The organism is Candidatus Nitrotoga arctica, assembly GCF_918378365.1.
GTDB lineage: Bacteria > Pseudomonadota > Gammaproteobacteria > Burkholderiales > Gallionellaceae > Nitrotoga > Nitrotoga arctica.
The window spans coordinates 230,687-287,752 of record NZ_OU912926.1; the positions used below are offsets into that span (position 1 = coordinate 230,687).

At 49.0% G+C, this 57,066-nt stretch carries 57 protein-coding genes, 1 pseudogene and 1 riboswitch (2 of these 59 only partly in view); of the genes and pseudogenes, 29 read left to right on the forward strand and 29 right to left on the reverse strand.

What is annotated here, in order from left to right; translation table 11 throughout:
- The 3 genes from MKZ32_RS01025 to MKZ32_RS01035 all read right to left on the reverse strand — a co-directional run.
- A protein-coding gene (locus tag MKZ32_RS01025) for a peptidylprolyl isomerase (protein WP_239798066.1) crosses the window boundary here: on the reverse strand, positions 1-41 show its beginning. Its footprint begins 454 nt before the window's first position; 41 of the gene's 495 nt are visible here — the first part of the coding sequence; the start codon lies at positions 39-41; its stop codon lies beyond the left edge, outside the window.
- 274 nt (positions 42-315) lie between these two features.
- The gene (locus MKZ32_RS01030) at positions 316-843 is read right to left on the reverse strand and encodes a peptidylprolyl isomerase (protein ID WP_239798067.1); all 528 of its coding nucleotides are present in this window, start codon (positions 841-843) and stop codon (positions 316-318) included.
- A gap of 254 nt (positions 844-1,097) precedes the next feature.
- Positions 1,098-2,105, reverse strand: coding sequence for a L,D-transpeptidase Cds6 family protein (locus MKZ32_RS01035; protein WP_239795564.1), 1,008 nt, complete (start codon positions 2,103-2,105; stop codon positions 1,098-1,100).
- A gap of 303 nt (positions 2,106-2,408) precedes the next feature.
- Here MKZ32_RS01035 and MKZ32_RS01040 point away from each other — a divergent pair, with 303 nt between their 5' ends.
- From MKZ32_RS01040 to MKZ32_RS01060, 5 genes are all read left to right on the forward strand, one after another.
- Positions 2,409-4,085: a glutamine--tRNA ligase/YqeY domain fusion protein gene (locus MKZ32_RS01040; protein WP_239795565.1), complete on the forward strand. Its 1,677-nt coding sequence runs from the start codon at positions 2,409-2,411 to the stop codon at positions 4,083-4,085.
- 13 nt (positions 4,086-4,098) lie between these two features.
- Positions 4,099-4,545 carry a universal stress protein gene (locus MKZ32_RS01045; RefSeq protein WP_239795566.1) on the forward strand — a complete coding sequence of 149 codons (447 nt, stop codon included), beginning with the start codon at positions 4,099-4,101 and terminating at the stop codon, positions 4,543-4,545.
- 29 nt (positions 4,546-4,574) lie between these two features.
- A complete protein-coding gene (gene cysS / locus MKZ32_RS01050) occupies positions 4,575-6,014 on the forward strand; it encodes a cysteine--tRNA ligase (RefSeq protein WP_239795567.1) in 1,440 nt (479 codons plus the stop codon).
- A 527-nt stretch (positions 6,015-6,541) separates the two neighbouring features.
- Positions 6,542-6,823 (forward strand): hypothetical protein, encoded by a 282-nt coding sequence (locus MKZ32_RS01055; protein ID WP_239795568.1) that lies wholly within the window; start codon positions 6,542-6,544, stop codon positions 6,821-6,823.
- Positions 6,824-7,451: 628 nt separating this feature from the next.
- On the forward strand, positions 7,452-7,904 hold the full coding sequence (locus MKZ32_RS01060) for a hypothetical protein (protein ID WP_239795569.1): 453 nt from the start codon (positions 7,452-7,454) through the stop codon (positions 7,902-7,904).
- 302 nt (positions 7,905-8,206) lie between these two features.
- Here the strand turns inward: MKZ32_RS01060 and MKZ32_RS01065 are convergent, their stop codons facing one another.
- Genes MKZ32_RS01065 through MKZ32_RS01080 form a run of 4 tightly spaced genes read right to left on the reverse strand, consistent with a single transcriptional unit; the run spans position 8,207 to position 10,579 of the window.
- Positions 8,207-8,473 carry a DUF167 domain-containing protein gene (locus MKZ32_RS01065; protein ID WP_239795570.1) on the reverse strand — a complete coding sequence of 89 codons (267 nt, stop codon included), beginning with the start codon at positions 8,471-8,473 and terminating at the stop codon, positions 8,207-8,209.
- Between the two features lie 38 nt (positions 8,474-8,511).
- Positions 8,512-9,075 carry a YggT family protein gene (locus tag MKZ32_RS01070; RefSeq protein WP_239795571.1) on the reverse strand — a complete coding sequence of 188 codons (564 nt, stop codon included), beginning with the start codon at positions 9,073-9,075 and terminating at the stop codon, positions 8,512-8,514.
- The gene (gene proC, locus MKZ32_RS01075) at positions 9,069-9,884 is read right to left on the reverse strand and encodes a pyrroline-5-carboxylate reductase (RefSeq protein WP_239795572.1); all 816 of its coding nucleotides are present in this window, start codon (positions 9,882-9,884) and stop codon (positions 9,069-9,071) included. The genes MKZ32_RS01070 and proC overlap by 7 nt, the downstream gene beginning before the upstream one ends.
- The gene (locus MKZ32_RS01080) at positions 9,881-10,579 is read right to left on the reverse strand and encodes a YggS family pyridoxal phosphate-dependent enzyme (RefSeq protein WP_239795573.1); all 699 of its coding nucleotides are present in this window, start codon (positions 10,577-10,579) and stop codon (positions 9,881-9,883) included. Before MKZ32_RS01080 ends, proC begins: the two co-directional genes overlap by 4 nt.
- A gap of 163 nt (positions 10,580-10,742) precedes the next feature.
- Between MKZ32_RS01080 and MKZ32_RS01085 the strand changes: the two genes are divergently transcribed.
- Both MKZ32_RS01085 and MKZ32_RS01090 read left to right on the forward strand, forming a co-directional pair.
- A complete protein-coding gene (locus MKZ32_RS01085; RefSeq protein ID WP_239795574.1) occupies positions 10,743-11,786 on the forward strand; it encodes a type IV pilus twitching motility protein PilT in 1,044 nt (347 codons plus the stop codon).
- Positions 11,787-11,811: 25 nt separating this feature from the next.
- Positions 11,812-12,948: a PilT/PilU family type 4a pilus ATPase gene (locus tag MKZ32_RS01090; RefSeq protein WP_239795575.1), complete on the forward strand. Its 1,137-nt coding sequence runs from the start codon at positions 11,812-11,814 to the stop codon at positions 12,946-12,948.
- Between the two features lie 186 nt (positions 12,949-13,134).
- On the opposite strand, the gene phoU is transcribed toward MKZ32_RS01090, so the two are convergent.
- Positions 13,135-13,842 carry a phosphate signaling complex protein PhoU gene (gene phoU / locus MKZ32_RS01095; protein WP_239795576.1) on the reverse strand — a complete coding sequence of 236 codons (708 nt, stop codon included), beginning with the start codon at positions 13,840-13,842 and terminating at the stop codon, positions 13,135-13,137.
- Positions 13,843-13,909: 67 nt separating this feature from the next.
- A complete protein-coding gene (rpiA, locus tag MKZ32_RS01100) occupies positions 13,910-14,569 on the reverse strand; it encodes a ribose-5-phosphate isomerase RpiA (RefSeq protein WP_239795577.1) in 660 nt (219 codons plus the stop codon).
- A 246-nt stretch (positions 14,570-14,815) separates the two neighbouring features.
- Here rpiA and MKZ32_RS01105 point away from each other — a divergent pair, with 246 nt between their 5' ends.
- Positions 14,816-15,373 carry a class I SAM-dependent methyltransferase gene (locus MKZ32_RS01105; RefSeq protein WP_239795578.1) on the forward strand — a complete coding sequence of 186 codons (558 nt, stop codon included), beginning with the start codon at positions 14,816-14,818 and terminating at the stop codon, positions 15,371-15,373.
- Positions 15,374-15,475: 102 nt separating this feature from the next.
- Here MKZ32_RS01105 and MKZ32_RS15585 read toward each other — a convergent pair whose 3' ends face one another.
- The 7 genes and pseudogenes from MKZ32_RS15585 to def form a co-directional block, all read right to left on the reverse strand.
- Entirely contained in the window at positions 15,476-15,703 is a 228-nt protein-coding gene (locus MKZ32_RS15585) for a helix-turn-helix domain-containing protein (protein WP_420887750.1), read from the reverse strand.
- Positions 15,704-15,754: 51 nt separating this feature from the next.
- Positions 15,755-16,123, reverse strand: a pseudogene (locus MKZ32_RS15590) (response regulator); the annotation flags it as partial.
- 2 nt (positions 16,124-16,125) lie between these two features.
- Positions 16,126-18,249, reverse strand: coding sequence for a sensor histidine kinase (locus MKZ32_RS01115; protein ID WP_239795579.1), 2,124 nt, complete (start codon positions 18,247-18,249; stop codon positions 16,126-16,128).
- 3 nt (positions 18,250-18,252) lie between these two features.
- On the reverse strand, positions 18,253-18,864 hold the full coding sequence (locus MKZ32_RS01120; protein ID WP_239795580.1) for a DUF4390 domain-containing protein: 612 nt from the start codon (positions 18,862-18,864) through the stop codon (positions 18,253-18,255).
- Positions 18,857-20,143 (reverse strand): 16S rRNA (cytosine(967)-C(5))-methyltransferase RsmB, encoded by a 1,287-nt coding sequence (gene rsmB / locus MKZ32_RS01125; protein ID WP_239795581.1) that lies wholly within the window; start codon positions 20,141-20,143, stop codon positions 18,857-18,859. Before rsmB ends, MKZ32_RS01120 begins: the two co-directional genes overlap by 8 nt.
- Position 20,144: 1 nt before the next feature.
- Positions 20,145-21,092 carry a methionyl-tRNA formyltransferase gene (gene fmt, locus MKZ32_RS01130; protein ID WP_275584307.1) on the reverse strand — a complete coding sequence of 316 codons (948 nt, stop codon included), beginning with the start codon at positions 21,090-21,092 and terminating at the stop codon, positions 20,145-20,147.
- An 88-nt stretch (positions 21,093-21,180) separates the two neighbouring features.
- Entirely contained in the window at positions 21,181-21,684 is a 504-nt protein-coding gene (gene def / locus MKZ32_RS01135; protein WP_239795583.1) for a peptide deformylase, read from the reverse strand.
- Between the two features lie 123 nt (positions 21,685-21,807).
- Here def and MKZ32_RS01140 point away from each other — a divergent pair, with 123 nt between their 5' ends.
- From MKZ32_RS01140 to topA, 4 genes are all read left to right on the forward strand, one after another.
- Positions 21,808-22,848, forward strand: coding sequence for a LysM peptidoglycan-binding domain-containing protein (locus MKZ32_RS01140; RefSeq protein ID WP_239795584.1), 1,041 nt, complete (start codon positions 21,808-21,810; stop codon positions 22,846-22,848).
- A 6-nt stretch (positions 22,849-22,854) separates the two neighbouring features.
- Entirely contained in the window at positions 22,855-23,928 is a 1,074-nt protein-coding gene (dprA, locus tag MKZ32_RS01145) for a DNA-processing protein DprA (protein ID WP_239795585.1), read from the forward strand.
- A 138-nt stretch (positions 23,929-24,066) separates the two neighbouring features.
- Complete coding sequence (locus MKZ32_RS01150; protein ID WP_239795586.1) at positions 24,067-24,522, forward strand: Smg family protein; 456 nt, start codon at positions 24,067-24,069, stop codon at positions 24,520-24,522.
- 27 nt (positions 24,523-24,549) lie between these two features.
- On the forward strand, positions 24,550-27,165 hold the full coding sequence (gene topA, locus MKZ32_RS01155) for a type I DNA topoisomerase (protein WP_239795587.1): 2,616 nt from the start codon (positions 24,550-24,552) through the stop codon (positions 27,163-27,165).
- Positions 27,166-27,317: 152 nt separating this feature from the next.
- On the opposite strand, the gene MKZ32_RS01160 is transcribed toward topA, so the two are convergent.
- On the reverse strand, positions 27,318-27,797 hold the full coding sequence (locus tag MKZ32_RS01160; protein ID WP_239795588.1) for a DUF4124 domain-containing protein: 480 nt from the start codon (positions 27,795-27,797) through the stop codon (positions 27,318-27,320).
- A 149-nt stretch (positions 27,798-27,946) separates the two neighbouring features.
- On the reverse strand, positions 27,947-29,098 hold the full coding sequence (locus MKZ32_RS01165) for a class I SAM-dependent methyltransferase (protein ID WP_239795589.1): 1,152 nt from the start codon (positions 29,096-29,098) through the stop codon (positions 27,947-27,949).
- 55 nt (positions 29,099-29,153) lie between these two features.
- Between MKZ32_RS01165 and MKZ32_RS01170 the strand changes: the two genes are divergently transcribed.
- The 10 genes from MKZ32_RS01170 to MKZ32_RS01215 all read left to right on the forward strand — a co-directional run bounded on the left by MKZ32_RS01170 (position 29,154) and on the right by MKZ32_RS01215 (position 39,484).
- The gene (locus MKZ32_RS01170; protein WP_239798069.1) at positions 29,154-29,894 is read left to right on the forward strand and encodes a pteridine reductase; all 741 of its coding nucleotides are present in this window, start codon (positions 29,154-29,156) and stop codon (positions 29,892-29,894) included.
- A 9-nt stretch (positions 29,895-29,903) separates the two neighbouring features.
- Complete coding sequence (ttcA, locus tag MKZ32_RS01175) at positions 29,904-30,752, forward strand: tRNA 2-thiocytidine(32) synthetase TtcA (protein WP_239795590.1); 849 nt, start codon at positions 29,904-29,906, stop codon at positions 30,750-30,752.
- A 204-nt stretch (positions 30,753-30,956) separates the two neighbouring features.
- Entirely contained in the window at positions 30,957-31,889 is a 933-nt protein-coding gene (locus MKZ32_RS01180) for a chitosanase (RefSeq protein WP_239795591.1), read from the forward strand.
- A gap of 85 nt (positions 31,890-31,974) precedes the next feature.
- Positions 31,975-32,075: riboswitch (TPP riboswitch) on the forward strand.
- A gap of 31 nt (positions 32,076-32,106) precedes the next feature.
- A complete protein-coding gene (thiC, locus tag MKZ32_RS01185; RefSeq protein ID WP_239795592.1) occupies positions 32,107-34,020 on the forward strand; it encodes a phosphomethylpyrimidine synthase ThiC in 1,914 nt (637 codons plus the stop codon).
- 361 nt (positions 34,021-34,381) lie between these two features.
- Positions 34,382-35,173 (forward strand): SDR family NAD(P)-dependent oxidoreductase, encoded by a 792-nt coding sequence (locus tag MKZ32_RS01190; RefSeq protein ID WP_239795593.1) that lies wholly within the window; start codon positions 34,382-34,384, stop codon positions 35,171-35,173.
- Positions 35,174-35,459: 286 nt separating this feature from the next.
- Positions 35,460-36,104, forward strand: coding sequence for a hypothetical protein (locus MKZ32_RS01195; protein WP_239795594.1), 645 nt, complete (start codon positions 35,460-35,462; stop codon positions 36,102-36,104).
- A gap of 209 nt (positions 36,105-36,313) precedes the next feature.
- A complete protein-coding gene (locus tag MKZ32_RS01200) occupies positions 36,314-37,087 on the forward strand; it encodes an elongation factor-1 alpha (protein ID WP_239795595.1) in 774 nt (257 codons plus the stop codon).
- A gap of 102 nt (positions 37,088-37,189) precedes the next feature.
- Positions 37,190-37,495, forward strand: a complete 306-nt coding sequence (locus tag MKZ32_RS01205; RefSeq protein ID WP_239795596.1) for a hypothetical protein — start codon at positions 37,190-37,192, stop codon at positions 37,493-37,495.
- Between the two features lie 261 nt (positions 37,496-37,756).
- Positions 37,757-38,455: an SDR family oxidoreductase gene (locus tag MKZ32_RS01210; RefSeq protein ID WP_239795597.1), complete on the forward strand. Its 699-nt coding sequence runs from the start codon at positions 37,757-37,759 to the stop codon at positions 38,453-38,455.
- A 15-nt stretch (positions 38,456-38,470) separates the two neighbouring features.
- Positions 38,471-39,484 carry a Nudix family hydrolase gene (locus MKZ32_RS01215; RefSeq protein ID WP_275584236.1) on the forward strand — a complete coding sequence of 338 codons (1,014 nt, stop codon included), beginning with the start codon at positions 38,471-38,473 and terminating at the stop codon, positions 39,482-39,484.
- Here the strand turns inward: MKZ32_RS01215 and yacG are convergent.
- The 5 genes from yacG to MKZ32_RS01240 form a co-directional block, all read right to left on the reverse strand.
- A complete protein-coding gene (gene yacG / locus MKZ32_RS01220; RefSeq protein WP_239798071.1) occupies positions 39,472-39,660 on the reverse strand; it encodes a DNA gyrase inhibitor YacG in 189 nt (62 codons plus the stop codon). The genes MKZ32_RS01215 and yacG overlap by 13 nt on opposite strands.
- A gap of 101 nt (positions 39,661-39,761) precedes the next feature.
- The gene (gene zapD / locus MKZ32_RS01225; RefSeq protein ID WP_239795598.1) at positions 39,762-40,517 is read right to left on the reverse strand and encodes a cell division protein ZapD; all 756 of its coding nucleotides are present in this window, start codon (positions 40,515-40,517) and stop codon (positions 39,762-39,764) included.
- 66 nt (positions 40,518-40,583) lie between these two features.
- A complete protein-coding gene (coaE, locus tag MKZ32_RS01230) occupies positions 40,584-41,210 on the reverse strand; it encodes a dephospho-CoA kinase (protein ID WP_239795599.1) in 627 nt (208 codons plus the stop codon).
- Entirely contained in the window at positions 41,207-42,079 is an 873-nt protein-coding gene (locus tag MKZ32_RS01235) for a prepilin peptidase (RefSeq protein WP_239795600.1), read from the reverse strand. The genes coaE and MKZ32_RS01235 overlap by 4 nt, the downstream gene beginning before the upstream one ends.
- Before the next feature lie 338 nt (positions 42,080-42,417).
- Positions 42,418-43,635 (reverse strand): type II secretion system F family protein, encoded by a 1,218-nt coding sequence (locus MKZ32_RS01240; protein ID WP_239795601.1) that lies wholly within the window; start codon positions 43,633-43,635, stop codon positions 42,418-42,420.
- 586 nt (positions 43,636-44,221) lie between these two features.
- On the opposite strand from MKZ32_RS01240, the gene MKZ32_RS01245 reads away from it, so the two are divergent.
- The 6 genes from MKZ32_RS01245 (at position 44,222) to MKZ32_RS01265 (ending at position 48,648) form a co-directional block, all read left to right on the forward strand.
- On the forward strand, positions 44,222-44,731 hold the full coding sequence (locus tag MKZ32_RS01245) for an alpha/beta hydrolase (RefSeq protein WP_338140774.1): 510 nt from the start codon (positions 44,222-44,224) through the stop codon (positions 44,729-44,731).
- A 132-nt stretch (positions 44,732-44,863) separates the two neighbouring features.
- Positions 44,864-44,998, forward strand: a complete 135-nt coding sequence (locus tag MKZ32_RS15335) for a hypothetical protein (RefSeq protein ID WP_275584237.1) — start codon at positions 44,864-44,866, stop codon at positions 44,996-44,998.
- A complete protein-coding gene (locus MKZ32_RS01250; protein WP_239795603.1) occupies positions 44,995-45,222 on the forward strand; it encodes an acyl carrier protein in 228 nt (75 codons plus the stop codon). Before MKZ32_RS15335 ends, MKZ32_RS01250 begins: the two co-directional genes overlap by 4 nt.
- 1 nt (position 45,223) lies before the next feature.
- Positions 45,224-46,450: a beta-ketoacyl-[acyl-carrier-protein] synthase family protein gene (locus MKZ32_RS01255; protein WP_239795604.1), complete on the forward strand. Its 1,227-nt coding sequence runs from the start codon at positions 45,224-45,226 to the stop codon at positions 46,448-46,450.
- Positions 46,451-47,278: 828 nt separating this feature from the next.
- Positions 47,279-48,226, forward strand: coding sequence for a PEP-CTERM sorting domain-containing protein (locus MKZ32_RS01260; protein ID WP_239795605.1), 948 nt, complete (start codon positions 47,279-47,281; stop codon positions 48,224-48,226).
- Between the two features lie 2 nt (positions 48,227-48,228).
- Positions 48,229-48,648, forward strand: coding sequence for a hypothetical protein (locus MKZ32_RS01265; RefSeq protein WP_239795606.1), 420 nt, complete (start codon positions 48,229-48,231; stop codon positions 48,646-48,648).
- A 125-nt stretch (positions 48,649-48,773) separates the two neighbouring features.
- On the opposite strand, the gene MKZ32_RS01270 is transcribed toward MKZ32_RS01265, so the two are convergent.
- Positions 48,774-49,775, reverse strand: a complete 1,002-nt coding sequence (locus tag MKZ32_RS01270) for an AlbA family DNA-binding domain-containing protein (protein WP_239795607.1) — start codon at positions 49,773-49,775, stop codon at positions 48,774-48,776.
- Positions 49,776-50,097: 322 nt separating this feature from the next.
- Between MKZ32_RS01270 and mltA the strand changes: the two genes are divergently transcribed.
- Positions 50,098-51,318: a murein transglycosylase A gene (gene mltA / locus MKZ32_RS01275; protein ID WP_239795608.1), complete on the forward strand. Its 1,221-nt coding sequence runs from the start codon at positions 50,098-50,100 to the stop codon at positions 51,316-51,318.
- Positions 51,319-51,467: 149 nt separating this feature from the next.
- Here mltA and MKZ32_RS01280 read toward each other — a convergent pair whose 3' ends face one another.
- From MKZ32_RS01280 to aat, 5 genes are all read right to left on the reverse strand, one after another.
- The gene (locus MKZ32_RS01280) at positions 51,468-52,076 is read right to left on the reverse strand and encodes a nucleotidyltransferase domain-containing protein (protein WP_239795609.1); all 609 of its coding nucleotides are present in this window, start codon (positions 52,074-52,076) and stop codon (positions 51,468-51,470) included.
- A 6-nt stretch (positions 52,077-52,082) separates the two neighbouring features.
- Positions 52,083-54,386, reverse strand: a complete 2,304-nt coding sequence (locus MKZ32_RS01285) for a penicillin-binding protein 1A (protein WP_239795610.1) — start codon at positions 54,384-54,386, stop codon at positions 52,083-52,085.
- Positions 54,387-54,627: 241 nt separating this feature from the next.
- On the reverse strand, positions 54,628-55,659 hold the full coding sequence (locus tag MKZ32_RS01290) for a quinone-dependent dihydroorotate dehydrogenase (RefSeq protein WP_239795611.1): 1,032 nt from the start codon (positions 55,657-55,659) through the stop codon (positions 54,628-54,630).
- A 1-nt stretch (position 55,660) separates the two neighbouring features.
- A complete protein-coding gene (locus MKZ32_RS01295) occupies positions 55,661-56,395 on the reverse strand; it encodes an arginyltransferase (protein WP_239795612.1) in 735 nt (244 codons plus the stop codon).
- A protein-coding gene (gene aat / locus MKZ32_RS01300) for a leucyl/phenylalanyl-tRNA--protein transferase (RefSeq protein WP_239795613.1) crosses the window boundary here: on the reverse strand, positions 56,379-57,066 show its 3' portion. The gene runs 11 nt beyond the window's last position; the window shows 688 of its 699 coding nt (coding positions 12-699); its start codon lies off the right edge, out of view — the gene reads right to left on this strand; the stop codon is at positions 56,379-56,381. Before aat ends, MKZ32_RS01295 begins: the two co-directional genes overlap by 17 nt.

The following is a 57,066-nucleotide window of genomic DNA, read 5'->3' on the forward strand; positions in this document are numbered from 1 at the left end:
TCGATGGTGATATTGCCGTGGTTGGTGTGCAGTTTGACCATGCTAATTTTTCCTTTTTGTGCTGAGTGTTGTTGAGAAATGGGAGCGGCTTGTGCTGTGCACAATAGCAGGCAACTAAGCAGCAGAGTAGCGAATATTTGTTGAAGTTTCATTATTTGATTCCCTCGTAAATGATCTGAAAGCAGTTGCCGCACTTAACTCCTTATGGGTAACTCTTATGCGGTTTAAATGATTGTTACCTATGATTTTGCTCGCAGTTTAATAGTGTAGGCTTCTATTTTTTAAGACCGACCGGCTCACGGGCGGTATTTTTCATTATTGCACTTCTTCCGCCTTTTTGAGGACGACATCCTCTAATGGAACGTTTTCGAGTCCATAGCGATTGCCGGTCTGTACCTTGCTGATAGCATCCACAACTTCTGTACCCGCCACTACCTTGCCAAACACGCAATAGCCATAGCCTTGCTTATCGGCTACAGTGTAATTCAGGGAATCATTATCCTTTAAGTTAATGAAGAATTGAGACGTGGCGGAATGAGGGGCGGATGAGCGCGCCATGGCGATCGTATACTTGTCGTTCTTCAGGCCGTTTGCAGCCTCATTTTTTATGGGCGCATTGGGAGATTTTGGTGCCATTTTTGCAATGCTGCTCATCGAGACTGTTCCCAATGAGTAGTTATAGCCGCCGCCCTGGATTACGAATCCATCGATTACGCGATGAAATAAGGTTTTGTAGTAAAAACCACTGTTAACATATTCGAGGAAATTTTTAACAGTGGCAGGCGCTTTTTCAGCATCCAGTTCAAGAGTGATTATTCCATAATTGGTATGTAATTTAACCATGCTAGATTCTCCATTTATTGCTGAAGGTTGAGAAGAGTGCCAGCTGGTGCGGCGCACCATCGCACGTAACTGAGCAGCAGGGAGAGTGATATGTTTGAAGTTTCATTATGCTATTTCTTATATGCTTATATATAGCGGCATAGGATTTCAATTTCCGGTAAGTAGGAGGAGATGGATTGAATATGGATAGCGGTGCAAGAGTCAAGGTCTAGAGACTGGGAGGCACCGGTAGCTAGGCCGAGGAACATGTTAAATTATTTTACGGCACGTTCTTCTTGAATGAGCCATTTATTGTTTGATTTTACCAGAAGCATGATTTTGTCGAAGGATGTGTTGAGGTAGTCGGAGCGATAGGATTGATGAAAAGTAACGGTGGCGTGGTTTTCATCCGGGAAGCTGACCTTTTCATTGCTGACATTGATCTCGATATATTTAGGCGTGCTGATACGTGCATTGCTTTCGGTTTCCCACTGGTCATGGTTTTCGCCATTCGGAGTTTTGAAATCGGTAGCATAGAAATCTAAATATTTTCTGACATTTTGGGACGACCATACTTCGGCCCATTCATGCAATGTTTTTAGAACTTCAGCGCTACTGTTGACAACAAGCTTTTTAATAATTGCGGGCTTAGTGGACGGAGCAGGTTCGGGCACAGCTGTAACTGCTTTGGACGGTGCCGGTGTTGTCTCGGGAGCAGCGGCTTGCAGCTTGACTGCATTACCAATGGCGGGATTGGATTTACTCTTGGGGAACAGATCATTAATCAGAGCAAGCTTGGTTTGTGTGGTGGCATTGTTCCGGTCCAGTTGTAGCGCGCGCTCATAAGCCTGGCTTGCCATTTTAGCGTAGATATCGCCCAAATTTTCTTGTGCGGTGGCATAGTTCGGGTGGTTGCGGATCGCCGTTTCCAGTGCGACCTTGGCCTTATCGTATTGGCCTAACCCTGCGTATAGCACGGCGAGGTTGTTATATGGCTCCGGCAGTTCCGGGTAGTCTTCAGTTAGTGATAAAAATATGCTGATCGCGTCATTGGTTTTACGCTGTGTGGTGAGGATTAGACCTTTCAGGAAGCGTGCTTGTGCATCTTTGGGCTTGTTGGTGAGATAGATGTCAACCCGCTTCAGTGCCTGCGCATGCTGATTCTGCTTGAACAACTTATTGATATCCTGGATTTCATCCGCGCCTGCGGTGAGGCTGAAGCACAGTAACAGCGCGCCTCCGAATAGTGCTGCGTGGAGGCCAAACCGGTTGAAATTGTCCATTATGTGGTACTTTTCCGAAATGATTATGACTGATATGAAAGATTTTGTTCGCTTGGGCGTATAAATAATTACGCCACGTTTTTACCAAAATTTTCCTATCAGTCAATCTTGCGTGATCATCACGCGAAATTTATGAAGCATTCAGAATAAATGGGTTACCCAAGGAAACTGGATTCTATCAAATCTGCTCATTTTTTTCACAGCTTATCGTATCAGCTGACAAGGTCATTCGTGCTTCATCTGTTTGAGTAAGGAGATTTTCGGGTAAAATCATTGCTCTTGCCTGGAAAGAACCGTCGAATAATGAGCAGTCACACACAAGCACCCATTCCCCACTTCATCCGCAATATTATTGAGGCCGATCTGGCGAGTGGTAAACATACCGATATTGTCACACGCTTCCCACCGGAGCCAAATGGATATCTTCATATTGGCCATGCCAAGTCAATTTGCCTGAATTTTGGTTTGGCACTCGACTATCAAGGCCACTGCAATTTGCGCTTTGACGACACTAATCCAGAAAAGGAAAGTGAGGAATATGCACGTGCTATTCAGGAGGACGTTCAATGGCTGGGCTTTCAATGGCATGGTGAAGTGCGATGGGCGTCTGATTACTTTGAACAGCTTTACGGCTTTGCAGTCGAGTTGATTAAGCAGGGCAAGGCTTATGTGGATGATTTGAGTGCTGAGGAGATGCGCGAGTATCGCGGCACGCTCACTCATCCGGGCAAACCCAGTCCGTACCGCGAGCGCTCTGTAGCTGAAAACCTGGATCTGTTTCAGCGCATGCGCGCAGGTGAGTTTGTCGATGGCGCCAAGGTGCTGCGCGCTAAGATCGACATGGCTTCTGGCAATATCAACTTGCGCGACCCGGCGATTTACCGCATTCGTCGCGCGCATCACATTCGCACGGGTGATGTTTGGTGCATCTACCCGATGTATGACTACACTCACTGTATTTCCGATGCGCTGGAATGCATTACTCACTCGCTATGTACGCTGGAGTTTGAAGACCACCGTCCCTTATATGACTGGGTGCTGGATCAGTTGGCTGTACCGTCTCATCCCCGACAAATTGAGTTCTCGCGTCTAGAATTACGCTACACCATAACCAGCAAGCGCAAGCTGTTGCAACTTGTTACCGAGCAACATGTATCCGGCTGGGATGATCCTCGTATGCCGACCATTATCGGTATGCGCAGACGCGGATACACACCGCAGGGCATACGCGAATTTACGCGCAGGATTGGTATTTCCAAGAGCGAAAACGTGGTTGACATGGCTGTGCTGGAGGGCTGCATCCGCGAAGATTTAGAGGCGCGTGCGGCGCGCGTGATGGCGGTAGTTAAACCACTGAAAGTCACCATCAGCAATTTTGTGGCGGGCGAGAGCCAATCACGCGAAGCTGGCTTTCATCCTGAGCACCCAGAATTCGGTAGCCGCATGGTGCCGTTCAGCAAAGAGATTTGGATTGAGGTTGACGACTTTACCGAGAACCCGCCCGCTGGCTGGCAGCGTTTGACACCCGGTGGTGAAGTGCGCTTGCGCTACAGTTATGTGATGCGCTGTGATGAAGTTGTAAAGGATGTTGCGGGTAACGTAATCGAACTGCGCTGCTCTATTGATCAAGATACGCTGGGCAAAAACCCGGCAGGGCGCAAGGTGAAGGGCGTGATCCACTGGCTGTCCGCAGAACATGCACTACCTGCGGAAATTCGTTTGTATGATCGCTTGTTCACGGTGCCGGAACCCGACAGCGATAAGACGCGTGATTTTTGTGAATTCATCAACCCAGCGTCGCTGACTGTAGTGCAGGGTTGGGTCGAGCCTGCCGTGCGTGACGCGGCACCTGAAACACATTACCAGTTTGAGCGTCTTGGATATTTTTGCACCGATCGACATGAGCACCAATCTGGTGGAAAACTGACGTTCAATCGCACCGTGACCCTCAAAGATTCGTGGACAAAAGACCAGGGTTAAGCAGGAGGCATCAATGTATACGCGTATGGTAGTGGCGGTCGATGGGAGCGAAACTTCCGGTAAGGCGTTAGACGAAGCAATCAAGCTGGCTCGAGAAATGAGCTCTATAATTTTGCTGCTGCATGTGTGTGAAGAAATGCCCATCATGTGGGAGCCAGACGGTATGAATATGATCCTGATGCAAAATAGTTTGAAAGCGGTTTCAGATGCAGGTAAGGAATTGCTGGAAAAGCATAGAAGACAGCTTGCAGCGCAAGGCATAACGGTCGAAACGAAATTGGTTGAGACCTATGGCGGCCGCATCGGTAGCGTCATAGCAGAGGAGGCTCAGAAATGGAATGCCGATTTGCTGGTGGTGGGCACGCACGGTCGCAAGGGTATTGCACATTTACTGATGGGTAGTGTGGCAGAAGGTGTAACCCGTTCGGCATCCATGCCGGTGTTGCTGGTGCGAAGATAGTTGAAAAAAGTTTGCTCTAAAGGTTTTTGATGCTGAAAATTTACAATACTCTCACCCGCGACAAGCAGGATTTTATTCCCATCGAACCCGGCAAGGTTCGAATGTATGTATGCGGCATGACGGTGTATGACTATTGCCATCTCGGTCATGCGCGGGTAATGGTGGTGTTTGACATGGTATATCGCTGGCTTAAGGCGAGCGGGCTGGACGTAACCTATGTGCGTAATATCACCGACATTGACGATAAGATTATTAAGCGTGCGGTGGAGAATGATGAATCTATCCATACGCTCACGCAGCGTTTCATTGATGCGATGCATGATGATGAACATGCATTGGGCATCTTGCCACCGGATTTTGAACCACGAGCCACTCAATACATACCGCAAATGCTGGACATGATCGCCAAGCTGGAAGTTAATGGATTAGCCTATCAAGCAGCTGATGGAGATATGAACTATGCGGTGCGCAAATTTGCCAATTACGGCAAATTATCTGGCAAAACACTGGCGGATTTGCGTGCCGGCGAGCGTGTGGAGGTGAATGATGGCAAGCTTGATCCGCTCGATTTCGTACTGTGGAAACATGCCAAAGATAGCGAGCCTGACGAAGTGAAATTGGATTCCCCGTGGGGGAAAGGGCGACCTGGTTGGCATATTGAATGTTCGGCGATGAGCCTGGCAACGTTGGGTAAACATTTCGACATTCACGGTGGGGGGGCCGACTTACAGTTTCCGCATCACGAAAATGAGATTGCTCAAAGTGAGGGCGCACATCAGTGCAAGTATGTAAATGTCTGGATGCACAATGGCTTCGTGCGCGTAGACAATGAAAAGATGTCGAAAAGCCTCGGTAATTTCTTCACTATCCGCGAGGTGCTGAATAAATATGATGCCGAAGTGGTGCGCTTCTTTATCCTGCGCGCGCACTACCGCAGCCAGCTGAATTATTCGGATGCACATCTGGACGATGCCAAGCAGTCATTGAACCGCCTGTACACGGCATTAGGAAAAATTGCTGTGCCTATCGAAACGAATTCAATCGATTGGAACGAACCCTACTCACAACGTTTTAAAACGGCAATGGACGATGATTTCAACACGCCTGAAGCGATGGCAGTCCTCTTCGATCTGGCAAATGAGGTGAATCGCAGCCAATCGGTAGAAGCTGCGAAGAACCTTAAGATGTTAGGTGAAGTGCTTGGCTTATTGCAGTGGAATCCTGATGTTTATCTGCAAGGAAGGCATCGTCATAACACGGCCATCCAATTGACTACAGCTGTTAAATTGACTACAGCCACTTTTTCAATGACTGCAGCTCCTATAGATGTCGAGGCTCTAATTGCCGAACGAACTGTCGCCAAGCAATCCAAAAATTTCGCTGAATCTGACCGTATCCGTAAGGAGTTATTAGAGGCGGGAATTATATTGGAAGACTATGCGTCCGGTACCACTTGGCGACGAGCGTAGGCAGGAATTGGATCGAGAATAATGATTCATAGACGTGTCTTTCATAATTTCAAAAAAGCGCCCCCACAGTATTTCAATATTTTGTGAATAGTTATTCATGTCAAAAGTGCTGTCTCATTAGAACTGAATGTCTAAATTTGAGTGAAACAAAAAAGTAGCGTTTTTAAATATTGAGCATGAAATTTTGAATGCTGCGCTCGCGGCATACCGCTTTACACTCGCGGAAATCATACGATCGAGTTTTAGCAGTATCCACCGAAATGAAGATGTTCAACCAAAATATCTTTTAGACATAAAACCCTTTATAGATTAAATAACACTCCCATGGATCGATTTGGAACTTTAAATAAATCAATGGTATTCGTTTCAGACGAAAAATCTGTGTTTAAAAATTTCATTAGCCAAAAATTAAGGAATTTTCTTATTTACTTTTTATATTTTCCATCCTACTATTTGCATTGTAGGAATGCGGTGACTTTCGCCCCTGCTCAACTATCCTCATAAATTTTTTATTTAAGGAGCTAATCATGAATAAAGTTATTATTAATTTTGCTATTGTTTCCTGTTTTGCATTAGGAGCGACGTTAGCGCACGCTGATAACGGCAAAGCGGGAAAGAGCGTTAATTATTATCAAGCATATGATCCGCATGGTGTTGCGCAAACTGGCCCTGGAGGCGCTCAGGGGGTTATGCATCCTAAACATCCTATTCAAATGCAGTCCGATGAGGGAGTCGCTTCTCCTAATGCGCCTACACCCCCAATTAAAGAGATGAATGATCCAGGGCATAGAAAAGTAGACGGCGCATAAGCTGAAAAAGTTGATGCCGAAAGTTTGTACATCAGGTCGTGCCCTCCCATAACATATAGGGAGGGCTCAATAAAACTGATAGCTCGAAGTACAATGCCCTAATAAACTATCCAGACTGTAAGAAATCGTCTCCCTGCTACTCTAGATCTTGCGTCCAGTGTTCGGATCCAGCCCACCGTTTAGCTCTGCTAAACAAAACAGCAAAAAAACTATCGTTGGTCCGAAATTATTCGACCACTACAGTTGAATTTAGTCTATGAAATAAATAGAAGTACAGTATTTTCATCATATCCCATTAGAAGTGTTTCGCATCTTCCGCAAGATTCCAGATTGTTTCGTTCACTGTTACAGGTTGATTTGAAGTGGACGTGCGTCCCCGGTTTTAATTTGCCACTTAAATTCACTTACGAAAGTTACCCTTCAGCGTTGAGTCTGCCCGTGGATGCTGGATTGAATTAGCATAACTTTAAATTTTTGCGAAAATTTAAAGATTACGAATTGCAATTGACCATGTAGAAACGCATATAGGTACTGTTGAATGATATTATTCGGTGCATGATTGCAGTATTCGCAATGCACAAAACCATGATTAAAAAATTCGCAATATAAAAATTAATAGGTATCAAAAATGATTCAACCTACACCACAACACGAACAGGAGAACAAAACCATGACATTTGTGAATGAATACGTCCCAGAGGAGGACATTAAGAAATACGGATTAGAGGAAATTAACCAGTGTTATGGCAAAGCAAATGTGCGGCCTGATTGGACTATTGATCGTGAAAATGACATCTATCTTCGATGGATCATGTCAGGCGAAGACGAATTCCGGAATCAGCACGACTTCACCTTTTACTGGAAAGGAACATTGATATTTGTCCGGCTTCGGATTAGCAATGGAAAAGTACTGGGTTCCAGAGGTTGGGCAAACTGGAGGCTGGTTATAATGAATCTGCCAGAAGAGTTACAGGAAAAAAAACCGGAGATCATTACTGACTTGAAAGCAGCTCTGACGGTTTATAAAGATTTCGGGGTTTATTCGACCTTGGTGGAACACACTGCTTCTTTTGAATTCTAAGGCAGCGCTAATTAATTCGCGTTTCAGAATTTCACACAGTTAAGAATCAATTTGTTACGCGCGCAATTCCGAGAAATTTTGAATTAATCAGCTTCTCCCTAAAAACTACAGTCGATGGCTATGTAATTGCGATTTGACATGACGGCATTCCAAAGCACATAAAAAATATGGCAGTATGTAGTAAGTGCTTTTTATTTGATCCGAAGAAAAACTTGCTTGGCCTGGCTTCACTCAGGGTATAAAGCAACACGGTATTGGCTCCATAAAAATAAATACTTATATCGAAACCGCGCGCCACTTTTTTATTTCGTTTTGGACAAATTTTTAGAAGTAAGTAGACTCTCCGGTTCTAATGTGCTGCTATTTACCAGCACTACTTTATGGCGTGACAGTGCCCCTTGCTTTAGCTCGACGTTGCGTAGTGGAACATTAAAGCTATCAGCAATGAAGCGCAGCAGCGCTTCATTGGCACGTCCCTCAATGGGTGGAGCGGCTAGGCGAATCTTCAGTGCATCGCCATGCAAACCAATCACCTTACTGCTTTTGGCACCTGGTTGAACATATAGCATCAACGTAATGACATTTTCTTTGTGGTGATACCACACGTTTAAAACAGGCTCAAGACTAAGTTTTCCAACCAACGCAGCGGCACAATGAGGATGAGTTGGCACACGATAAGTAATACAAGTAAGGTGAGATCTATATTACCGAAGGGTGGGATACGCCGTTGCAGGGGTAGAAGGAAAGGCTGCGTCACCGCGGCCATCAAACCAGCCATCGGTGAATGGGGGTTAAACCACGATAATAGTGCCTGAATAAACAGTGCCGCCATGAGCAAGTATAGACTGAGCTTGAGCAGCTTGACCGCTGTCCACATAAGCAGTCCGAGCACGGGGAAGTCAATAGGCAAACCTTGTAACCAGAGCGTGGCGGCGAGATAAATCGCTTCCACCACGAAAGCCAGCAGCAAGGTGGCGATATCGAAACCACGGGCAGAAGGAATAAACCGGCGCGCTCGCAGTACCAAAAAATTGGTAATCGTCATAATGAATGCACCCAGTGGATTACGCATCGGTGCGCGTAACCATTGCAAGTGGAAGCGCAGTAGCAATATGACAGCGAACGGCTGCAACAATGTGTCAAACAAAAATTGTAGTGCTTCACTCAGCATGGCGCACTCCCCAGTTCGTCTCCCATTTCCTTGGCACGCCTGGCCGCAGCTTGCACCGCTGTAATAATATGTTGCTTAACCGAATTGGCGTCCATGCTTAGTAGGGCGCGCTCGGTCGTGCCATTTTTGGAAGTAACGCGCGCGCGCAGCACGCTCACATCATCGCTACTGGCATCGGCAAGTTTAACTGCACCGCTGAATGTGTTAATTGCCAAATGGCGCGCCGTTTCAGCATCGAAGCCAAGTTCGCTGGCCGCCTGTTGTAGCGCCTCGATAAAATAAAACACATAGGCGGGGCCACTGCCTGACACCGCAGTAACCCCATCCATCATTTCTTCGTCTTTTAGCCATATCGTGCTACCCACCGCAGCGAGTATGGTTTGCGCTGTGTCGCACTGCACCTGGCTTACCGCCGGTAGCGCATACAAGCCAGTAATTCCACTCTGAATTAAAGCAGGCGTATTGGGCATGGCGCGCACAATGTTTTGCGAACCCAGCCAATGCGCCAGATCAGCGGCGCGAATACCGGCCGCTATCGAGATCAGTAATTGCCCAGTCAACAATGGAGCCAGACTGATTGCGACCTCGTGCAACTGCTGCGGCTTGACCGCTAATACAATTACATCACTGCCCGCCACCCCCGCTTCCAGTTCGGTTACCGCTTGCACCCCAAATTCATTGTGTAACTTGGCATGGTGGCTCACATTGATTTCCACTACGCTTACCTGCGCAGCAACAAAATTCTGTTTAAGCAAGCCGCCAATGAGTGCGGTCGCCATGTTGCCGCCCCCGATAAAACAAACTTTCATTGATTTCCTCCGTAATTTCTTTCGCCAAAGATTGCCGTGCCGATGCGCACGATGGTCGCCCCTTCCAATATTGCGGCACTGAAATCATGCGACATTCCCATCGATAGAGTATCCAGTGCCAACCCTTGCGTATTGATCTGCTGCATAAGTTCGTGCAGTTTTAAAAATGGTATGCGTTGGGCTTCCATCCCTTCAGCGGGCGCAGGAATGGCCATCAACCCACGCAATTCAAGTTGTGGCAAACTCGCCACAGCCTGTGCCAGCTCCACCAATCCGCCAGGCGCTATACCGCTTTTGCTGTCTTCTCCGCTCACATTAACCTGTATACATACATTGAGTGGCGGCAAACTGGCTGGCCGCTGTGCTGACAGGCGTTCAGCGATCTTCAGCCTGTCAATGCTGTGTACCCATGCGAAATGCGTTGCAATGGCCCGCGTTTTATTACTCTGTACCGGCCCGATGAAATGCCACTGTAGCGGCAAGTCACGTAGCAGCTCAATTTTATCCAAGGCTTCCTGGATGTAACTTTCACCGAAAGCGCGTTGACCGGCCTGGCACGCTTCGCGCACTGCAACAGCAGAAAATCCCTTGCTCACCGCCAGCAGCTCAATACTTTCCTTGCGTCGTTGAGCCATGTAAGCTGCCTGTGTAATAGCATGATTGACAACTTGCAAGTTGGAAGTGATCGCGGTCATAATTAACTGGTCGTTGAATCGAATGCTTCATTAATTTTTGATGAGTGCACAGTATTTTGTTTGATAGGCATCAATGTGAAGGTGCGGTAGAGGCGCTATTAGTCGCGCCCCCTGACTTATTTTCATGCGATAGTTCAGTTCTGCGAATTAACTAGGATTATATATGGACATTACCGAACTGCTTGCTTTTGGTGTCAAAAACAAGGCTTCCGATTTGCACCTATCTGCTGGGTTGCCGCCGATGATTCGTGTGCATGGTGACATACGCAAAATCAACCTGCCAGCGATGCTACATACGGAAGTGCACGCCATGGTATATGACATCATGAACGATGGGCAGCGCAAAATTTATGAAGAAAATAAAGAAATCGATTTCTCTTTTGAGATCCCGGGACTCGCACGTTTTCGCGTAAATGCCTTTGTCCATCAGCGCGGTGCAGGTGCGGTGATGCGTACCATTCCATCTAAAATATTGACCTTGGCAGACCTCAAGGCCCCCAAAATTTTGGAGTCTATTGCCGATTATCCGCGTGGCATGGTGTTAGTGACTGGCCCGACTGGATCGGGTAAGTCTACCACGTTGGCCGCGATGGTTAATCATCGCAATGAACATGAAATGGGGCACATCCTGACCGTGGAGGATCCGATTGAATTTGTCCACGAAAGTAAAAAGTGTTTGGTCAACCAGCGCGAAGTCGGCGCGCATACTTTGTCATTTCAAAACGCTTTACGTAGCGCATTGCGCGAAGACCCGGACATTATCCTGGTAGGTGAAATGCGCGACTTAGAAACGATACGCCTGGCCATGTCTGCGGCTGAAACCGGTCATTTGGTATTTGGAACACTCCATACCAGTTCTGCGGCCAAGACCATCGACCGCATCATTGACGTTTTCCCCGCGGACGAAAAGGAAATGGTGCGCGCCATGCTGTCAGAATCACTGCGAGCAGTCATTTCCCAAACCTTGCTTAAAACCAAAGACGGTACCGGACGTGTGGCAGCCCATGAAATTATGATTTGCACTCCAGCTATCCGTAATCTGATTCGTGAAGCCAAGGTGCCACAGATGTATTCCTCTATCCAGACCGGGGGTGCTCTTGGAATGCAGACGCTAGACCAATGCCTGCAAGATCTGGTCAAGCGCAACGTTGTATCATCTGCAGAAGCGCGCACCAAGGCAGCTAACAAAGATACGTTTGTCGGTTAATCAGTGGGGTTATCAGGGGTTCATCATGGAAAGAGATCAGGCTACCGAGCTAATGCATAATCTGTTGCGAGGGATGATTACCCAGAAGGCATCTGACCTGTTTATTACAACCGGATTCCCACCCGCATTCAAGGTGGACGGCAAGATGACCCCCGTTTCACAACAGGTGCTGACACCGCAACACACTATGGAATTAGCGAATAGCATCATGAACGACCGCCAGGCCGCTGAATTCGAAGCGTCACACGAATGCAACTTTGCGATCAGTCCGGCTGGCATTGGTCGCTTCCGCGTTAATGTGTTTATGCAACAGCAGCGTATAGGCATGGTGTTACGCACCATCACTACGAAGATTCCCGATCTTACTCAAATGGGGATGCCAGAAGTACTAAAGGATGTGGCAATGACCAAACGTGGACTGGTCGTTCTGGTCGGTGGTACTGGCAGTGGCAAATCCACAACATTGGCAGCCATGCTTGGCTACCGTAACCAGAATACGTATGGTCACATCATTACCATCGAAGATCCGGTTGAGTTTGTGCATGAGCACATCAACTGTCTCATCACTCACCGCGAAGTTGGAGTGGACACGGATTCTTGGCAAGTCGCATTGAAAAACACGTTGCGCCAAGCGCCGGATGTCATTTTCATCGGTGAGATACGCGACCGTGAAACCATGGAATATGCTGTGACATTTGCTGAGACCGGCCATCTGTGTATGGCCACATTACACGCCAACAGTGCGAATCAGGCACTGGATCGCATTATCAATTTCTTCCCGGAAGAGCGTCGCGAGCAATTGTTAATGGATTTATCTCTCAATATCAAGGCACTTATTTCACAGCGCCTAATCCCGCGTGTGGATGGGATAGGTCGTTCAGTGGCCATGGAAATCATGCTCAACTCACCGCTCATCTCTGATTTGATTTTTAAGGGCGAGGTGCTTGCAATCAAGGGAGTGATGTCTAAATCGCGTGAGCTTGGGATGCAGACCTTCGATCAAGCGCTGTTCGATCTGCATGAAGCCAACCTGATCAGTTATGCAGAAGCGTTAAAGAATGCTGACTCGGTCAATGATCTGCGCCTGCGTATTAAGCTGGAAAGTCAAAGTTCCAAGGATATCGACATAATGGCGGGGCTGGATCACTTGCAGATGACTTGATTAGCTCGTGACTTGATTAGCCTGGATACGCAGATATTCCAGCTCATTAAGATTGGCAAAGGTTCAATCCACGTGAACGTCTTTGCCGGTGACAACTATAAAATCGAAGTTAATCACTGCGAGTATGGGCTTCTCGAACGAGAGACTGTTTCCCGCTATGATGGTGCGTAAGCACTTTCCGGCAAGTTACTCTAAAACTTCGCGCTCAATTTCTTCCACGGTGACATGGCGCACGTCCTTACCCTTGACCATATAAACCACATATTCGGACATGTTCTTGGCATGATCACCAATGCGCTCAATGGCTTTGGCGACGAACAGAATTTCCAGTGCAGTGGAGATGGTGCGCGGGTCTTCCATCATGAAGGTGATGAGGTAACGCATGATGGTGCGGAATTCTTCATCCACCAACTCATCCTGGCGCACCACCTGAGCAGCATAGGCAAGATCAAGACGAGCAAAGGCATCCAGCGATTTGCGTAGCATGTCCAAAGCCAGTTCTGCGGCATGCTTGATCTCCGTATAACGTGGCAGGATGAGACTGTTCCTCTGCGCCAGCAGTTTGCCCATGCGTGCAATTTTTTCCGCCTCGTCGCCGATACGTTCGAGATCAGTAATCGTCTTGATCACCGTCATCACCATACGCAAGTCACCCGCGGCAGGCTGGCGGCGAGCAATAATCTGGTTACAGCTCTCGTCGATTTCTACTTCCATCGCGTTAACACGATGATCATCATTGATAATGCGATTCATCAGCGGCACATCGCCACTAACCAGCGCCTCAATAGCGAGCCGAATTTGACTCTCCACCAGTCCACCCATTTGTAATACTCGCGCACGCACTGCTTCCAGCTCGGCGTCAAATTGCTTAGAGGTATGTTCAGTGGAGACCACGATTCAGATCCTTTTATGGCTAAGGTTGGGCGATACTACTCGCGTGCTGTGACAATTTTGTTGCATATTAAGCAGTAAAGGTCTGTACTCCGCTTGTAGTTCCCAGCAGTAGCACGTCCGCCCCACGACGCGCAAACAGGCCATTGGTGACCACCCCCGTAATATTATTTATTGTCGTTTCCAGCTCTATCGGATTCAATATTTTTAGGCCAGATACATCAAGAATGAGATTGCCGTTGTCAGTCACAAAACCCTCACGCAATTTGGGCTGACCACCCAGCAACACCATCTGGCGTGCCACATAACTGCTGGCCATGGGGATCACCTCCAGCGGCAATGGGAAGCTTCCAAGAACATCCACTAGCTTGCTGGAATCGCATAAACAAATAAATTTTTTGCTTGCAGCGGCTACTATTTTTTCGCGCGTCAATGCGCCGCCACCGCCCTTAATCATATGCAAATGACGCGTAATCTCGTCTGCTCCATCCACATAAATAGATAAGCTACCTATATCATTCAGCGAAACTACCTGGATGCCATGCTCTTTTAAGCGCTGCGCTGAAGCCTCGGAGCTGGCCACTGCAGCGCATATTTTTTTCTTGATCTTTCCCAGTTCGTCTATAAAGAAATTGGCCGTCGAGCCGGTGCCCACTCCCACGATGCAATTCGCCGGGACATATGCTATTGCGGCTTGTGCCACCGCGAGCTTTAACTCATCTTGCGTCATGATTATGCTGCCTCAATTTAACAAATATTGTTTCTTGCCCCGGATTATTGCAGGAATTAACACTTTTAGAAACACTTGGCATCGTGCATATTATGATATCTTTAGAAAATTATCGTGCGGCCTTGCCAAGCAGGTTGTCACCAGAAAAATTGTAACCTTACCCTCATACAACGATGTATTGTCCGAAGCAAAGTTAACTTTAACCATGCAGTTGAAGTGCTTCACGGAGCTAACGCCATTTTAGAAATGACAAAACATAACGGAAACACTGTTCCATTACAACCCGAGGGAATTCCATCGCCATGGATTTGTCACTATGCTAAATTGATTCGTAGCGGCGGTCAGGTGCTCGATTTAGCTTGTGGCAGTGGACGCCATGCGCGTTGGCTTGCGGCTAATAACTGGCGAGTAAATGCTGTGGATCTCGATGCGGCTGCTCTTGCCGGGCTGCAACAGCTATCTAATGTATCAACCAAAATCGCAGACTTGGAGAATAATATTTGGCCCTATGCTGACTATCACTTCGATGGCATAGTTGTCAGCCGTTATCTGCATCGGCCACTATTACCACGACTGATCGAGTCGCTAAATGCTGGTGGAGTGCTGATTTACGAAACTTTCATGGACGGCAATGAGCGTTTTGGGCGACCTAAAAACCCCGATTTTTTGCTGCGTTCTAACGAGCTATTGGAGTTTTTTTCCCCGCATCTGACAGTCATTGCCTATCAACAAGGCGAGTTTCAAGAGCCAGGTCCCACCGTCATGCAGCGCATTTGCGCAGTGTCTGAAAGGCGCAACCATTAATTCGAGAACTAACATTAGATATAGATAGGGCTTGTATATCTCAAGCTACATTCATTTATATTTGGTCACCCTAAATCAACCTGATATTTTCGTTTGTAATGGTTAGTTTTCGTCCAAACTCTTCTTGGCGAACTTAACGTCGAGCTGTTTTAATTTGCGATATAAATGAGTGCGTTCCAAGCCAACGTTCTTCGCCACACGGGTCATATTGCCGTTTTCTTTATGCATATGATAATTAAAATACAGGCTGTCAAAATGATCACGCGCTTCGCGTAATGGCAAGTCGAGCGGCAAGGGGAATTGTGCCGCAGTCCCCCAAAGGGTCGCCATGTTTCCCCGATCAGTTAACGATGTAACTTCCTGCCGAATATTTGGTGTTGCACCCAGCTTGATTGCCTTGGCAACAGCATCAAGCAATTTCTGTAACGCAATGGGTTTTTCAAGGAAATCCACCGCACCGATGCGCGTCGCCTCAAGTGCTGTTTCTATGGTGCCATGCCCTGACATCATGATCACTGGCATAGTCAACAAGTTCTGTCCCACCCACTCTTTAAGTAGACTGACGCCATCGGTATTCGGCATCCAAATGTCCAGCAATACCAAATCCGGCACCTGCCGGTTGCGAAAATCGCGAGCCTGAATAGCATTTTCAGCCAGATGCACATGATAGCCTTCGTCAAACAAGATTTCCGAGAGCAGCTCGCGTATTCCGATTTCATCATCTACCACTAGAATTTCTTTAGTTGCCATTTTCATACGACCTCTATCAATAAGGGCAAGGTAACACTTACTCTTGTTCCACCAGTTGTCACATTTTCAATAACAATACTGCCACCGTGTTCTTCCACAATTTTCTTCACGATTGCTAAACCTAGCCCAGTACCCTTGGGCTTAGTCGTTCTGTAAGGTTCAAAAGCACGCGCCAGCAAATGCTCAGGAAAACCGCAGCCATTGTCTTGCACACACAATTTTAATGCGCTGCCCTCCTCTGCCGTGCTCAGGATAATTTCCCGTTGAGTCACGTTTTGTAGAGCATCATACGAATTCTGCAACAAATTATGGATCACTTGGCGCAAGCGTGTCGCATCCCCCTTCACCCAAGTTTGGGTCGCATTCAAGCGTAAGGTGATTGGACTGCTGTTAGCTTCATACAACCCGAGCACTTCGCGTAGTAGCTGGTGCATGTCCAGCACTACCAGTTTGGGAGCAGGCGCCCGGGCATAATCCGCGAATTCGGTTACCATGTTTTTCATGGCTGCTACTTGACTTACGATAGTCTGCGTGGCCCGCTGCAATAGCTGCGCGTCGCTACCGTCCAGCTTGGCGCTCAACTTGTGCTGAAGGCGCTCTGCGGACAGCTGAATAGGTGTAAGCGGATTCTTAATTTCATGCGCCAAACGGCGTGCCACTTCACCCCACGCGGCCTGACGTTCCGCTTGCAGCAAATAGGTAATATCGTCGAACACAACCACGTAGCTATTATCCGCCGCTGTGGATAACCGGGTGCCGCGCATTAACAAGATCTGATCACCATTCTTGCTTAGCCGCTCAATTTGACGCTGCCATTCGCCGCTTGTCACTTCATTAAAAGCCTGCATGATCGCATCGGAAAAAGGACGGAGCAGGGGATGACGCACGGCGATTTCCGCTAACGGCACATCCTGCATATCCAGGAGCGACGCCCCAAGTATCTGCGCCGCACTACTGTTGACAGAACGCAGCTTGAATTGTTCATCCACTACTAACACTCCAGACGATAGGTGTGCCAGCATGCTTTCCAAGTAGGCTTTAGCATCTTCCGCTTGGCGTTGTTGCTGTTCACTTGTGGTTTTCGCATCGGCCAGTTGTAACGTCATCTGGTTGAACAGTCCGGTCAGTGCCCCCAGTTCATCACGGCTTTTAATGGGATGCTGACGTGAAAAGTCACCCTGCGCTACCGCCCGAGTTCCTTCGGCTAGTGCTGCGAGCGGTGCGCTTAGGCGATCACTGATAAAAAAAGCAGCTGACACCGCACTCAACAACACAATCAACAGCGATAGCGTCAGCGTGATGCCATACAAGCGCTTCAATCCCAAACGAGACAATGCTAACTCCTGGTAATCGCGATAAACCGCCCGTACCATTTCTGCATCAGCGGCAAGCTGTTTGGGCACTGGCTGTGTCAGTTGCAGAATACGCGCGCCGGCTGACAGTTGCAGCGGCTTAACCAGCACCAGCACACGCAATATCAGGCTGTTATCAGGCAGTGTATCAATAATGCTATGAAGTCCCTGCTGGCTTGCCTCTCGCAGCATTTCGGCAGCCGGTGTATCGGGAGGCGGCTTGCGGTTGCTACTGGCAAACGCAAGTAGCTTTCCGCTTTTGTTAAACAACGCAGCATCATGGGCAGGACCTTTGCTTATTAGCTGGCCCAACGTTTTTGTGTATTGCTCTGGAGATTGTTTGGCAAGTAGCAGGGCGGTGGACTGAGCTTTTTTGCTCAATTCCTTAAGACCCGTTTCCAGCGCATTTCGGCCCAAGTTTAAACCGCCCTCCAACGCTTTTTCTACCCGAAGGTCGAACCACGATTCAATGCTCTTATCAAGAAACTGTACCGAAACAGCATACACCAGTAAACCGGGCAGGATCGCAATCAAAATGAAAAACAACGTCAAACGCAGAGTGAGTTTCGCACCGAATACCTGTGTCTTAAGCTTGCCGCGCAACTGCCATAATTGATAGCCAACCAGCACGGTTAGATACACGGCTAAGACCCCGGCCAAAGCCAGCAGTACATAGTAATTGCGTGAGAACAACTCAGTATTAGCGCTGGCGCTTGACAGCAGATAAAGCAGGAAGCTGCCAACCAGTGCGCTGATGAAAATTAAGTATTTCACTGCCTACTCACTTTCGCGGTCTGCAGCAGATACGATGGGGCGAACTATCCAGCGGTACCAATTGGAATCAAAGTTCCAGTCTTGGGTGGCCAAGGCATTGACTTGCAATGGTTTGGGTAATTGCGTTACATCCAGACGCATTCGCGTGGCAGCAATGTAGTCCCCTTTTTGGGGCAACAACGCTGTAATATAATCATTGTTTTTCTGGAGCAGCGAAGCATCAATAGGTGAAGCAGATTGATGACTGATAATACGCAGTGCATCACCCAAGCTAGAAAAGTTTTGGAATAGCGAGCCACGCGTGATGCGGTACTGGCGCGTCAGTTTGTTGTAAGATAGTTTGGCAGTCTGTTCATTTTTTGCGATAACTTCGTCCAGCCAGTACCAACGCGGACGAATCAAGGTGAACTCGCTAATGAAATACAGAGGCACCCCGCGCGTCAGTGCTTGATCTACAACAAAGTTTAAGCTAATGTCGAAATCAGCTGAAAACTGGTAACTGCCGTCAGAAAGTCGCGCCTCAGTTTTACGCACGGTAATACCCTCGGCACAGACGACCGAAATGCCTAGCCAGAATGCCAGCAGCACAGCCAGCAATCGCTCCAAGTTATGCATGCTTTTGCAGTAATGCATAAAAGAAACCATCGTGCTGGTCATTGGGGAATATTTGACCTTCATTTAAATTGGGCATGGACAGCGGTAATTGTTTGCCATCGTCATGCTGATTTAAAAACTCATTAATAACTTCCTGGTTTTCTCGCGCAAAAATGGAACAGGTTACATATAGTAGCTTTCCATCTCTTTCCAGCAACTGCCACAATGCGCAAAGAATATGCAACTGCTGTTGCGCGAACCCATTGATGTCGCCCGGACGACGCAGCCACTTTATATCGGGATGGCGCCGCACCACCCCGGAGGCAGAGCAGGGTACATCGGCCAAAATTCGATGGAATGGTTTGCCATCCCACCAGCTATCAGGCTGTGCCGCATCACCGCTTTGCAACTGCGCATGCAATTGCAAACGTTGCAGGTTTTCACGTACCAGTTCCAAACGCTGCGAATTTTTGTCTAAAGCAAGTAGATCAAGTTGTGCCAGCTCCAGTAGGTGGGTAGTCTTTCCGCCCGGTGCAGCACACGCATCAAGCACCCGCATACCGTCCTGCACGTCCAACAGGCGCGCTGCGTATTGCGCACCCGCATCCTGCACTGAAACCAGACCGTCGAAAAATCCTGGTAACTTATTTACCGGGAGAGGGTATCTCAACAGCACCGCATCTGGCTCGATCAGACTGGCCTGAATATCATGCTGCGCAAGCAACGCCAGATAATCTGCTGTATTGATATATCGACAATTCACACGTAGGGTCATGGGCGGATGCTGGTTGCCCGCTAGCAAGATAGCCTCCGAATACCTTCCATATTGTGCCTGGACTGCAGTTATCCACCATTGCGGATAGGCATAGCGACCTTCCTCGCTAGTGGCCGCGACTGCAAGTAATGCCTCGCGGTTGCGCAAAAAATTGCGCAGTACTGCATTTGCCAATCCTCCAGCTGCGGCATTGCACTTTCGCACAGCGCGCACGGCATGATCTACCACCGCATGGGGCGCAGCTTTGGTATGCAGCAGTTGATACAAAGCCACTAATAACAAGCAACGTAGTTGCGAATCCTGCACGGGTTTGTGCAACAATTGATCCAGTACGCGCACTAACTGACCGTAAAAACGCAGCGTACCATAACTCAAATCCTGTAGCGCACCACGTTGTTGTGGTGTCAATTCGGGCATAATTTGTCCAGGTGTAGCCTGCAAAGCAGCACTCAATGTCTGACTCAGATTGCGTCCAGCCAACACTTGGCAGACAACTTGGCTGGCACCTCTTTGTGCGATATGCATGTCAGAGGAATGAAGTGCAACGGTCGCCGGGATGCACTGCAAATCCCTGGATAAACTGTGCCGCAGGTAATGCCTTAGCATTCTGGCGCTGCAATACTTCAAGGCATAACGCTCCTTGGCCGCATGCCACAATAATGCCGTTTTTTTCTATAGCCAACACAATTCCCGCTTCACCTTCAGACCCCTCACGTACGCTGACCTGCCAGATTTTGACGAGTTCCCCATTAAGAATGGTATATGCGATAGGGAAAGGATTGTAGGCATGCACCGCACGTATGATTTGTGTGGCATTTTTTGACCAGTCAATTAGTGCTTCTGTTTTGTTGAGTTTGGCAGCATAAGTTGCTTCGGCCACATTTTGCGACACAGGCTTTAATTGTCCTTGCTCCAGCAGGCACAGTGTCTCGACGATCGCTTCAGCGCCCAACATTGCCAATTTGTCATGCAACGTTTGCGTGGTGTCATGCGCAGTGATCGAACAGGTTTTTTTAAGCAACATATCACCTGTATCGAGTCCTGTATCCATTTGCATAATGGTGATACCGGTTTTGTCGTCATCCGCCAGAATAGCGCGCTGAATAGGCGCCGCACCGCGCCAACGCGGTAATAATGAAGCGTGAATATTCAAGCACCCGTAGCGTGGCAATTGCAGTAGCGCTGATGGCAGGATTAGTCCATAAGCCGCCACCACCATTACATCCGCCGCATAATTGGCAAGCTCTTGTTGTACATCGACAGATTTTAATGTAACAGGCTGTAGCAGTGGCAGGTTACGCGCCAAGGCAAGTTGCTTAACTGGGCTGGCTGTGAGTCGCATACCGCGGCCAGCAGGCCTGTCGGGCTGGGTCAACACCGCGACTACAGAAAATTGTTGCACCAGCAACGCTTCTAGTGCGGTGGCGGCGAAGTCTGGCGTGCCGGCAAAAATGATCTTTAGGGGAGAGTTGATTATCAGGATACCTTTAGATTAATGATGGCTTTACATTTAAGGTAAGACGCAACCGCCGCAGTTTGAGAAAAACATATTTTTGAAGTGCCTACATTATTTCACGGCGGTGCTTCTTAAGTTTGGCTCGGAGACGGGATTGCTTGAGCGGCGAAAGATATTCAACAAACACCTTGCCCTTAAGATGATCCACCTCATGTTGTATACAGATCGCCAGCAACCCGTCTGCTTCAAGCGTGAAAGATTCACCATGCGTATTGAGTGCGCGCACGGTGACATGTTCGGCGCGGCGTACTTTTTCAAATACTCCGGGAACCGACAAACAGCCCTCCTCGCACATGCTCTCACCGCTACTGGCAATAATTTCCGGATTAATGAACACCAGCAATTGATCCTGGGTCTCAGAAATGTCCATCACAATGATTTGTTGATGTACATTCACCTGAGTTGCGGCCAGACCCACTCCTGGCGCAGAATACATCGTTTCGGCCATATCAGAGGCCAGCTTGCGGGTGGCTACAGTTACCACATGGACTGGAACTGCGACGGTATGCAACCGCTCATCCGGATATTGCAATATTTGTAAAATTGCCATAAATGCTTGCTAATTTAAATAACTAGGGGCAGAATTTAAAACGTTTTGCACAAACATCGTGCAAAACTTGTTGTTCTCAGCCTGGCTTCTAAAAACTGGGTTTCCACGCAAAATGGAGTTTCCATGCAAAAGATTATTATATCGCTGATTTGCTGTTTATTGCCTACCTTCGCCTTTGCTGATACGGTTAAAATCCAGGACAATGCACCGGATAGTCACATTGTGGTGAAAGGGGATACCCTGTGGGATATCTCCGCTAAGTTTTTCAAGGATCCATGGCAATGGCCACAAATCTGGGGCTTGAATAAAGATACCATTAAAGATCCGCACTGGATTTATCCCGGGGACGTGGTACATCTGGATCGTGCAAGCGGTACATTGCACATAGGCCAAATAAAAAAAAGCGAAGAAACAACTGGAGCAGGCAAATCTGACAGTGCGAAACTTTCCCCTCGGGTATACGTTCAAAGCAGTGAACACAACGCAATCCCCAGTATTTCAGCTAGTGCCATCGAACCGTTTCTCAGCAGGCCGCTCATAATTGAGAAAAATGGGCTAGCTGACGCACCAACTATAGTTGGCACTCACGAGAAACGCGTCCTTCTGGCCAGCGGAGATATAGCATACGTTAAAGGCCTATCCAAAGAGCAGGGGTTGCTGTGGCAAATTTATCGTCCGGGAAAAACACTGCTTGACCCGGAGAACAACGAAGTGTTGGGATATGAGGCAATGTACTTGGGTGATGCAGAGGTCGAAAAATTCGCCGATATCAGCACGCTTAAGATCGTCAAGTCGCTTAAGGAAATTAACAAAGGGGATCAACTGATCGTAGCTTCCAGCGAATTCGCTGGAAGCTACGTGCCACGCGTCCCAGATAGCCAGATTGCAGCTCGCGTGATTTCTATTTATGCGGGCGTCTCCCAGGCTGGTCAGCATTCCATCGTAACGCTCAACAAAGGACTTCGTGATGGCCTTGAAAATGGCCATGTACTGGCGCTATATCGCAAGGGAGATGTGATAAAGGAAAAAGGGGAAACACACACTTTACCGGATATGCGCTATGGTCTGTTATTTGTATTCCGTACTTTTGACAAAGTAGCCTACGCTCTGGTGATGCGAACCCGACTGCCCGTGCAATTGTTGGATAGCGCGCTGACGCCCTGACTTCCTATGCTTATGGACGCTGAACTTGCGTCATGGCTGGCCCTGAACCAGATACCTGGTTTAGGGAATGAAGGTTTGCGCCGTCTGCTGCAAGCTTTCGGTACTCCAACCCAAGTCTTCGCTACGCCAGTGCATACTCTTCAACAAGTAGTCCAGCCAGCAATTGCTGCAACCATCACTCAAGGCTGGAATGAAGAAAAACTCGCACCCATTGCCAGTTGGCTCGCTGATCCGCACAACCATGTTGTTACACTGGCAGACCCTGATTATCCGCAGGCGCTACTTAACATTTCCGATCCACCACTACTGCTATATGTGAAAGGACGGCTTGAATTGCTTAACCACTCGGCACTCGCCGTCGTTGGCAGTCGCAACGCTACCCCACAAGGGCTGAGCAATGCGGAGGCTTTTGCTCAGGCAGCGAGCGCTGCTGGACTGTGCATTATCAGTGGCATGGCGCATGGCATAGACGCCGCAGCACATCGCGGAGGGTTGCGCGAATACGGTTCCAGCATAGGCATCGTTGGGACGGGGTTGGACAAAGTTTACCCTGCTGCCAACCGCCAGCTGGCGCATCAATTGGCACAGGAAGGCGCATTGATTTCCGAGTTTTCATTAGGAACTCCGCCACTAGCGGCAAATTTTCCGCGCCGCAATCGCATTATTAGCGGCCTCAGCTTAGGGTGTTTAGTAGTCGAAGCTTCTCTGCAAAGCGGTTCACTGATTACCGCTCGTATGGCATTGGAACAAGGGCGTGACGTTTTCGCTATTCCCGGTTCCATTCATGCCCCACAGACAAAAGGATGCCATCATCTGATCAAGCAGGGCGCTAAACTGGTAGAGTGCGCGCAAGATATTCTAGAAGAACTGGGACATTTTCCCGCCAGCACGACCTTGCAATCTTCCGTACTCGAGGAACACCCTTTATTAATGCATTTAGGTTTCGACCCGGTAGATATGGACAGCTTGAGCCAGCGCAGTGGCTTGACGATTGGGGCGCTATCCGCCATCCTGTTGCAACTGGAGCTGGATGGTGACATCGCAACTTTACCAGGTGGGCTTTATCAACGTATAAATTAAAATTGTAATTGTTCATATTTGGTAGAACAACATCTCCCACAGGAGAAGAAAAAATTATAACTATTCATAATCCCTTACTCTTGGTTTAATTGCTCCTAGTTTGATAATTACCTAACAATCAATTTTTATCGGGGCATTATGTTTGACATTTTAATGTTTTTATTTGAAAGCTATTTTCATGCTGGCCGTTATCCCAATTCCGACAAGTTATCCCGCAAGTTATCCGCCGCCGGATTTGAAGATGAGGACATTCATTTGGCGCTGACTTGGTTGTCTGGCCTGGAGCAGTTGAACAAAGCAAATTATCCGTCCACCATTAATGAGAGTAGTGGACGCTTTTATGCCGACCTGGAAATCAAGCGCATGAGCTTTGAAGTACGCCGTTTTCTGACTTTTTGGGAACAAAATAAAATAATTACACCCGTGGAGCGGGAAATGATCCTCGACCGAGCGGTTGCATTGAACCGTGAAAATCTGCCACTGGACAAAATCAAACTTATCACGCTCATGGTGTTGTGGAATCAACGTCAAGACTTGGACCCTTTAATCGTTGAAGACCTGCTGACTCCGGCCGATTCCAGTTGCTTACATTAAACATTAACATTAAACAAACATACAATCATGGCGAGCAATCTACTAATCGTTGAGTCCCCGGCCAAAGCCGTCACCCTGAAAAAATATCTGGGTAAAGATTTTGAGATTCTGGCGACTTATGGGCATGTGCGCGACCTGATACCCAAATCGGGTGCGATCGATACTGAACATGATTTTGCCATGCAGTATGAAATTATTGCGCGAAACAGCAAACATGTAGATGCCATCGCCAAAGCCGCTGCTCAGGCAGACCACATCTATCTGGCACCTGACCCGGATCGTGAAGGGGAAGCCATTGCCTGGCATGTCGCTGAGTTACTGAAAAGCAAGCGTAATTTGAAAAATAAATCCATGCAGCGCGTGGTGTTTTACGAAATAACCCAGTCTGCGGTGCGCGAAGCGGTTGCCCATCCGCGTGAAATTTCTATCCCCTTGGTGAACGCGCAACAGGCGCGACGTGCGCTGGATTACTTGGTGGGTTTCAATCTGTCGCCACTACTATGGCGCAAAATACGCCCCGGGCTTTCTGCCGGGCGTGTGCAAAGCCCAGCGTTGCGCCTGATCGTGGAACGTGAATTAGAAATCGAGGCATTCCGCTCGCAGGAATATTGGACTGTGCATCTCGACAGCCAGAAGAATAGCCAACCATTTACCGCCAAACTGTTTCAATATCAAGGGAAAAAACTGGAGCAGTTGGGTATAGCCAGCGAGACGGAATACCGCAAGATTTTTGACAACATCAGTGCGGCCAAATTGCCTCCGCGCGTGGTGCGCGTGGAAAAGAAAGCCAAGCAGCGCTATGCCGCTGCTCCATTCACAACCTCCACGCTACAGCAGGAAGCAGCACGCAAACTAGGCATGCCCACTGACCGTACTATGCGTATCGCCCAACAGCTTTATGAAGGTATCGACATCGGCGGTCAAACTGTAGGACTGATCAGTTATATGCGTACTGATTCCGTCACGCTGGCCCAGGAAGCCCTGCAGGAAATACGTAGTTATATCGCTGCACAATTTGCACCGGATTATTTGCCTAAAACGGCACCGGTCTACAAAAGTAAAGCCAAGAATGCGCAGGAGGCTCACGAAGCCATACGGCCGACCTCGATTGCACGCACCCCGGAGAGCATGCGGGAATTTCTCACCATAGATCAAGCACGGCTCTATGAAATGATCTGGAAGCGTACCCTCGCCTGTCAAATGGCCCCCGCGCGTTTCGATACAGTCAGTCTTGATATTCGCCTTGGCGGGGATGACACCCTGTTTCGCGCCAGCGGCCAAACCCTCATATTTCCTGGCTTTATCGCTGTCTATCAGGAAAGCACGGATGACAGTGAAGAAGAAGAAAACAAAAAACTGCCACCTTTGGAAGAGGGAGAGACCATTCCTCTTGACAAGCTGTATGGTGAGCAGCATTTTACCCAGCCGCCCCCGCGATTTTCCGAAGCCAGTTTAGTAAAAACTTTAGAAGAGCATGGCATCGGACGCCCCTCAACTTACGCCAGCATCATTTCCACGCTACAGGCTCGTGAATATGCAATGCTGGACAAAAAACGATTCAAGCCGACCGACGTCGGACGTGTTGTTATCCGTTTCCTCACCGAACATTTTACGCGCTATGTCGATTACGGATTTACCGCGCAAATGGAGGATGAGTTGGATGAGATTTCCGATGGCAAGCGCGACTGGATTCCAGTATTAAACGATTTCTGGCATCCCTTCACTGCGCTTATACAAGATAAGAAGAACATCGAGCGTAAAGATGTAACACAAGAATTAATTGACGAAGCCTGCCCCAAATGCGGCAAGCCTTTAGCCACCCGCTTGGGAAAACGTGGCAACTTCATTGGCTGCACAGCCTTCCCGGAGTGCGACTACACACGTAACCTAACAAATGAAGCCGATGCCGGGGAAGCCCGCAAGGAATTGGGGAGCGATCCAGTTACTGGACTGCCAGTGTTATTGTTGCGCGGTCCTTATGGCTATTACATACAACTTGGTGAAGTAGAGGCAGGTTCCAAAACAAAACCGAAGCGTATTTCCTGGCCGAAGGAATTACCTCCAGATGCTGCAGACCTTGCTGCTGCCACACAATTGCTGCAACTGCCCAAAGAATTGGGACTCCATCCCGAAAGCGGCAAAAAAATTATCGTCAACATTGGACGTTTTGGCCCTTATGTCGGGCATGATGGAAAATTTAAATCCATTCCCAAGGGAGACAGTGTTTTCAGCATACATTTGGAACGCGCAGTAGCACTGTTAGCTGAGGCAAGAACTTCCAATACTGTGATACGAGAGCTGGGCGCGCATCCTGATGATCAAAAGCCGGTGGAGGTCTGCAATGGCCGCTATGGGCCATACGTAAAACATGGGAAAGTTAACGCCACTTTGCCTAAAGACCTATCTCCGGAAGAAATAACATTGCAAGAAGGTTTGGCGTTGCTGGCAGAACGTGTAGCAAAAGGGCCCTCTCTAAAGAAAACCACAGCCAAGATAAAGTCTGCTGTGCCGAAAAAGCCTGCTGTGCCGAAAGAGTCCGCTGCTGCAAAAAAGCCCGCTGCTACGAAAAAGCCCGCTGCTACGAAAAAGCCCGCTGCTACGAAAAAGCTCGCTGTGCCGAAAAAGACCGCTGCTACGAAGTAACATGTCCGTTATGTTGAACCAGCCTCTCAAAAACAATCCTCGGTCTTGCAATCAGAGCCCGAAGATAAATATAGGGGAGTTGATAAATAAAGTCATGGCCTTGCAGGATTCGCGTGAAATAAGGTATTGAGTATCATGATTTGTATCCTTCATTACTTGAGTTTGTGCAGTTCAGTCTTAAGCGCTTCAACATTTTTCTCGTGTAATATTACCTGCCCCTGCAAGCCCTTTATATTTTCTTCATATTTGGCGTCATTTCGATAGTTCCTACCGTCTTTGTCCTTCAGAATTTCTGAGTTCTCTTTTCCATTTATCAGGTTCTGACGAGCTTCTTCGATCAGCTTTTGCTCTGTTGATAACTCTTCTTCAAGTATCTTGTGACGCAGGTTATCGCGATTTTTTTGTGTATCTGAATCTACTTTAAGGAAATCGGGAGGGGTAGCGTTATTGCGTGCACGCGCAGGGGATGGCACGATAGTCAGTGGTCCCAGATCAAGTTTTTTGGAGCCTTTTGTAGGTGTGCTGGAATAAGTGACATGCCCATCCGCATCGACTTTTTTATATATTTCCGCCTGTGCCCAGCCGATATAACCCGTACACAGAAAAACCAATAGGTAATGTGACTTCATCATTAGTGCCTTACAATAATTATTTAGGTGCAGTATAGATCCAAAGTCAGAGTGAGTGATAAAGCATAAGGGTTCCGAACATTTAAGCTAATACTTCTCCTGTTGGCTGATAGCCCGACATCTGACTGACGAGTCGATCTAATAAAAATTTTTTATAATAAACGTGACTTATCACCCGATACAAAGCCACATAGAGGCATATTCACTCCCTTGCCCAGAGCAATTATTTTAAATAATTCACCCATCTCAGCAGGGCTGGTTAGCTTTTGCAGTTGTGCAGAAAGCGGAAAATAGCCGCAAGTATTTTCAGAATCGGTCTCTGCCAATAGGTCCGTGATGCCGCTGTTAATCAGGAAATAGGCTTGAGTTGTATAACCATACAGGTGCAATCCTGCATCAATGGCCGCTTCCGCTACGGCGGTAAAATCTACATGCGCGGTAATGTCCTGCAAGCCGGGCAGAAAGAACGGATCGTCATGTGCATGATGGCGGTAATGGCACATGAGAGTGCCTTGTGTGCGCTGCGGATGGTAATACTCGCGCGCGCCAAAACCATAGTCAATAAATAGCAGCACACCTTGATGCAAGCGCTCGCTCAGGCTGCTGACCAGTCCACGTACGGCAAGCGACACGTCACTGAGCGTGCCATCAGGCACCTTGATCTGTTGGGCAATCTCCAGCAACATTGAGCTTTCCGGCAGACGTTCCTGCCACACAAAGTTTTCTCCCTTGCTCGCCACACCGCGTTCAAAAATATTCGCATCACTCCACCGCACCAAATGCACTGGCAGCGCATCTAATACTTCGTTGGCAATAAGCACTCCAGAAATGTTATCTGGAGGCGCATCTAGCCAATGTACCCGGTTAATTAAATGTGGCAAGCGAGCTTGCAGCAATGCTTGTTGCCGCTCGCGCAAGTCGGCACTGACTTCCAGGATGTCATAACGATCGGGCAGGCTATTCTGCCGTTCCAGCTCGCTCAATATATCAACAGCCAGCTTGCCGCTACCCGCGCCGAGTTCGATAATATGTGGGGTGCTTTGCGCCATAATTTCGACTAATTGTCGCGCCAATGTCCGACCAAATAACGAAGAAATTTCCGGCGCCGTGACAAAATCCCCGGCTGCGCCAAACTTGCGTGCCCCGGCACTGTAATAGCCCATTCCCGGCGCATATAACGCCAACTCCATAAAACGCGAAAATGGGATCCATCCTCCTTGGCGCACGATGTCCTGATGAATCAGATCACGCAGTTGATCGCTATGCGCCTGAGCTTCGGGGGATGGCAAGGGCAGTGAGGACATGATTGAGCGATGGGGATGTGTTAAATTACAAGCCGTAAGTTTAGTGGAGAGCGCCATGCAAGGTAAAGTGGTATTAGTGACGGGTGGCGCAAAACGCGTGGGGGCAGCGATCTGCCGCAAGCTGCACGCAGCGGGGGCGAACATCGCGCTACACTACCGTTCTTCTGCGCAGGATGCATTGGCTTTACAATCCGAATTACAAGCCGAGCGTGCCGGCTCTGTGCTGCACATACAGGCTGACCTGCTGGATCCCCAAGCTCTGTCCCGGCTGGTAGAGGTAACTGTCAGTCATTTTGGACGGTTGGATGCGCTGGTTAACAATGCTTCCAGTTTTTTCCCTACGTCACTGGGCGATGTTAACGATCAAAACTGGAACGACCTGATTGGCACCAACTTGAAAGCCCCGTTGCTGCTCGCACAAGCGGCAGCGATGGAGTTGCGCCACAACCACGGCGCCATTGTCAACATTGTGGATATTCATGCCGAACGACCCATGCCCGGTTACCTGTTGTATAACATAGCAAAGGGCGGCCTGGCGGCGCTCACGCGCGCCTTAGCGCAGGAAATGGCCCCGCAAGTGCGCGTCAACGCTATTGCCCCGGGCGTCATTGTCTGGCCTGAAAGCGCGGAATGGAGCGATGAGACGCGGCGGAGGCAGACCATCGAACACACCTTGCTCAAGCGTGAAGGCGAGCCCGACGACATTGCCCGCACAGTGAAATTTTTATTAAATGATGCACCCTACATTACCGGACAAATTATTGCGGTGGATGGCGGACGCAGTATTAACCTTTGAACGAACAATATGAACGCCATTACACACCCTATCCATTTTGAGCATCACTCCAGCAATTTTAACCGCCTGCGTGGACGACTGGAACAACAAGTTGGCCGTGCTATCGGCGACTTCAACATGATCGAGGAAGGCGACACCATAATGGTGTGTATGTCCGGTGGCAAGGATTCTTACACTCTGCTGGAAATTTTGTTAACGCTGCAAAAACGCGCGCCGATTAATTTTCGCCTTATCGCCATGAATCTGGATCAGAAGCAGCCGGGTTTTCCGGCGCATATACTGCCGGACTATTTCAAATCCATTGGCATCGAGTATCACATTGAAACCCAGGACACCTATTCCATAGTCAAGGAGAAAATTCCAGAAGGCAAAACCACCTGCTCACTCTGCTCGCGTTTACGTCGCGGCATCATCTATCGCGTGGCGGGAGAACTGGGTGCGAACAAGATCGCATTGGGCCACCACCGTGACGACATGATAGAGACGCTGTTTCTGAATATATTCTTTGGCGGCAAACTCAAGGCCATGCCACCGAAGCTGGTTACGGATAAGGGCGACCACGTAGTGATTCGTCCACTGGCTTATTGCGCTGAGAAAGACATTGCCAGTTTTGCCCGCACCCTGAAATTCCCCATCATCCCGTGCAATCTTTGCGGTGCACAGGAAAACCTGCAACGCCAGAATATCAAGGAAATGTTAACAGCCTGGGAGCGCCAGTACCCTGGCCGCAGCCAGTCCATCTTCACCGCCATGCAAAACGTGAAACCCTCACACCTGATGGACAGCAAGCTGTTTGACTTCAAGAGCATCAATGTGGGAGACATGGTGGATGAAGGAGATATGGCATTTGATGGGTAAGTATTCAGTACAGCCAGCTATTGATCCGGCACGAATTGAACTTGACTGCCGTTCGTGCTGAGCTTGTCGAAGCATAAGAAGCCATTCACATTTCGACAAGCTCAATGCGAACGACTTTTTGGATAAACGGTGCCGGACCAATAGGAACAGGAATTAGGTTGAAAAAATGTTGAAGATCAACTCAAAAATTATGGAATTATGATTATGTTGACAGCAACCCAAAAGAAAACCGCCGAGGCCCTCGTCAATATTTTTGAGACTGGCGAGGTGCTAGGTGATTATGGCCAAGTGACACTGATTGTTGGTGACACGGGACATCTCACATTCGGCCGGTCGCAGACCACACTCGGCTCAGGTAATTTAAATGAATTAATGCAGCGCTATTGTGCGAAGTCAGGTGCCCGCTTCGGCACCCGTTTAGCATCATACCTACCGCGTTTTGTGGCACGCGACCTTAAGCTGGATAATGAATTCAAACTGCATAACTTGTTACGTGCCAGCGCTGACGATAACGTTATGCGCGATACGCAGGATACCTTTTTTGACGAGACCTATTGGCAGCCTGCCGCTCAAACTGCAGAGCGCTTAAAGATCATGAGCCCGCTTGGAGTGGCGGTGGTATACGATAGCTTTGTACACGGCTCATGGAAATTAATGAGCAACCGCACCACACAACAGATCGGCGATATCTCCAGCGTCAACGAGCAGAAATGGATTGCCGCTTACGTAGCCACCCGTCGCGCTTGGCTGGCCGAAAATACGCGCGCCGATTTACGCGCCACCGTCTATCGCATGGATACTTTTCAGCGTCTGATTGATCAGGGTTACTGGGGGCTAGAGCTACCACTGGTTGTACGCGGTCACGAAATTTCCAGCGTAACGCTGTCAGCTACTCCGCGCGGCTGTTACGATGGCCCGCAGCCGGGAACGCGTTCCTTGGCTTTGCAATCGCCTCTGCAACGCGGGCTGGATGTGCGCCTTCTCCAGCTTGGACTGTCGGATCGTGGCGTGGACATTAAAGCAGATGGAATATTCGGTCAGACCTCGCAGCAGCTCATTAAAGAATACCAGTCTACTCATAGCCTGCCGGTGACCGGTGTCGCCGACGTGGCGTTGATCGCCCAGCTTGTTGCATAAACTATTAACGACACCCCCACTTACGACCCTTTGGGTATCGAAAATAGTACATGCTTGCTTTCCCACCTCATTTACAGTAATTTGTTTGCTTGCGTAGGGGTCCTCGTCATCAATGCGACGAGGTGAGAGATACCCTTTGAACCTGTACGGATAATGCCGTCGTAGGGAAGCGTCAGTTGTTTCTATGATGCTCCTTGCTTTTTTGGAGCTACCCACCATGAATGCCCATCCCAAGTTTTTAAGCCAAGCTGCCCACGTTGACGAAGCGGCAGTGCAGCCCTTACCGAATTCCCGCAAAATTTATGTTGCGGGGTCACGCCCCGATATTCAAGTGCCGATGCGCGAAATATCGCAATCTGACACGCCAGCAAGTATGACTGCGGAAAAAAATCCGCCGATAGTTGTGTATGACTGCTCTGGCCCCTATACCGACCCGGCCGCTAATATAGACATCCGTTCCGGTCTGCCAACCCCACGCATGCCGTGGATTATCGAGCGTAGCGACACCGATGAATTATCCGGCCCGACGTCGCAATATGGCACCGCACGTCTGAATGATCCCGAGTTGGCCGAATTACGCTTCAATCTGCTCCGTAAACCACGTCGCGCGAAAGCGGGCGCTAACGTTACACAAATGCACTACGCTCGTTTGGGCATCATCACGCCCGAGATGGAATTTGTCGCGATCCGCGAAAATATGCGTCGCAAAGAGTATCTCGAAGAATTAAAGGCATCCGGCCCGCTGGGAAATAAATTGGCCAATTTAATGAGCCGTCAGCATCCCGGCCAGTCTTTCGGCGCCAGCATTCCGGCCGAAATTACGCCCCAGTTCGTACGCGATGAAATTGCCCGTGGTCGCGCCATTATCCCTGCCAATATTAATCATCCTGAAGTCGAGCCGATGATTATCGGCCGCAATTTCCTGGTAAAAATAAACGCCAATATCGGCAACTCAGCCGTCACTTCCAGCATCGGCGAGGAAGTTGAAAAGCTAACTTGGGCGATTCGCTGGGGTGCCGACAACGTAATGGATCTCTCCACCGGCAAGCATATCCATGAGACGCGTGAATGGATCATTCGCAATTCACCGGTGCCGATCGGCACAGTGCCAATTTACCAGGCATTGGAGAAAGTCAACGGCAAAGCCGAAGATCTGACGTGGGAGATCTACCGCGACACGCTGATTGAGCAAGCCGAGCAGGGCGTCGATTACTTTACGATTCACGCCGGAGTGTTGCTCCGTTACGTACCATTAACGGCCAACCGCATGACTGGCATCGTATCGCGCGGCGGTTCAATCATGGCCAAATGGTGTTTGGCTCATCACAAAGAATCGTTCCTGTACGAACATTTCGAAGATATTTGCGAGATCATGAAGGCTTATGACGTCAGCTTCAGTCTGGGCGATGGCCTGCGTCCCGGCTCCATCTTTGATGCCAATGACGAAGCACAATTGGGCGAGTTGAAAACGCTCGGTGAACTAACCCAAATTGCATGGAAACATGATGTGCAGGTGATGATCGAAGGCCCCGGTCATGTGCCCATGCACCTGATCAAAGAGAACATGGAGCTGCAACTGGAACAATGCCATGAAGCGCCGTTCTACACACTGGGGCCGCTCACTACAGACATTGCGCCGGGTTACGACCACATTACCTCCGGTATCGGAGCGGCAATGATCGGCTGGTACGGCACTGCGATGCTGTGCTATGTGACACCAAAGGAACACCTCGGCTTGCCGAATAAAGCTGATGTCAAGGAAGGTGTCATCACCTATAAGCTCGCTGCGCATGCTGCCGACCTCGCCAAGGGCCATCCCGGCGCACAGATTCGCGACAACGCGCTGTCCAAGGCACGCTTTGAATTCCGCTGGGAAGATCAGTTCAATCTTGGCCTTGACCCTGACAAGGCGCGCGAATTCCATGATGAAACGCTACCCAAGGATTCCGCCAAGGTCGCGCATTTCTGCTCCATGTGCGGGCCTCATTTCTGTTCGATGAAAATTTCGCAGGAAGTACGAGACTATGCCGCCACTCAAGGCGTAGACGAACAAACTGCCCTTCAAAAAGGAATGGAACAAAAAGCGGTGGAATTCGTGAAGCAGGGGACGAATATTTATAGCAAGGCATAATCATGTGTCGCATCCGAAATTATCTGCTGAAATACTAGTCGCTTGTCGTGGGTAGCAGTGACACCCGGTTTAATTTATTCCATCGCAACGCTACGACTCTGCGCCCTGCACCACAGTTGTGTATTTGCCGTAACTATTCAGGGATAGAGTGGTCTTTTTTCGCTCGCTTTTACGTGGATACATGAGCATAAAGTGCCGCTGCCATTTTGTTTACTTCTTTGATTCTTGTTCAACCTGAATTATTGCGTCCTCTGATTACCAAGCAAGTGCCAATTTATATATCTTAACAAATGCCTTTATCGGTATTTTTAAGGTGTCTGATTTATGTTGGGCATTACTATTACTGAAAGGAACAGACCTCATGGATATGCAGCTCACAAGCAAACTCGCGCTAGTGACGGGAAGCACCGCGGGAATTGGCTATGCCATCGCCGCAGGACTCGCAGCCGAGGGTGCCCACGTCATTATCAATGGCCGTTCTCAATCGTCAGTGGACGAGGCTGTGTCGAATCTCACGTCTGCGACGGGTAACCAGGTCAATGGTTTCGCCGGCGACCTCAGTACAGCCGTTTCCGCAGAGGAGCTGGTCCGGCGACATCCTAACATCGAGATTCTGGTTAACAACCTTGGAATTTTCGAGCCGAAGCCGTTCGAAGATATTTCTGATGCCGATTGGATAAGATTCTTCAATGTCAACGTCTTGAGCGGCGTGCGTCTTGCGCGCCTTTGTCTGCCAGCGATGAGAACTGCAAACTGGGGACGCATCATTTTTATCTCCAGCGAAAGCGGGGTGCAGATTCCTTCCGAGATGATTCACTACGGGATGACCAAGACGGCCCAGCTTGCTGTATCGCGTGGCTTGGCCGAAGCAGTCGCAGGCACGAACATCACCGTCAATAGTGTGCTTCCTGGCCCTACCAAGTCCCGCGGGGTTGGTGACTTTGTCGATGCACTTGCCAAGGAAGAGGGAAAATCATTCGAGGAGTTCGAGAAGGATTTCTTTGAAAAAGTTCGACCTACTTCGCTCATCAAGAGATTCACCTCCCCGGAAGAAATTGCTTCCCTAGTTACCTACATCGCAAGTCCTCTATCGTCGGCAACTACTGGTGCCGCGCTGCGCGCTGATGGTGGTGTAGTGAAGAGTGCATTTTGAGCGATCACACAATGCCGATTAACCCTTCGTACAAGCGACCTGTCTTCGGCAGGTCGCATGGCTCAAATGTGCGGCGGCATTCCTGCTTGTGTAAAATAAATGAGGCTAGACTCTCATGGCACTCGGTTAAGTAAAAAACACGTTAAATATGGTGATATATATACGTACCGATGACGTAGAGCAGCAACAGGGCCAGGTCAGATCAACGCGAGGCAATGCAAAAAGTTTGTCGGCATTTTTTAGGATGTCAACTTTACGTTAGCCAAGAAGCGCAAAGGGATGAATCGTGAGCAAGAAACTGTGCGCATATTGTGGAGAGCGTGATGCCACCGACAAGGAACATGTTTTCCCCAAGTGCTTGTATCCAGAATCGAAAGCGATGTCGAAAGTACAACGCCTGACCATCCAATCCTGCAATTTGTGCAATAACGGGTGGGCAGATGATGAAGCACATTTTCGAAACATCCTGTCATTGGCGGGCGAGCCAAATGACTGTCGCGACGAACTCTGGAACACAACGATTCAACGCAGCTTCAAGCAAGTTGATGGCCCCCGTCGCATCCAAGATATTGTCAATACTTGGCAACCAGTCGAAATTGATGGCAAATCCAAACCCATGGTCTATCCCGGGAAAGATCCGAGAGTCATTCGTGTCGTCAAAAAAATCGTTCGCGGGCTAAGTCATTACCATAACATTCTGTCGGCTGTGCCCGAGTCGCATGTCTGGGCGGATGTAATGAAATATCGGATGCCCGAGGAGTTCTTAACGCAACTGACGTACGCTCACCGTGAACCAGATGTTGCTGAGTATTACTTCTCAGTTATTGAAGAGGTCGGAATACAGTCAGCTTGGCTTATAACATTCTTTGAGAAGATCAAATTTATCGTAATTATTGAGTCATCAAAGGGTAGTTTAGACGAGGGAGAATAACTGGGTGACCCCAAAATTTAATGGTATTCTATTTTTGATCTTATATATTCTAGGTGGATGAAATTCAATACTAAACTCGTATCAGAGTTGCACGCGTTTTAGTAGATAAGGCAAAGGTCAGAGAGTACGGGCAATAGCAAGTTGATCAATAAAAATTGGACATATATTTTTCTTTTCTGTTTTAAAAAAGAAAGAAAAGAGGTGGTGAAATGAAATCAATCCCCCCGGATTTGGCTTGGTTAAATCTGCCTAATCTACCGACACCCGTCAAAGTGCTTTTTTCCGGATACCTGCTCGCGATTGGGTTGGGTTTATGTATGGCTGGCCTACAGATCATGCAGACACACGGCATGGCAGATGGCAAGCCAGGGCTTTCCTTGGATGACATCGTCTACAGCTATTATGGAAATCGGAGTGGGAGCACGCTTGAAAGTAAGCTCAATGGGTCTATGAAAGAGATGGGTACGCCAGAAGCACGTCTCGACATCATTAAATGGGTTCGCAACGGGGCACCTGAGACAGAATGGGAGCTGCACTTCAAGGATACTTTTAAACAATATTGTGTACAGTGCCATGGTTCTGTTCCTGGCATTCCTGATTTTAGCAAGTATGAGGAGGTCAAAAAGGTAGCCACGATCGACGAAGGCGCAAGCATTCAAACTCTGACCAGATCGTCGCACATTCATTTATTCGGGATCAGCTTCATTTTCTTTTTTGTGGGATTTATTTTCAGCTTTGCGGCAGGCATACCAAAATGGTTGAAAATTTCAGCCATTGCCATTCCCTTCGCCTTTCTGATCGTAGATATTTTCTCGTGGTGGCTTACGAAATGGAATCCCAACTTTGCATGGCTCACGCTTATTGGCGGCTTTGGTTACAGCGTTGCAGCAACCATAATGTGGTTTATCAGTATGTACCAAATGTTTATCTTGTCGCGCAACGGAAAAATCTATGGCAATGCTTGGGAAGCAGATTTGAAATAGTGGAAGTGGTCTACAAGGGCAGCTACACTTGTTATCATTAAGACACTGCAACGGATAGGCACACATCTGCCGCAAATAATTCCTACGTACATTGAAGAAAAAATGGAAAACCCAATATATATCACTACAAAGTCACCCAGCCTGTTGAGCAAGGTTGCCAAGATTGTTGTATCCATTGTTCTGATTGGTTTGGCCTTGATGTTTTCTGTGCTGTTATTTGTGGTCATCTTGGTTGTCGGCGCAATGGCATGGGGTTATCTATGGTGGAGAACCCGTGACCTGAGAAAACAAATGCGTCAATATTCCCCAAGCGATGTTGTATTCGAGGGTGATGTGATTGAGGGAGAGGTGATCAGGAGCGAGGTGAACAAAATATCTGAGAAACCTGGAGACGATGGAATCAAATAGTTTATTCAGGCTACTCGGCAACTCCACAATAAATTCATCACTCCCCTTTCAAGCGAACCAATCAATTTACCGAAATTATTTCTTGCACGCCTCAACAACGGCAACTTCTGAATTTGGGCCAATAACGTTTCAGATGAATCATTCGTCATCACTTATTCATGTAGAAAGTTAAAATGTCATCTTATGACATGAATTTACTTCCTTGTTGTAGAGACAACATCAAAGAGATACAGCGTATTGTAATAAATATTGAGGGCAATAATGAAAACCATATTGATAACTGGCGCTAACCGTGGGATCGGACTGGAGTTTTCCAGGCAATATGCCGCGGATGGCTGGAGTGTTTTGGCTTGTAGTCGGAATCCAGAAAAATCGGATGAGCTCAATAAACTGGCGGCCCAATATCCTGAGTTTATAAAAGTTCTGGCTCTTGATGTCTCTGACCATGCGCAGATTGAGCGCTTGGCCCAAGATCTGTCAGATGAATCTATCGACCTGCTCATTAACAATGCGGGTATCTATCCGAAATCGGGCGTTAATAGTTTCGGTCATACCGATTATGCGGAATGGATGCAGATATTCCGCATCAATACCATGGCGCCACTCAAAATGGCCGAAACATTTGCCGCCCAACTCGCTCGCAGTGAGCAAAAAACTTTTGTGGCCATAACTAGCAAAATGGGTAGCATTGAGGACAATAGCGGAGGTGGGAATTACCTTTATCGTTCAAGCAAAACAGCACTAAATATGGTCGTAAAGAGCCTTGCAATTGATCTGCAGCCTGCCGGAATCATTTCGATAGTAATTCATCCGGGTTGGGTCAAAACTGATATGGGTGGGCCGAACGCTTTGATCTCTATCGAGCAAAGCGTTTCAGGCATGCGACATGTGATAAGCAACCTTTCAATGGCCGACTTAGGAAAATTCTTTAGTTATGACGGCCAGGAAATTCCTTGGTAATTATTGGATGACCGCATGCAACGCGGCCCACAATATATGAATTCTTGCGTGATTGAAATTGCCGTTGGCGTGTTGTTGCGCGAGGTTAACAGTGAAGCAAATGCGCCCACTGCGGGGTACACCTTGCGAGGGCAATTCACATATAGCAGTTTCCTGCTGGCGCAGCGGCCGGAAGGCAAGCCTTACGCAGGCTACTGGGAGTTTCCGGGCGGCAAAGTTGAAGTGGGCGAAACGCTGCTGCATGCGTTGGAACGAGAGTTGAACGAAGAGTTAGGCATTAAAATTGCGGGTGCCTATTCTTGGCTGACACGCTTGCACATTTATACCCACGCTACGGTGCGACTGAATTTCTTTCGTATTACCGAATGGCAGGGTGAACTTCATGGCAAAGAAAATCAACAACTGAGTTGGCAAACCTCTTCCAATTTGACAGTATCCCCAGTGCTTCCGGCCAATACATTTGTTTTCCGTGCGCTCCAATTGCCGCCTTTGTATGCCATCAGTAACGCTGCCAAGTTGGGTTGTGAAAAGTTTCTGGAACGTTTACAGGTTGCGCTAGAAAATGGCTTGAAGTTGGTGCAGATGCGCGAGCCTGCTTTATCGCGCGAAACGATGCGTGAATTGTCTTTACGGGCGGTGAAACTGGCACACACATTTGGCGCACAGGTGCTGATTAACAGTGACATTGAGCTGGCTAACGAAATTGGCGCAGACGGTGTGCATTTGAATAGTATCCAGCTTGCTGCGTGTACTTCACGTCCCAATTTTACTTGGTGTGCGGCATCCTGTCACAACGCCGAGGAATTACAACAAGCCAATAATCTGGGCTTCGATTTCGTGGTGCTGAGCCCTGTATTGCCCACTCGCAGTCATCCCGGTGCAACACATTTAGGCTGGCAATCATTTGCGTCGATAGCAGCAAATTCGGGCATTCCGGTATATGCGCTGGGTGGATTATGTTATGACGACATGGAAAAGGCCTGGCAGCATGGTGCGCATGGCATTGCGATGTTGCATCAGGCGTGGTGAGAAGGCTCTTCTTCCGAGCTACTTTCGGACTGTGGGATGCGATAACTTTCTGTGGCCCACTGACCCAAGTCAATTAATTTGCAGCGTTCGCTACAAAATGGGCGATAGGGACTTTCATTGCTCCACGTCACTTCTTTTTTACATTGTGGACAAGTGACAATAGTTGTTTTCTTCATCATGGCGTATTCCTGTTTTCAAATAAATGGACTAAAGATCATCTCCAGTTCCTCTCCCATTTGTGAGAGGCGAGCGTTAGCCATTAAATCGACAAGCGCAATTACAAAGAGCAGAAAGTAAGGTTGAACGCCACGTCCTGATCGTATAAAGCGCTTTTGCCTACATAATCAGCAGCAATAAAGCGAATATTAAGCATGTATTTGTTGGCGCCGACTTCAGGAACGCACGGTAGCGTTTTGTCCAAGCTGACACGCAGCATTTGTGCCACGCGGCCACATTGCATTTGCTGGAAGTTACCCTGCTGGGCAATGTAATGGTACGCTTTTCCACTTTCGCGTAACAGCTTGAGGATGATTGCAAGACCATCGCGTATGGGCAGCATGGGAGTTAGCCAAGTCTTCAGGTAATTGCGCCGCAACATGGCATCCTGATGGAGCCAGTGATGGTAGGATGGCAAGTCAAATTCGCAGGTTCCGCCAGGGATGCCAGTACGCTGCTTGATGCCCATTAACCATTCGTTTTCGCGCAAGTGTTGACCCACCTTGCCACTCATGTTTAGCACGCCGCTACTGGCACTTTCAATTTCATCAAGAACCGCATCCAGTGCTTGTTCTGAAATTTCTGGATTGTTGTGTAAAGCAGAAAGTTGTCGTTTTTGGCGTTCTAATTCTTGCAACAAATCAGATTTCAAGTCGGAACGGCTAGCGACTTCAAGAACTTCTAACAGTACGCCCAAAGCGGCGTGATGATCAATAGCGCTTGATCTTTCTGTAAAACATAGCAACTTGGCATAAAGATCCTCTAGGCGCAGTAGTGTGCGCAGTCGTTCATTGAGAGGGAAATCATAGCTAATCACAATGCTAGTAGAATGAGGATGAGTTTCGTTAAAAAGTGGTCAATATATTATGGTCACTCTATATCGTCAACCAATTCCTGAGGAAATGGCTAGATAGTGTTGATGCAGTTTGGTTATCTGCTCCCGTAAAATATCCAGATTGCCATCATTTTGAATGATCTCATCAGCCAGCCGTAGCCGTTCGGCACGCGTGATTTGAGATGCCATGATGGTACGCACTGTTTGCTCATCCAGACCGCTACGCTGCATGGTGCGTGCGACTTGAGTGGTTTCCGCACAGTCCACTACCAATGTGCGTTGCACCAACTCGCGGTAGTTAAGCGTTTCAAATAATAGTGGAATGACCAGCAACAGATAGGGAGATGCAAGGGTGTTGTTAATATTGGCATCGTCGACCTGCACCAGAATTTGCGCGCGGATAAGCGGGTGCAGAATAGCTTCCAGCTTCAGCTTGGCGGCATGATCAGAAAATATCAATTGACGCATGAGCACCCTGTTCAATGCGCCGCTCGTATCAATATAGTCGTCTCCGAATGCCGTGCGGATCGCAGCGATGGCTATGCCACCGGATTGGGTTATCTGGTGTGAAATGACATCGCTATCGATGACTAACACACCGCATTCTTTGAATAGTGAAGCGACAGTGCTCTTGCCGCTGCCGATACCCCCGGTTAGTCCTACGCGATATATCATTGAATACTGAACAGTTGCAGATAGCCCTGCGTAAGGGATTGTCCCCAGAATAACGCAATTACGCCGCCGCCTGCCAAATACGGGCCAAATGGAATAGGGACGTTGCGGCCAAGACGCGCCGCGATAATCAATGTAATGCCGACCACTGCGCCTACTATTGAAGAGAGCAGAATAACCAGCGGTAGCATTTGCCAGCCCAGCCATGCGCCGATTGCCGCCAGCAGCTTGAAGTCACCATAACCTATGCCTTCCTTGCCGGTGGCGAGCTTGAATAGCCAATATATACTCCATAGAGTTAGGTACCCTGTGATTGCGCCGATGACGGCACTGTTAATGTCAGTAAATGTGGTCGACAAATTAAACAGTAGACCCAGCCACAGAAGTGGCAATGTGATGTCATCGGGCAGTAATTGAGTATCAACGTCAATCCAGGTTAGTGCGAGCAGCATCCAGATAAACACCAACGCGGCTACGGCAGTTAAACCGAAGCCGAAATGCCATGCGACGTAGGCGCTCAGAAGTCCAGATACCGTTTCTACGATGGGATACCGTGCTGAGATATGTGTGTTGCAATCCTTGCATTTGCCGCGTAACAGCAAATAGCTGATGACCGGGATGTTTTCCAGCGCGCTTATCTTGTGGCCACAATGCGGACAGGCAGAATGCGGCATGATCAAGTTGTAAGGCGGTAAATTTGCTGGTTCATTGCCAGTGAGTTCAGCGCATTGGGCGTGCCATTCACGCTCCATCATTTTAGGCAAGCGATGAATGACTACATTTAGAAAACTGCCCACCAGCAGACCGGTAATGCCGCACAGAACAATGAAAAAAAACGGAAGGGTTTGTAGTAACTCAACGAGTGCTGTCATGGTTATCCAAGATACAAATACGCAATTTTTTACAAAAGTAACACGAATTGAGGCGAGTGATGCAGGAAGTAGATTATTCATCCGGTGCTACGCGTCAGGACTCGAATGTAATCTATCACTAGACAAAGACCGTGGGCGTTGCAAGGATATGCAGAAGCCAAGTGAGGCATCATTCTACTGGCCCCTATGTCGCGTTACGCTCACAGCAGAAGTGTTCTTGGTGTTCGACTACAAGTATGCGTTTGGGCTTGCCATCATGTTAGGCCAGTTCGTCACCGTCTTTTCCGTTTCGGGATGTGGTGCCGAAGATCAGTCAGGATTGATATCCTATAAGTGATTTAACCAACAGCTTGCCCCATCTTGAAAATGGGCAGATACATTGCTATCACCATACCGCCTATTAGTGTGCCTAGCACCACCATGATGATAGGCTCCATCAGGCTGGCCAACGCTGCCACTGCATCGTCTACCTCAGCTTCAAAAAAATCTGCCACTTTGTTTAACATGCCATCCAGTGAACCTGCTTCTTCGCCGATTGCTACCATTTGCAACACCATGCTGGGGAATACCCCTACATTTTGCATGGCTGCCGTCAGGGTGCCACCTTGGCTGACTTCCCGCTGGATTATCTTGGTCGCATCAAAATACACTACGTTGCCCGCAGCACCTGCTACCGAGTTAAGCGCCTCCACCAGTGGCACTCCGGCGGCAAACATGGTTGCCAGTGTACGTGTCCATCGTGCTATGGAGGCTTTACGGATTACATTTCCAAAAATTGGTAGCTTGAGCATTATTCTATCTATGACGTCCTGCATTTTTTTGTTACGTTTCCAGAAGTAGAAAAAGCTATAAAGTCCACCTCCTATAATACTGAAGATCGCCCACCAATAAGCAACGAAAAAATCGGAGATACTCATCATAATGAGCGTAGGTGCGGGCAAATCGGCGCCAAAGCTGGAGAATAACTGCTTAAACGCGGGGATCACAAAAATCATGATCACTGCGGTAATAATAAAGGCGATGGCAATAATTGAAACCGGATACATTAACGCCCCTTTGATTTTGCTCTTGATGGCCAGCGTTTTTTCCTGGTAGGTCGCCAAACGTTCCAGCAAGCTGTCCAGAATACCGGCGTGCTCGCCCGCGCCGATTAGATTGCAAAACAGATCGTCAAAATACAGTGGGAATTTCCGGAATGCCTGTTCCAGGCTGCTACCAGTTTCTACGTCGGTTTTAATGTCGTTCAGCAGGCGGGAAACAGAAGGGTTGTGGTGTCCCTTGCCTACAATGTCGAATGATTGTAGCAGCGGTACGCCGGATTTCATCATGACCGCTAGCTGGCGCGTAAACAGGGTGAGATCTTTCTGGGTGATCTTTTTTCCTCCGCTACTGTGGGATTTTTTGATACTGGTAACATTAATGCCTAGACGTCTCAGCTGAGTGGCAGCAACGGCATCGCCGACAGCCCGTACTTCGCCTTTTACCGGCTTGCCGAATTTATCTTTACCTTCCCATCGAAATTGAATTTCTTTTTTTTTCGGTTTTTCTGCTGCCATGGGGTTTCCTTAATGACTATTCGCGACAAAGTTAAGCAATCCGTTATGGAATCTAAAGCTGTTCAGTGCAGAATGATCAGTAAATGACCGCTTCGGCTCATTGAGGGTGTCTGCGTTCACTTATATCGGTCATTTCACGCCGAGCTTTAATTGCTTTGTAAATATGTTGTTATAGAACTTGAAATTCGTGACAATATCATGAGTTTTTGATCTGTTGATGAGGGTTCTCGCTTTGTTTGCGGAGTGCACTGTATTATTAGCAACAGTCCCTCCCGTAATGATGTTACGTAACCAACCTTAAGGGTGGAAAACTGATTATTCGACAATGATTTTTATGTGCTACAACCCGGAAAAATTTATTTTAAGCTAACAATAAAAGTGCGATAAAGTGCAACGTTAATTTATGCTTAATTCGAATAATATTCAGCCTGAATATGGTTTAGACGGCTTCTTAAAATTCGCTAACATTCCTAAAAATATTGCAAAGAACAACTCCGATGGTAAATGATATCAACCGAGCCCAGTTTCTGCCTGGCGGGGATTATGCCGTACTCGCACTTCACGGCCTGCGTAGCACTCCGCTTGAATTGTAGCCCCTACTCAAGGCGCTTCATCGCGCCGGTTTCCTGTCGATGCTCCGCACCTGCCAGACTATGGGTTTTCCGCTAAGGCAAGCACAGGAAGTTGGCGCGATTGGCTGGATGAAATATTGATTCGTTTCGATACGCTTGCTGCTCAATACAGTCGAGTTGCAATATGCGGTTTAAGCATGGGCGCTACGCTAGCCTTGGCGGTTGCTGCCGAGCGCAGAGGAGCCGTTGCGGCAGTCGGTGCACTCTCCACCACCCTGTACTATGACGGTTGGAACACCCCGTGGTACCGTTTTCTGAGTCCGATAGGATATTTCACACCACTACGGCATCGCATGGTGATTCGCGAAACCTCACCTTTCGGCATCAAGAATGAACGTTTGCGCGAATGGATCGAACGCCAGGTGGCGGCGGGCCCGATTTCTGCGGTCGGCGCTTCCGCCCTCTCTCTGCCATCACTGCATGAAGCAGAAAAACTGATGCGATACACACACCGTAATTTGTAGTATGTTGACGCACCCACTCTTATATTACATTCCAGTGAAGACGACATTTCCAGCCTTAAAAGCGCTTATTTGGTACAGCGCCGGGTACAGGCACACGATGTACGTCTGGTGCAGTTACATGATAGCTATCATATGATCACACTCGACAACGAGCGCGAGCGTGTCGCAGCGCTCACCGTCGATTTTTTCCAGGCCAGTGGTGGCGCTGTGCAGTCCGTTGCTCCTCCGATCCACGATCAAGATATGGAGTCAAGCAAGAAACAATGAACGATACCGAAAATCGTCTATACGACATGCTGGCTAAGCAACTTGAGATTCCCCGCGAAGGATTGTCGCGCGAAACGACACTGGAACAAATCGGGCTCGACTCGCTTGCCACCATGGAATACATGTTTGAGATCGAGGACAATTTCAATATTCGTTTTGATCAAACCGGCGAACCGCCCAAAAACCTCGGTGATGTCTTGGATCAGATTACCGCAAAGCTCTAGAATGAGTGAGTTACGTCGCGTTGTCGTCACCGGGATTGGTATTGTCTCGCCCGTCGGCAATTGGCCCGGGCCACTGTTTGACAACGTGGCAGCGGGCCGCTCAGGAATACGTCTGTTACCTGCTGGTGAACAAGCTTCGCCGGTACAGGTTGCCGCCTGGATTGATGCACCCATCGACCATGACAGCAAGGGTATGCCGCCCGATCGGGTCACGCAACTGGCTTTAGCCGCTGGCCGCTATGCGCTGACGGAAGCAGGCTTGCTTGATCGTCCGGAGTTGCTGATTGATATGGGCGTTCATCTTGGCACCGGCTCGGGCGCTAGCGCCACCACCGATCAGGCGTTCTATCGCCTGGATAAGGAAAACCGCGACCGCCTTGCTCCGATGACATTGCCACGTGCTATAAACAACGCGGCGGCCTCAGAGTTGGCAATCCGTTTTGGCCTAACCGGTGTCAATAATACCTATTCAATTTCCTGCACCTCCTCAAGCAGCGCCATCGGTGAAGCGCTCCGCGCCATTCGTGATGGCTATAGCGAACGGATACTGGCCGGTGGCAGTGAGGCTTTGCTTACTTATGGTATCTTGCATGCTTGGCATGCGCTACGTGCCCTCGCCACCCCTGATGCTCAAGTAGAAGCATCCTGCCGACCCTTTTCGGCTGATCGCAATGGTTTGGTATTGGGTGAGGGTGCTGCCTTCCTGGTGCTGGAAAGCTTAGCTTCGGCACAGGCTCGTGGTGCGACCATCCTGGCTGAACTGGCTGGCTATGGGGCTTCTTGCGATGCCACTCATGTTACTCACCCTTCATCAACTGGACAAGTCAAAGCTATTCGTAATGCGTTAATCGACGCTGGACTCGATCCCGGCGCAATCGACTATGTCAATGCACATGGAACCGGAACGCTGGCTGGCGATGCCGTTGAAGCGGAATCATTACGTACGGTCTTTAGCGAGCATTTGCACACCTTGCCGGTTAGCTCGAGCAAAGCGGTGCATGGTCATCTAATGGGTGCAGGAGGGGCAGCAGAATTGGCCATTGCGATTATCGCCATGCAAAAAAACCTGATTCCACCGACCGCCCACTGCCGGGTGACCGACCCCGACCTGGGTATCGACGTAGTGGCAGAAGGTATGCGCCAGAAAACCCTGAACGCAGTACTCTCCAACTCCTTCGCGTTTGGCGGCAGCAATGCCGTGCTTATTGCGCGCAAGTTTGAAGAATGAGCTAATAGATTTTAGTTTGTGCGTGGTTTAGCGATTTTTTGTGATTAAAGCTGTCTGTATATGCAACATCAATACTGCTAGCCTAGCTCGGATGTAGACGACCAAAGTCGTCTACATCACGGAAAGAAAGATACAAGGTTGAGCTTAACGAAATGACGCCCAACATCCTCCATCGTTTATTGCCCACCCCAATCCAGTGCTACCCATTCCTCGCTCAATGTAGTCATGCAATGTTGAATGTGGCCAATCAACAAGACGAATGACTCAGCCATGTTGTACTGGTGTAAATCGACGTGCCACGCAAAGATCGATCTCGTCTCGCACACGGCTTCAGCCTGCGTACCGCGGGGTACGCTGTGCCATGAACCAGCGTAGCAAGCTGGAACATCTAGTACGTAATAAGGATGGGGAGCTAGTATTAAGCCTGAAAAAACTTTATCGGGTATTTTACGGCTCGTGGGCCAGCCGTTGATGGCAAAACATGCGTGTTTGTCTACTTAATACCATGATTAATTTATATTAAATATAGAAACCATGAGCTGGTGAGTTGAACACAGGCTTGTCAGAAAATTTTACATTTGGTCGCCACACGGCGCCTACCCTGTGTAGACCCCATGGGCCTTCCAATGCTGGAAAGGTATATATCACTGAGGTTCTCGACTAAGAGTGTGACATCTGGCGCGTATCTTGCTTCATTAGACGACACGCTCGTGCCTTCATAGCAATATGCCGGTGCCTGTGTGGTCTGACAAGGGGATTCAGGCTAGTCATACAACCAGCCGTGCCGAATATTCTTTGGCACGGCTAATAATAAAAAGGGGAGCGCACGTGAAAAAAATAAATCGAATCAAATGTATGTTGGCCGCCACAGTATTTTTCAGCGCAGCGCCGGCTTGCGCAATGACAATCACCGCTGATTATTCATCGCTTGGCACCGTCTACCAAGATGGGGGCGGCGTGCTGTCTAATACGCTGGGTGGGACCGATGTGACCGACATTTTCAAGTCCAACGTGCAGACCTCCCTCAACTATTGGCAAAACGCCATTCTCCTTAATAGCTGGAACATGACGATTAGTTTCAAGCTCGATAATCTATCTGCGCTTAGCGCTGCCGGCATTTCGCAGCTCGACTCCTTTGATGGAAACACCCGCCCCCTCACTACGACCATCAGGGTGGATAGTAGTGCGACTCCCTTCTATATCGATCCGACGCCTGCCGACAATAGCGAATTTACACTCGCTGATTTTACGATCTTGTCGGGTACAGTCAATTCGGGCCGGTTTGGCGCTGCTGTGGGTACGCCAGCCAACAGGAGATACGACCTGCTTTCTTTGATTCTCCACGAGATGGAGCATGCACTGGGGTTTGATGCCAGTAATGCGAGTAATACTCGCTATACTTCCGTGATTAACGGAGCCGGAGATATTCTAACCGTGCCGACGTTGGTTAGTGGGTTGGGGTCTCCGTTTGATATTCCTGTCATCGGGACGCATATAGATGGCACAGCCAATGGCGGCATTTTCAACAACACGTCCCTTGCTCTTCCTGGTTTTAACTTTGGCGAGCGCGCTTTGCTTTCCGGCGTTGACATTTTCGCGATCTGCACCATCGAAGGCTGTGACGCCAGTCAGTTGAACACGAATCCCTCAGCCGTTCTGCGATCGGTAGACGTGAGTCCTTCAGCCGTTCCAGAACCGGACATCTTGTTGCTGATGTCGGTCGCCGGACTGGGCATGATAGGCATGGTTCGCAGGCGCAGGCAGTTGCGCTCCTGAGCATGAGCAAGCACGGCATGATCCAGGCGGCACGCGCTTTTCTGTTTTTCACGCTGGCAGGTGTGATGATGCCCACTCAATGCGCCAACGTTTCCGTTCAGATCCTAAATCCGGATGAGCATACAGCCATCCGGGTTTTTCTTGATCGCAAAGTGATCTATGAAGGTACGCCCACGCGGGCTTCGCTTGGCGTGCATGGAGTATTGTCGATAGTCGCCGGAACCTTCGAATTGAGCGGCAAAGGGCGTCACGTCCTCGTTGCTGAAGTCCCGTCCGGACAGACCAAAGCCCAATTCGAATGGATACCGCAAAACGACCCCAGTCCGTGGGTCGTCATTCGCTACTATCCCGGCCGACCGGAGCCAGGAGAGCCTTCATTCTTCACGTTTTCCCTGCAAGGGGACGCCTACAGGTTGAGATGATGCGCTCGGGTTCATCGTGCGCATATGGTGAAGCCAAATATCTCACCGCTCACCATACTATTGGGCTTCATTTCATTCAGCCTACCTATCGAGTTAACCTAATTCGTTAGGCCGCATTGGTTAGATTATGAGTTAGGAAGAAGTTTGATGATATCTGATGACTGGAAGTGACCTTTGCCAGCTCGCACTATGCCCCCTTGCACTTCTTCTTTCGAGGCCTCCAGGATGAAGCGCTTTGGAGGAGCCCCAAGCACTCCAAGGGTGCACTCAAATCTAATTGCACGAGGCTCGGCGATTGGAATTTCTATGACAACGTCGCACATGTGCTCAGTCGCTCCAGGTGTGAGCAGGAAGCCTTCAGAGGAGAGCACACTGAAGTTTGGAAGCGGGCCGCGTCGCACAAAAAAGTGCTGTGGGTCGGAAGTTTTGACAGTGAGGTGGTTCTGGGGGAAGTCCCCGATAAAAGCCGACAAGTAAGGCCTTTCGCCCACCACAGCGCCTAGATTGACGGTAACGAATCCGAAAGTAATGATTAAATAACCAGGGTTGGATTCTAGGCGAGTTGGGTGGAAGATTAGATTCAGGTCTGCGTTCGGCTGAGGGGCTCTTCCGAACATCCCCGCAAGGACATCGTGTGGCACGAAACCAAAGTCCGACCCGGTACGAACGTGATAGTGTTTTGTCTCCAGAGAGCGAATTGGGCCGATGAGTGATTGCGGCACATATACGACAACATATCCAACTGGGCTCTTTCCAGGTTCTTCAAAGAAAAGTACCTGAACCCCTGGGTGTGCCGGAACCGTGGTGCGAGAAATGGCAGACTGAAGCTTTGTGTTGAATCCACCGGCATCAAGCAGTGGGTGTTTTGTAGCTACTTCATTGCCCGTTGTGTCGCGACGACAGTCAACTCCCCATACAACAACACCACCGGAAGAGTTCGCAAACCCGGAAATAGCCTTCGACAGATTCTTGTTGTCTTCCGGCGCCAAGTTCTTGGCTTCGCCGTCTTGGGGTGATCGCTTGAAATCCAGGAATAAAGACTCGGGCTCACGATCGGCTATGAGCAGATCTAGAGCGGCACATTTGCCTACGCGGAGGCGTTCAAAGAGGTCATGTGCGCGGGACATTACGCGTAACTAAAATGAGTTAGTTTTAACATTGGGGCACTTTCTTTCGGAATTTTTCAAGCTTCTGCACTGCGCAACTTCCCATCATGTAGTGTACCGCGAAATGCTGATTTATAAAGATGTCCAATAGCTTGGAGACCTTAAAGAAGGGAGCTTCTCTGCGCCACGTAGTATCATGATAATGTGTTTTTAACCGAACCCGTCCTATGGACGGGCAATGATTCCCAGATGCTCCATTTGCCGGAAATAAGTCACTTTTTAAATGACGATAGCGTGGTCTGAAAGTCTGGTAGCTAAACAGGATTTATAAAAGTAGTCATAAATGAAGAAACATAATATTGAAATAAATAAAAAATGGTTCGTTTTGATTCTGAGTGTAGTCCTTACCGCGTGCTCTACTGTATCCAAACCACCCGTTGCACCACGTCCTCAACCAGTTGTGTTGCCTCCCAAAGTGGTCCCAGCACCCGTAGCAGGGTTGCCTGCTCCGTTGTTTATAGTGAGTAAGTGGGAGATGTTGCCGGATTGGCAAGCTCTCGACCTTGCACCCTCCCACATTGCATTTCTGCAAAGCTGTCGTGTGCTGAAAAGCAAGCCGCACTGGCAGGAGGTATGTGTTCAGGCCGAACAATTGGGGGTTGATGACAATGTTGCGCTACGTGCATTTTATGAAGAATGGTTTACTCCTCATCAACTGCTAAACCCGGACGGCAGCAAGCAGGGAATGATTACCGGTTATTACGAGCCTTTGCTCAAGGGCAGTCGTTTCAAGACACCGCGCTTCCAATATCCTCTATATGCCGCGCCAAATGATTTGCTCACGATCGACCTGGGCGGAGTCTATCCGCAACTTAAAGACCTGCGCCTGCGCGGCCGCTTACAGGGCAAACGCATCGTGCCCTACTACAACCGTGCAGAAATTGATGCCGGAGCCGGTGCAGGCACGTTTCTGGGGAACGAATTGTTCTGGGTGGAGAATGAAATTGAGCTATTTTTTCTGCAAATACAAGGGTCTGGACGCATTGAATTACCGGATGGACAGCAGGTGAAAGTTGGCTATGCCGACCAAAATGGCCACCCTTATATGTCCATCGGCAAGAAGCTGGTTGAAGCAGGCGAACTTAAGCTCGAAGAAGCTTCCATGCAGGGCATTAAGGCATGGGCCGAGAAAAACCCGGATAAAATTAACAGATTACTGGAGCAGAATCCCAGCTATGTATTTTTACGCGAATTGCCGGATAGTTTGTCTGCACCATTGGGTGCGCTGGGTGTGCCACTGACCAATGAATACAGTATTGCTGTAGATCCGCGCACCATCCCGCTGGGCGCGCCGGTTTTTCTTGCTACGACCTATCCCAATGATAGCGCGCCACTTAACCGCCTGATGCTGGCGCAAGATACGGGCGGGGCCATCAAGGGTGCAGTGCGCGCGGATTTTTTCTGGGGTTTTGGCGAATCTGCGGGAGCGCAGGCGGGCAAGATGAAACAACAGGGACGGCTATGGGTGCTATTTCCGAAAGGCGGGGAGCCGATGTTGAATTGAGGATCAATTCAAGTTTGAAGTACAACAGCATTTACTTATGAATACGTCTGCTCAAGGCTCCTGTTATGAGTGAACTGTTGCATATCAGTCTATGGCATGTTCGCCTGTAGTCAAACATTCGAAAATGTATTGCAGGCTATGCAAATCATCTATTCGTTATCCATACTTTCATTTAGCAACCGCTTCACCGCTGCTATATCCGCTTGCCTTCCGATCTTCCGGCTACCACTGTGCCTTGCATTTTCAGGCAGTACCGCAATATTCACCGGCACACCCGTTTCAGTTTTCAGCGTAAAGCTGGGTACAGTTTGTTGCCTGCCCGTCAGATATACGGACCATTCACCGCCTTCAAAAGGCAAATTGTGCTTGAGCAGGAACATCATCATCGCCTTTTCGTCATCAGAGTAAACCAAAAGGTTAATGTCGGATTGCTCACCTGCCGTGCCCTTCAACACCGAGCCGGTGAGGAAAGGGTGAAATGGCTCTAATAACTGCATAGCGGCGAGCGCCTGCTGGCGTAATTGGTGCAGGACGAGGGGATGGCTTTCACTTTGATAGAGGGCACGGAAGCTACGCAACGCCATTTCAACTTCATCATTGCTAGGCAGGTGCTGAGTGTCTTCTGCGCCTAATTGTTTGGCGGCCTTGCGTTTGGCAAACGCATAATCGGTAATGCCACCTTCGGCCATTAGACGCGCGGCGTGATGCGCGAGCTGTTCACGCATCAGGTCACGCCGATGTAAACGATCTTTACTCATGTCAAATTAAAATATGTGATCGATGATTGTTTCGATAAGCGACTTTTCCGGTGGCGGGACGGGTTTCTCTGGCGGTAAATTTTCTGTGTAAAAATATTCCACTAAATCGCCCGCCTCATCCCGCAGTCCCTCATTGTTAATGCGCGCAGCCACCATATTTTCCGGCATGGTGTAGGTGACTTCAGGCACTTTTTTAAGTATTTTTCCCATGTAGTCCATCCAAATGGGTAATGCAGCCCCACCTCCGGTTTCTCTTTCGCCGAGACTGCGCGGGTTGTCGAAACCCACCCAGGTAATTCCTACTACTGTGGGATGGAAGCCGCTGAACCAGGCATCCATCGAATCGTTGGTCGTGCCGGTCTTGCCCGCTAAATCATGGCGACCCAGTTGCATGGCGCGGAAGGCAGTGCCGTGTTGCACCACGCCTTGCATCATGTTTACCATGGTGTAGGCATTACGTACGTCTATAACTTGCTGGGCGTTTTCTCCGGCCACAACGGGCGCGGCTTGATGTAGTACTTTGCCATTGCTGTCCTCAATGCGCTGGATGAAATAGGGGGCGATGCGGAAGCCGCCATTGGCGAAGACGGAGTAACCCGTCAACATTTGCATAGGCGTTACCGAGCCGGCCCCTAATGCCATAGTAAGGTAAGGAGGGTGCTTGGCTGCGTCGAAGCCAAACTTCGTGATGTAATCTTGTGCGTATTGCGGTGTGATAGTTTGCAGGATGCGGATAGAAACCATGTTTTTGGATTTGATAAGCGCTTGTCTCATGCGCATAGGACCTTCAAATACCCCATCGTAGTTTTTCGGTTCCCACGCTTCGCTACCAGTCACTGCCGCATCAATCACTAAGGGTGCGTCGTCAATAACGGTGGCAGGGGTCAGACCTTTTTCCAATGCGGCGGAATAAATGAATGGTTTGAAGCTGGAGCCGGGTTGTCGCCAAGCCTGAGTTACATGGTTAAATTGGTTGCGATTGAAGTCGAAGCCACCTACCAGAGCGTAGATCGCACCATTGCGCGGACTGGCCGAAACGAAAGCTGCTTCCACTTGCGGTAATTGGACAATTTTCCAAATATTTTTTTCGTCCTTCTGGACGTGGATGAGTGAACCAACACGTAAGCGCTTATTCAGTGCAGTCTTGTTGCCCATATAGGGCTGAGCAAATTTCAGTCCTTCACCGCTAATTTTGGCAATTGCCCCTCCCTTACTGTAAGCGCGGATGCCTTTGGGATTTGCTTCAATTACCACGGCGGGAATCATGTCATCACTATCAGCAATATCCTGTAGCGCTTCTTCCAACTCTTCCTCAGTATTTCCTTTCTGTAGATCGATATAGCCTTCCGGGCCGCGGTAACCATGGCGTCGGTCATATTCCAACACACCTTTGCGCAGCGCTTCATAGGCTGTTGCCTGATCTTGCTGACGGATAGTTGTATAGACCTTGATACCTTGCGTATAGGTGTCATCCTGATAGCGTTTGAATATTTCTTGCCTAACCATTTCTGCCAAATAGTCAGCTTTACCTGAAAATTCTTGATAGCTGCGTTTCACCATCAGAGGTTGATGCAGTGCCGCTTCTTGTTGCTGGATGTTTATGAAACCCAGCTCATGCATGCGGCGCAGTACGTACGTTTGGCGCAGTTTGGCACGCTTGGGGTTGACCACCGGGTTGTAAATGGAAGGGGCCTTGGGTAAACCAGCCAGCATAGCAAACTCAGCCACGCCGAGTTGATCCAGGCTTTTGCCGAAATAGCCTTGCGCGGCAGCAGCAAAGCCATAGGCCCGTTGGCCCAGATAGATATGATTAATATAAAGCTGGAGGATTTCATCCTTGCTCAGATTGTGTTCGATCTTGATGGCAAGCAATACTTCGTTAAATTTGCGTGATAATTTCTTCTCTTTAGTCAGGAAAAAATTGCGTGCCACTTGCATGGTGATCGTGCTGGCTCCTTGCTTGACGCCGCCTGAGGTGAAATTGTTATACGTGGCGCGCAATACGCCCAGGTAATCTATCCCGCCGTGCTCATAAAACCGATCATCTTCCGCGGCGAGGACGGCTTTTTTCATCAAGTCGGGTACTTCGTCAATCTTGACCAGCGCGCGCCGTTCCTCCCCGAATTCGCCGATCAGGACCCCCTCCGTGCTATATACACGTAGCGGGATTTTAGGTTTATAGTCGGTCAAGGCTTCAAGCGAGGGCAGCGTTGGGTATACCAGCATTGCCGCAAACATCAGCAGCAATAAGGGTGTGATGATAAGGGCGAGGCCAGCAATGACCGGATAGAACCACCAGCGAGAAGTCATGGGGTACGGAATTGTATAGAGGGCATAGTTAGGATTATATCGGCTCTTGGCGGGGGAATAATCCAACAGCAAAACTTAGGATTAGCGAAGCTATAATAACTCTAGTTTTGACCTAGCGCTATCTTCGCCAGTGACCTTGGCGAGAATCAATGCACAAATCGATTTGCATGAAGAGATTGAGCTGGTTTATGTCGATTATCTCGAAGGAAAGTGCGCTTGAATGTGAATGGATTGCGCTGCCTTACTTCTCCCTGCGTTGCAAATGTCTAATCGCTTTAACACATTCATTGATTAATTCAGGGCCGCGATAAATCAGCCCACTGTAAATTTGTATTAGCGCAGCGCCAGCTTGAATTTTTTCCACTGCATCTTCCCCGCTCAGAATACCGCCTACGCCGATAATAGGCAGAGCGCCTTGTAATGCGGTAGCAAGTTCGTGGATAACGGCAGTAGATCTATCACACAATGGCGCGCCACTCAATCCGCCCGTCTCAGTATGCTGCGCAAGATGTTCGACGCCTGTGCGCGTCAGAGTTGTATTGGTAGCAATCACGCCGTCAATGCGGTGGCGTTGCAAAAGTGTCGCTATCTGGCGGATTTGTTCGCTATCAAGGTCGGGGGCTATTTTTAACGCCAATGGAACATATTTACCGTACAAATCTGCCAACTTTTCCTGCTCCGCTTTAAGTTGCGTGAGCAACGCATCCAGCTCATCACTTCCTTGCAACTGGCGTAAATTCTTGGTATTAGGCGAAGAAATATTGATGGCGACATAGCTGGCGTGGGTGTACACACGTCGTAACCCGATCAGGTAATCGGTGGCAGCATGTTCAATCGGCGTGTCAAAATTTTTGCCAATGTTGATGCCAAGAATGCCGCGATAATTTGTGCGTTTTACGTTTTCAATGAGTGCATCCACGCCGTGGTTGTTGAACCCCATGCGGTTGATGATACCCTGCGCCTCAGGCAAGCGGAACAAGCGCGGCTTTGGGTTACCTTCTTGGGCGCGGGGCGTGACGGTCCCAATCTCGATGAAGCCAAAACCCAGTGCGGCCAGCGCATCGATGTGATCGCCGTTCTTGTCTAATCCTGCGGCCAGCCCGACCGGGTTAGGAAAAGTCAGACCCATCACTTTATGGGGGTTAACCGCTGGGTGTTTGATCAACTGCGGCAGCAGGCCAAGCCGATAGGTGAGCTGCAGTGCATCAAGCGTAATGTGGTGGGCGGTTTCCGGATTAAAGGAAAAAAGCAGCGGTCGAATCAGCGAATACATGTCACGGCCTGTGAGTTGGGAGCGCTTGCCACTTGCCTTGGATAAGCCCTTGCAGCGGACGAAAATTGGCTTTGTACGCCATTTTGTCGCTTTTCTCTATCCAGTAACCCAGATACAAGTAGTCCAGTTGCAACTTCCGGCACAGCTCGATCTGCCACAGGACGTTGTAGGTGCCAAAGCTGGCTTGCGCTACATTCGGTTCATAAAACGTATAAACCGAAGATAGTCCATCATCGAGAATATCGATGATACTCACCATGCGCAGCCCCCCATTTTCGCGGAACTCCACCAGTATGGAATCAACATGGCTTTGCAGTAAAAAGTTGCGGTATTGGTCTCGACTGTCATTTTTCATGCCGCCATCAGGATGCCGTTCCATTTGATAACGCTGATACAAAACAAAGTATTCTTCGTTGTCTTTCAATGCATGTAACGAAGTCTGCAGGCCGATGTGGCGTTGCCTGGACCGACGTTGCGTGCGGTTGGGTACGAACGATGGTACTTCGACACGCACCGGAATACAGGCCTGGCAGGCATCGCAGCGTGGTCTATAGGTAACTGTTCCGCTCCGGCGGAAGCCGCGCCGCACCAGTTCCGAATACACAGCCGGAGTGATCAGAAAGCTGGGCGTGGCGACCTGCGAGCGTGCTAGTTGATCCGGCAGGTAGCTGCACGAATACGGGGCTGTAAGGTATAGCTGCAGCGCCGACAGCGGGATGTCATGCAACAAGTTCATGGTCGAACTGCCATTTGAGCGGAGTCTCCGGACAGTGTATCAATTCTTTTAGGCGATGCATAAATTCCGCGCGCGGAATTTCGCGGGCGCCGAGCGAGGCAAGATGCGGTGTGCTCATCTGGCAGTCAATCATGCCATAACCCCAACGCTGCAATTGTGCAGTGAGATGGGCGAGCGCAATCTTGGATGCATCCGTGGCGTGGCTGAACATCGACTCGCCATAGAACATGTGTCCAATACTGATGCCATACAGCCCACCCACCAGATTGCCCTTCATCCAGATCTCCACCGAGTGCGCCACCCCCATCTGATGCAGCTCGGTATAAGCTGTAATCATGTCTTCATGTATCCATGTTCCCGCCTGTCCGTGGCGCGGGGCGGCGCAGGCACGCATTACTTGTTCGAAAGCGCTATCGGTACCAACTTCATAGCTCTTATCGCGTAAAGTTTTGCGTAGCGACCGTGAAATCTTGAACTCTTCAGGAATAAGCACCATGCGTGGATTGGGGCTCCACCAGAGTATGGGTTCCCCTGTGTTGAACCAAGGGAAAATGCCTTGCCGATAGGCGTCCAGCAGACGGTGTGCAGACAGGCTCCCCCCAGCCGCCAGCAAGCCATTGGGCTTGAGCAGTGCCTGCTCTACCGGCGGAAAGGGAGCGCCATTATTCAAC

What these genes read in the sequence shown, in the direction of transcription:
- MKZ32_RS01205 (WP_239795596.1), top strand. Translation starts at nt 37,190, where the DNA reads ATGGAAAACCCAATATATATCACTACAAAGTCACCCAGCCTGTTGAGC.
- MKZ32_RS01170 (WP_239798069.1), top strand. Translation starts at nt 29,154, where the DNA reads ATGCAAGGTAAAGTGGTATTAGTGACGGGTGGCGCAAAACGCGTGGGG.
- MKZ32_RS01270 (WP_239795607.1), bottom strand. Translation starts at nt 49,775, where the DNA reads ATGTCCCGCGCACATGACCTCTTTGAACGCCTCCGCGTAGGCAAATGT.
- MKZ32_RS01190 (WP_239795593.1), top strand. Translation starts at nt 34,382, where the DNA reads ATGGATATGCAGCTCACAAGCAAACTCGCGCTAGTGACGGGAAGCACC.
- ttcA (WP_239795590.1), top strand. Translation starts at nt 29,904, where the DNA reads ATGAACGCCATTACACACCCTATCCATTTTGAGCATCACTCCAGCAAT.
- MKZ32_RS01045 (WP_239795566.1), top strand. Translation starts at nt 4,099, where the DNA reads ATGTATACGCGTATGGTAGTGGCGGTCGATGGGAGCGAAACTTCCGGT.
- MKZ32_RS01040 (WP_239795565.1), top strand. Translation starts at nt 2,409, where the DNA reads ATGAGCAGTCACACACAAGCACCCATTCCCCACTTCATCCGCAATATT.
- MKZ32_RS15335 (WP_275584237.1), top strand. Translation starts at nt 44,864, where the DNA reads ATGATCACACTCGACAACGAGCGCGAGCGTGTCGCAGCGCTCACCGTC.
- proC (WP_239795572.1), bottom strand. Translation starts at nt 9,884, where the DNA reads ATGAAAGTTTGTTTTATCGGGGGCGGCAACATGGCGACCGCACTCATT.
- MKZ32_RS01295 (WP_239795612.1), bottom strand. Translation starts at nt 56,395, where the DNA reads ATGAACTTGTTGCATGACATCCCGCTGTCGGCGCTGCAGCTATACCTT.
- yacG (WP_239798071.1), bottom strand. Translation starts at nt 39,660, where the DNA reads ATGAAGAAAACAACTATTGTCACTTGTCCACAATGTAAAAAAGAAGTG.
- MKZ32_RS01065 (WP_239795570.1), bottom strand. Translation starts at nt 8,473, where the DNA reads ATGCTATATGTTCAACCAGGTGCCAAAAGCAGTAAGGTGATTGGTTTG.
- MKZ32_RS01255 (WP_239795604.1), top strand. Translation starts at nt 45,224, where the DNA reads ATGAGTGAGTTACGTCGCGTTGTCGTCACCGGGATTGGTATTGTCTCG.
- MKZ32_RS01215 (WP_275584236.1), top strand. Translation starts at nt 38,471, where the DNA reads ATGCAACGCGGCCCACAATATATGAATTCTTGCGTGATTGAAATTGCC.
- MKZ32_RS01090 (WP_239795575.1), top strand. Translation starts at nt 11,812, where the DNA reads ATGGAAAGAGATCAGGCTACCGAGCTAATGCATAATCTGTTGCGAGGG.
- MKZ32_RS01150 (WP_239795586.1), top strand. Translation starts at nt 24,067, where the DNA reads ATGTTTGACATTTTAATGTTTTTATTTGAAAGCTATTTTCATGCTGGC.
- MKZ32_RS01200 (WP_239795595.1), top strand. Translation starts at nt 36,314, where the DNA reads ATGAAATCAATCCCCCCGGATTTGGCTTGGTTAAATCTGCCTAATCTA.
- MKZ32_RS01140 (WP_239795584.1), top strand. Translation starts at nt 21,808, where the DNA reads ATGCAAAAGATTATTATATCGCTGATTTGCTGTTTATTGCCTACCTTC.
- mltA (WP_239795608.1), top strand. Translation starts at nt 50,098, where the DNA reads ATGAAGAAACATAATATTGAAATAAATAAAAAATGGTTCGTTTTGATT.
- MKZ32_RS01210 (WP_239795597.1), top strand. Translation starts at nt 37,757, where the DNA reads ATGAAAACCATATTGATAACTGGCGCTAACCGTGGGATCGGACTGGAG.
- MKZ32_RS01290 (WP_239795611.1), bottom strand. Translation starts at nt 55,659, where the DNA reads ATGTATTCGCTGATTCGACCGCTGCTTTTTTCCTTTAATCCGGAAACC.
- MKZ32_RS01070 (WP_239795571.1), bottom strand. Translation starts at nt 9,075, where the DNA reads ATGCTGAGTGAAGCACTACAATTTTTGTTTGACACATTGTTGCAGCCG.
- topA (WP_239795587.1), top strand. Translation starts at nt 24,550, where the DNA reads ATGGCGAGCAATCTACTAATCGTTGAGTCCCCGGCCAAAGCCGTCACC.
- MKZ32_RS01180 (WP_239795591.1), top strand. Translation starts at nt 30,957, where the DNA reads ATGTTGACAGCAACCCAAAAGAAAACCGCCGAGGCCCTCGTCAATATT.
- MKZ32_RS01080 (WP_239795573.1), bottom strand. Translation starts at nt 10,579, where the DNA reads ATGACCGCGATCACTTCCAACTTGCAAGTTGTCAATCATGCTATTACA.
- MKZ32_RS01160 (WP_239795588.1), bottom strand. Translation starts at nt 27,797, where the DNA reads ATGATGAAGTCACATTACCTATTGGTTTTTCTGTGTACGGGTTATATC.
- MKZ32_RS01120 (WP_239795580.1), bottom strand. Translation starts at nt 18,864, where the DNA reads ATGCATAACTTGGAGCGATTGCTGGCTGTGCTGCTGGCATTCTGGCTA.
- MKZ32_RS01240 (WP_239795601.1), bottom strand. Translation starts at nt 43,635, where the DNA reads ATGGCAGCAGAAAAACCGAAAAAAAAAGAAATTCAATTTCGATGGGAA.
- MKZ32_RS01060 (WP_239795569.1), top strand. Translation starts at nt 7,452, where the DNA reads ATGATTCAACCTACACCACAACACGAACAGGAGAACAAAACCATGACA.
- MKZ32_RS01285 (WP_239795610.1), bottom strand. Translation starts at nt 54,386, where the DNA reads ATGACTTCTCGCTGGTGGTTCTATCCGGTCATTGCTGGCCTCGCCCTT.
- MKZ32_RS01165 (WP_239795589.1), bottom strand. Translation starts at nt 29,098, where the DNA reads ATGTCCTCACTGCCCTTGCCATCCCCCGAAGCTCAGGCGCATAGCGAT.
- MKZ32_RS01085 (WP_239795574.1), top strand. Translation starts at nt 10,743, where the DNA reads ATGGACATTACCGAACTGCTTGCTTTTGGTGTCAAAAACAAGGCTTCC.
- cysS (WP_239795567.1), top strand. Translation starts at nt 4,575, where the DNA reads ATGCTGAAAATTTACAATACTCTCACCCGCGACAAGCAGGATTTTATT.
- MKZ32_RS01105 (WP_239795578.1), top strand. Translation starts at nt 14,816, where the DNA reads ATGACAAAACATAACGGAAACACTGTTCCATTACAACCCGAGGGAATT.
- MKZ32_RS01035 (WP_239795564.1), bottom strand. Translation starts at nt 2,105, where the DNA reads ATGGACAATTTCAACCGGTTTGGCCTCCACGCAGCACTATTCGGAGGC.
- MKZ32_RS01055 (WP_239795568.1), top strand. Translation starts at nt 6,542, where the DNA reads ATGAATAAAGTTATTATTAATTTTGCTATTGTTTCCTGTTTTGCATTA.
- rpiA (WP_239795577.1), bottom strand. Translation starts at nt 14,569, where the DNA reads ATGACGCAAGATGAGTTAAAGCTCGCGGTGGCACAAGCCGCAATAGCA.
- dprA (WP_239795585.1), top strand. Translation starts at nt 22,855, where the DNA reads ATGCTTATGGACGCTGAACTTGCGTCATGGCTGGCCCTGAACCAGATA.
- MKZ32_RS01265 (WP_239795606.1), top strand. Translation starts at nt 48,229, where the DNA reads ATGAGCAAGCACGGCATGATCCAGGCGGCACGCGCTTTTCTGTTTTTC.
- def (WP_239795583.1), bottom strand. Translation starts at nt 21,684, where the DNA reads ATGGCAATTTTACAAATATTGCAATATCCGGATGAGCGGTTGCATACC.
- MKZ32_RS15585 (WP_420887750.1), bottom strand. Translation starts at nt 15,703, where the DNA reads ATGGCGACCCTTTGGGGGACTGCGGCACAATTCCCCTTGCCGCTCGAC.
- thiC (WP_239795592.1), top strand. Translation starts at nt 32,107, where the DNA reads ATGAATGCCCATCCCAAGTTTTTAAGCCAAGCTGCCCACGTTGACGAA.
- MKZ32_RS01280 (WP_239795609.1), bottom strand. Translation starts at nt 52,076, where the DNA reads ATGAGTAAAGATCGTTTACATCGGCGTGACCTGATGCGTGAACAGCTC.
- MKZ32_RS01235 (WP_239795600.1), bottom strand. Translation starts at nt 42,079, where the DNA reads ATGACAGCACTCGTTGAGTTACTACAAACCCTTCCGTTTTTTTTCATT.
- rsmB (WP_239795581.1), bottom strand. Translation starts at nt 20,143, where the DNA reads ATGCATATCGCACAAAGAGGTGCCAGCCAAGTTGTCTGCCAAGTGTTG.
- MKZ32_RS01250 (WP_239795603.1), top strand. Translation starts at nt 44,995, where the DNA reads ATGAACGATACCGAAAATCGTCTATACGACATGCTGGCTAAGCAACTT.
- MKZ32_RS01030 (WP_239798067.1), bottom strand. Translation starts at nt 843, where the DNA reads ATGGTTAAATTACATACCAATTATGGAATAATCACTCTTGAACTGGAT.
- coaE (WP_239795599.1), bottom strand. Translation starts at nt 41,210, where the DNA reads ATGATATATCGCGTAGGACTAACCGGGGGTATCGGCAGCGGCAAGAGC.